This is a genomic window from Luteolibacter pohnpeiensis (genome assembly GCF_016595435.1).
Taxonomy (GTDB): domain Bacteria; phylum Verrucomicrobiota; class Verrucomicrobiia; order Verrucomicrobiales; family Akkermansiaceae; genus Luteolibacter; species Luteolibacter pohnpeiensis.
Genome location: NZ_JAENIJ010000017.1, coordinates 1 through 57671, shown reverse-complemented (window position 1 = coordinate 57671; position 57671 = coordinate 1). Strand labels below are relative to the sequence as shown.

Below are 57671 nucleotides of genomic sequence, written 5' to 3'. Positions count from 1 at the left end.
CAGGACGCAACTCAGTCCGCGGATCGATCAAGCACCGCCAGTAGCAATCTTCGCGAACTTTTCGTCGATGAATTGAAGCACGAGGCTTTCAACCGCTTCGTCGTTCAAACGCTCCACCACCTCAACCGAGAAACCACGGGCAATCAGTTGGCGGGCGCGAACTGGATCGATGCCGCGGGCACGCAGGTAAAAGATCTCCTCATCGCTGATTTGTGATGAAGTGCTGCCGTGTGAGCACTTCACCTGATCCGCGTTGATCTCCAAGCCGGGCATGGAATTCGCTTCGCAGGTGTCACTCATCAGCAAGTTACGACAAGTCTGGTAGGCATCGGTATGGTGCGCCCCTTCGTCGACAAAGATCAGTCCTGAGAACACGGTCTTCGATTCATCATACAACGAGTTTTTATATAACAAATCCGAGTAAGCTCCTTCGGAAACGTGATGCTGGAACGTGCGTTGATCGTATTCCTGATCCTGATACGGAATGGAGACCGACAGCATGTCCGAGCGCGAACCCGGACCTTCGAGGCGGGTCAGCGACTCATTGCGTGCCCAGGTCGATCCGGTATTCAGGATGAATCCGGTGGTTGAAGCATCGCGGTCTGCAGACGTTTCGTTGATTTGCACCATGCGCGATTTTTCGTTCAGCGCCTGGATCGCCACGTAATCCAGCTTCGAGCCAGGGCCTGCGGAAAGGTCGTTGAACGCGATGGCCAGCCCCGAATCCGAATCATTGGCGGAGCGGAACATATCAACCACGCGCACCTTCGAATGGCGACCGGTGACGATCAGCGTGTGAGGAAACACCAGCGTGTTTTCGCCAGAAATCCAATGATGCACTTCGATGGTGCCTTCGACTTCCAACTTGTCTGGGACGAAGACGAACAAACCATTGATGACCGAGGCAGCGTGCAGAGCCGAGAATTTCGCGGAGCCCAACCGGGTTTCCTGCTGCATGAAATGCTTCTCGACCAGCTCCGAATGGGAAACCAAGGCCTCAGCCAATGGCAGGCAGATCAGTCCTGTCGGTACATTCGATTCGGACAATACCAGCGTGTCATTGATGAAAACCAGCTTTGCCAATGGAGCTTCCACCCCCACTGAGCGAGCGATCATATCAGTCGCATCGCCATCAAATCCACTCGGCGCATAAGCGGAAAAATCGAGCTGTTTGATATTGGCAAATCTCCACTCCTCATCGCCTCGTTTCGGCGTAGGGGTGGATTCATACAACTCCCGGGCGGCCTTTTGGCGCTCGTTGAACCAAGCGGGAAAGGTAGCGGACAGATCCGGGGTGGGTTCGATGACAGCGGACATAAACAAATAAAACTAATAATCTAACAATCGGTGGATCAGCCCACCGAACCTTCCATTTCGAGATCGATCAGGCGCTTCAACTCGACGGAATATTCCATCGGGAACTCGCGCACCAGATCGTTGATGAAGCCGTTCACGGCGAGTGACATGGCCTGACCTTCGCTCAAGCCGCGTTGCATCAGATAGAACAGCATGTCTTCGGAAACCTGCGAAACCGACGCTTCGTGCTGGGTCGAGTGACGGTTTCCCTTCACCGTGATCGCCGGATAGGTATCGGTGCGGCTGTTGCTGTTGATGAGAAGCGCGTCGCACTCGGTGTTGTTTTTGCAACCCTTCAGATGCTTCGGAATGTGAACTTGGCCACGGTAGGTCGAACGACCTTCGCCAACGGAAATCGATTTCGACACGATGTTCGAAGTCGTTTCGTCCGCTGCGTGGATCATCTTCGCACCGGTGTCCTGATGCTGACCGTTGTTGGCGAGAGCGATCGAGATCACCTCACCACGAGCGCGGCGACCTTTCATGATCACGCCCGGGTATTTCATCGTCAGACGCGAACCGATGTTGCAATCGATCCAGCGGACTTCCGCGTCTTCCATCGCCAAGCCACGTTTGGTGACGAGGTTGAAAACGTTCGACGACCAGTTTTGCACGGTGACGTATTGGATCTTCGCGCCTTTCAGAGCGACCAGCTCAACCACGGCGGAGTGGAGTGTCGACGTTTCGAACTTCGGTGCGGTGCAGCCTTCCATGTACATCACTTCCGCACCTTCGTCGGCGATGATGAGTGTGCGCTCGAACTGGCCGAAGTTTTCGGAATTGATCCGGAAGTATGCTTGCAGCGGTTGCTTCAGCTTCACGCCTTTCGGGATGTAGATGAACGAACCACCGGAAAACACCGCTGAATTCAGCGCGGAGAATTTGTTGTCGCCAGTTGGAATGACTTTACCAAACCAAGGTCGAAAAATTTCTTCGTGCTCTTTCAACCCTTCGGTCGAGTTCACAAAAATCACGCCTTGCTTGCTGAGTTCTTCCTTAACGTTCGAATAGGCCGCTTCGGAGTCGAACTGAGCTTCCACGCCGGCGAGGAATGCGCGCTCTTGCTCTGGAATTCCAAGTCGTTCAAAGGTTTCCAAAACATCGGGCGGGACTTCATCCCAGGAACGCTTTGGCTTTTCACCGTCGGAAAGGTAGTAGCGGATCGCGTCGAAATCGATGTTGTTCAGGTCGCTCGTCGCCCAGTTGGTGGGCATCGGTTTATCGAGGAACACCTTGAGCGCCTTGTGGCGGAATTCGCGGACCCAATCCGGATCGCTTTTCACGTCCGAGATGTAATCGACTGTCTTTTCGGAAAGACCACGCCCGGCATCAAACTTGTTGCGCTCCGGGAAAGTGAAATCGCCCCGGCTGCGGTCGATATCGATCGCTTGACGAGTACCGTCATCGAGAACGGATGTATCTTCGTAGGACATAGAAATGTAGCGGGTAAGGATTAGGCAGGTGCCAATTCTTTCAGGAAATCGTAACCGGTTTCTTCCAGTTCCAATGCCAGTTCCGGGCCTCCGGAACGGACGATGCGCCCTGCGGACATCACGTGAACGTGGTCCGGTTTGATGTAGTCGAGCAGGCGCTGATAGTGGGTGATGAGGAGGAAGCCGCGATCTTCCGAGCGCATGGAATTCACACCCTTGGCGACGATTTTCAGTGCGTCGATATCCAGTCCGGAATCGGTTTCGTCGAGCAACGCATACTTCGGCTCCAGCATGATCATTTGCAGGATTTCGTTGCGCTTTTTCTCACCACCGGAGAAGCCTTCGTTCACCGCGCGAGCCGTGAACTTGCGGTCCATTTCCAGCAAATCCATCTTTGAATAGAGATGCTTGTAATAGGCAACCGCATCGATCTCTTCACCTTTGGGCAAACGAGCCTGGAGCGCGGCGCGGATGAAGTTCGCATTCGACACACCCGGAACTTCCGACGGATATTGGAAAGCGAGGAAAATGCCGGCGCGTGAGCGTTCGTCGACTTCCATTTCCAGCAAGTTTTCGCCATCCATGGTCACCGATCCGGAAGTCACGACGTAGCCTTCGTGGCCCGAAATGACTTTCGAAAGTGTCGATTTCCCGGACCCGTTCGGACCCATGATGGCATGGACTTCGCCCTTCGGAATTTCCAAGGTGACACCTTTCAGAATTTCGGTGCCGTCTTCGAGAGTGGCGTGGAGGTCTTTGATTTGCAGGCTCATGTTAAGAAAAAGGGAAATTGGTTAGTTGGAGGATTGAGGGATTTGACCGCGGAGGGTGATCTCGATTTCGTCGATCAGCGCACCCGCAGGAAGGTCGAGCAAATCGGCCAGATTCACGCCCGGCTTGAAATGGACATCGTGAATCACGCCTGATGATTTATCGTGGAAATGACCATGGTCATCGCGATTGGAACAATAGCGGGATGGTTCCCGGTCAAAATTCACCTGACGCACGACATCGTGCTGGACCAGCACTTCCAGGCAGTTGTAGACGGTCGCCAGCGAGATACTCGGCAGGCGATCCTTCACACGCATGAAGACATCGTTTGCCGTCGGGTGATTTCGATCGCTGATCAGCGTCCGATACACCTCCTTGCGCTGGCGCGTCATGCGCAGCCCCCGAATTTCATCGGGAATGTCCGCATCAGCGATTGGCTTGGAAGAGTGGTCGTGCATCTGGCCGCACCATTCAGCCAGCCAGGAGTAATATCAAGAATTATTCTAATTCAATTTTTAGGAAAATTCAGAAATCCGATGACGGCGCTACAAGCCACACTCCGTCCGCTAATGCTGAACTTTCCCGATCGGCAGGCATTGCAGCCAACCTTGGTCGCTGTGGAAAATTTGAGCTTCGATTTCGAAAACCTCGCGTAGCCGCGCTGGCGTCAAGATCGACACCGGCGGCCCCTCGGCCACGATTTTCCCCTGTTGCATCACAATCAGATGATCGGCGTAGCGGGCGGCGAGATTGAGATCGTGCAAGACCAGAACGATTGTTTTGCCGTGCTCTCGATTCAATCTGACCATGAGCTCCATCAATTCGAATTGATGCGACAGATCGAGGAAGGTCGTCGGTTCGTCTAAAAACAGATATTGAGGCTGCTGGGCCAGAGCCATCGCAATCCACACCAACTGGCGTTGTCCGCCACTCAATCCGGAAACCGGACGATGCCGTAAATCCGTTAGATCCGTCAACCGGAGCGCCAGCTCGATCGCCTCCAAATCATTTTCCGAAAGTCCTTGGAGAAATCCACAATGCGAATATCGGCCGTGACGCACCAAGTCTTCCACCAGGATTTCTCCCGGGACAGGATGCTCTTGAAACAATATGCCCAGCCGATGCGCCAACTCACGCACTGGCAATTGCCGCAGATCGCCGCCGTCCAAGATCACCCGGCCCGCCTCGGGGTTAAGCTGTCTTGCCAGCGTTTTGAGCAACGTGCTTTTGCCTGATCCATTGGGCCCGATCATGGCCGTGATCTTGCCTTCGGGAATTTGCAAGGTCGTCCCATCCAGAATCCATGGCAGTCTCCGATCATAGCGCACCGCCAACTTCTCCGCAGACAATCCGCGTGAGTCTGTTTCGGGAGGCTTCATAGTTTCCCGATTTCCGGACGCCGCCGCATGATGTAAAGAAAGAATCCACCGCCAAGGCACCCCGTGATGATCCCCACGGGCAATTGCATCGGCTGCACCAACAAGCGCGCGCCTGCGTCCGCGCAAACTAGAAGCGCTGGTCCTGAAAATAAGCAACCGATCAACAACCGCCGGTGCGTTCCGCCTACCAAATTTCTCACCACATGCGGAACAATCAGTCCGACGAAGCCGATCAACCCGGCGACTGCCACGGCGGAACCTGCGGCGATAATCGCATTCGCCGACAGCCAGAAGCGCACCCATTCCACCCGCATGCCAAGGCTGCGCGCCGCAGGATCACCGAGCTGCAGCACATCCAATTGCCGGGTTGTTAGAAGCGCGATCATACTGCTCACCAAAGTCCAAGGCGCAATTTGCCGGACTTGCTGCCAGCCGACTCCAGTGAGAGAACCGGTCGTCCAAGCGAGCGCGTTTTGCACCACACTGATTTCCTTCGCCATCAGAAATAATCCGGTCTGGATCGACCCCGCGATCGCAGCCACCACCACGCCGGCCAGAACCAATCGAACCGGACTGGTTCCGCGATTCCAGGCAATCGCATACACGATCAGAAAGGCCAAACCTCCGCCCAACATCGCCATGACCGGCAAAAGTGGCGCGAGCATGGGAAAGAGCACCAGAATCAGGATCACCGCCAGTCCCGCGCCGGAACTCACGCCTAACAAAAACGGACTCGCCATTTCATTGCGCGTCACCGCCTGCAAGATCGATCCCGAAACACTCAAGTTGATCCCCACAAAAACCGCCACCAACACTCGAGGAAGCCGCACATTCCAAACGATCAAAGTCTCAGTGGTCAGCGCCCGGGTTGACTCGAGCCCCACGGCAGAAGCTCCCGCATCGCCTAACAAAAAGTGCCCCAAGGTCGTCGGAGATTTCCAAACTTGGGGATCAAAGATCGCGGCAAATGCCCGTTGCCAGGTCATGCCAAAGGAACCGGCCGTCAGCTGGATCAACGCGAAAATGACGATGACCAGCATCGAGACCCCGATCACCCAAGCGAGCGCATAACGGCGTTGCTCATTGCTTCGCATGATCCAACTCCGTTTGCTTTTTCAGGATCCGGACGACTTCATCGCGATCAAAGAGTTGTTCGGACTTTGGATACAGGTGATCCTTGCGAAACTCGCCGAAGAGCGTCGGATAGATTTGCTTGGCCGCCATTTCCAGTTGGAACAGATAGAAAATCGGCCCCTGCAGTGGAGTTCCGCCCGGGTAGACGCGACCGTTTTTGAAAGCATTCACCCGGCCTAACAATGGATCATCCTTCAACGCCTGCATCCGCTCAAAATTCATCGCTGCCGATCCGGAATTGATGGCGAATGGCATGATCAGCACATCGGGATTCATCGACAGCAAGCCTTCAGCATCCAGTGGTGTGCCTACCGGCCCTTGCGAGCCGCCGTAGGCACGATCCGCGATCGAAGCAAACGCATCTCGCACTCCCAGCTCGCGATATTGAACTTGCCCGAACCCTTCATTCGCCAGGCTGTAAATGGTGTATTTCCCATTGTTATAATAAACCAAACCCACGCGCGGCCGTTCGGATTCTGGAGGGAGTTTCGCCTGGATGGATGCGACCATCCGATCGCCAACTTGCTTGAGAAGCTGGATCGCACCGGTTCTCTGATAGACCTCGCCGATCTTTTCCGAAAGTGACCAAAGGTCATAATACTCATACGGTTCGGCTCCCGGATAGTGATGATCCCGGCTATAGCGGTTTGCCAAAAACGGCCCGACGTTTGCGGCGATCTCATCGACATCGCGCTCGCTCCATCCCCGGCTTGCTGCCAGCTGCAGGGGGTCGATGTGATGAACATCCGCCCTTAACGCATAGAGCAATTCTTTATCAAACATGCCACCTCCAGGAGTGGATAGATAAGTCAATGCATGTTGGCGATCTGCCGGCTGATAGCCGCTGAGCGCGTGATAGAAGCCATCGTAATCATTATCCTGATAACCGGTAGCCACGAGTTTGCGATCTTCACCAAGTGCCACCAGCATGTCATTGTAGTTGGCATCCATCGTCACGACTCGCTCTGGCACCCGATCAAAATGAACCTTGCCGGTGGGTGACAAATCAACGTCGTAACCCGAGGCGCTCATCCCACGATCCTTGGTCCGCCAAGGCGCATCGCCCTCACCCCGATTGATCAGCAGTGTCGTCAAACCGGCGAGCGCGACCAAGGCGATGGCAGCGATGCACAAAATCTGTTTCAGCTTTAGCGACACGACCTGTTAGAAATCAAAGTTCATTTCCTCCCAACCAGAACGTAGGGGATCGAGGTGGAGAGACTTTCATTTCGGGTGCGATACTCTTCCCGAACCTCAAGAAGATCCTCCATGGGCAAGGAAGTGATATCACGCAGCCCTGCCGCCTCCATCACCACCCGGACATGCGATTCCTTGTGATCGAGGAACGGCAATTGGCTCAGTGCGTTTTTATAATTCTCGTCCGGCTCCCATCGCGGTCTGATTTCCTGTTTCGACGGCTGGTGTTTTTCGCCCGGCGGCATGGTATGCCCCACGATCACGAGTAATCCACCAGGCTGCAGCAAATCAACCCACTGCCGAACCGCATAGCCCGGATGCGGCAGCGTGAAGAGCACAAAGCGGGTGGAGATGACGCTGAATTGCTCACCCTCAAACGGCAATGATTCCGCATCGCCTTCCACGAAAGTCGCACGCACGCCGCGTTCGGAGGCGATGCGCCGGGCCATCGCAATCATGGCGGGAGAAAAATCCACCCCGGTCACTGCGAATCCAAGTTCCGCCCACATCAACGCCAGAGTTCCCGGACCGGAACCCACATCTAACAACGGCCCTGGAGGGACATTGTCAGTGGCTTGATGGAGCAAATTCTTCCAGGCTTCTCGACATTCCGGATCGAGAAACTCCGCATTCAACCCGGCGCTCACCCAACCCTCCACACGTTGTGGATTGTTCCAGCCGCGCTGAAACACGGCCTTGAGTTCAGCGGCGCTGAGAGTCGCCACCGGATCAGATTTCAAAACGTCAGGCTGCATTTGACATAAGCGGCGCAAGGGGTTCCAGGCTGCACACTGGCGGTGCTGAATGCGGATTCATAGTATTCGGTATCGAACAAGTTGAGCACATTCAGCTGAAGCTTCAGTTGCTTGCCATCGTTCAGATTCCTGCGATACCACATCGCGGTGTCGAATCTCGCATAGCCAGCCAGATCGAAAGTATTGTTATTATCAACCGGTCTGGAACTGACGGCAAAAATACCCGCACCCACGCCGAAGTTTTCCAACGGTCCGGAGGTGAAATCATATTTCAGCCACAAACTTCCCGATTGCAGGGGAACGCCAGCGAACCTCGCACCAACCGGCAGGCTTGAGGAATCGAGCACCTCCGTGTCGGTGTAAGAATAACTCGCGATCAACTGAAGATTCCGGGTGAGTTGACCCAGCATATCCAGTTCGAATCCTTGGCTGCGGAGCTCACCGCCATTCACGCTGAAACCGGTGTGATCCGGATCAGAAACCGGCACGTTGTCCTTGGTGATCTGATAAACCGAGCTGGTGATCGCCAACCGGTCATCCAGCAGAGACAGCTTCACACCGGCCTCGTATTGCAAGCCGGTGGTCGGATCGATCGAATTGCCATTGTAATCGAGGCTACCTCCCGCGGTATTGGGATTGAAGGAGCGGCAAACATTCGTGTAGGTCGTCAGCCAAGGTGTTAGATCATAAGCAACGCCGAAACGCCCGGTGTATCCGGTGTCGTATTGGTTGAATTCTCTACCATCAGAAAAACGACGGTAAAACTGATCGATGTAATCCACCCGCCCCCCTAACAGGACATGCAGCCGGTCATCCAAGGCGTCCATTTGCTCCTGGATGTATCCACCCAAGGATTTCGTCAGCGTCTTTTGATCCGCATAGCCTTCGACGAAATTGTAAGGACCCGTCGGATAGACCGGATTCGTGGCATCGATCACCGGCAATGCCGCGGTGACGCGGTGATAGTTATAATCATTCACATCACCTTGAATCCCGGCGATGAACTGATGCTTGGTTGGGCCGACGTCGAATTTATAAATGCCGTCGACTAAAAAGTTATACTGCCAGTTATCAAATTCGGAAGCATCCAGGTAATTATTAACCGTTCCAGAAACGGACCCGGGCGACCACCGGATGGCATCATTCTCCGCTTCGAAGTTATGCACCAACACCTTCCCGCGCAGGGTCAGATCCTGATTGAGATCGTGTTCCAGCTGCAGGCTATACACAAAATCCTCGATATCCTGTGTCGTATGACCGAATCCGGCGAGGTTGCGATAGATTGAGCCCGTTGGCTTGCCATCGCTGGTGAAGACCACGCCATTGTCGTGCGGACGTTCCAGATCCTGATACCACAACCAGGTCGTCAACCGGGTCTGCGGCGAGATATTCCAAGTGAATGACGGCGAGAAAAAGGTCGATTGATTGTGCAGGAAATCGCGGAATGATTCCTGATCCTGATAATCGCCAGCGATCCTCAAAGCCGCGTCATCCCCAATCGGCGAGTTCATGACAAATCCGGCCTGATAATAATCGTAGCTGCCATATTCGGCATACACTTCGTTCTTCTGAGTGGCCGTCGCCACCTGGGGCATCACGTTGATCAACCCACCCGGCTCGATCGCGCCATAAAGTGACGACGCAGGGCCTTTCAACACTTCCACCCTGCTGACTCCCGCCAGATTCATCGGCGCCATGGTGTAGAGGTTCACGCCATCCAGCGATGCCAGCTGGGAAAAGCCACGGATCATGGAATTCTCAAACTGAATCCCCAGGCCCTCCGTCTTCACGGCGGAAACCCCGCTGACATTTCGATAAACATCCTTCAATCGGAACACCCCCTGATCGACGAAAACCGAGCGCGGGATGACCTGAACGGAAACCGGGGTTTTCGCAATTGGCGTGTCGCTGCGCGTTGCGGTGCTTGCCTCTTTGACGGGATAGCTCTCGTCTTGTTTCTCGGCGGTCACCACCAGGGTTTTGAGCGCATCCGGACTCGAAACCTCCTGTGCGCCACCTGTTTGGATCAACAAACAAGATCCAACGCCACCGACTACAGCGGCAAGGGACGGTTTCAACGAACGGAAGCTCAATATCTGGCGGGTTTTCGGTTTCATGACAAATCTGACTCCGATTGAGGCGAAGCAATTGGAGTCATAGGCAAAAAATTCGAGACTCCAAGAATTTCGTCGATGAAATGTCGGTATCCACGCTATGCCTCGGCCCGTCGCCATGCTCGCCCGCTTTTCACTTTATGGCTTTCTCAAGAACCTCCGGTTCTTTGATGCATTCCTGCTGTTGGCATTGCGCGAGCGAGGAATCGATTTCCTGGGCATCGGCGGCTTGATCGCGGTTCGAGAAGTTGCCAGTCACCTCAGCCAGATCCCCTCAGGCGCCTTGGCCGATGCCTTCGGCCGCCGTCGCTGCATGGTCGTCAGCATGGCCTGTTACGTCATCTCCTACCTCGCACTCGGGCTATCTGCCCAGTCCTGGCTACTGGTTTTTGCGATGGTTTTCTACGGCACTGCCGACGCTTTCCGCGATGGCACTCACAAAACCTTGATCTACACGTGGCTGCGCCAACAAGGACGTGAAAACGAGCGAACCAAGATTTACGGCTACACCCGATCCTGGTCAAAAATGGGCTCCGCGCTTTCATCCCTGATTGCTGCCGTGCTGGTTTTCATCACCGGAAATTTCTCCACGGTGTTCCTGCTCAGTGCCATCCCAGCATTTCTGAATCTGATCAACCTCGCCACCTATCCAGCATCGCTCGATGCCGGAATTGCACCCGGCGGCGGTCTGAAACAAGCCTACCGCCACCTGGTCGATGGCTTCAAGGAGGTGATCTCCCGAAGTTCGGTGCGTCGCTTGGTCATGGATAGCATCGCATTCGAAGGCGGCTATCCAGTGGTGAAGGATTACCTGCAAATCGTGGTGCAGGCATCGGTCATCGCCCTACCGCTAGGACTTTCTCTCAGCGGCGAGCAGCGGACTGCGGTTTTCAGCGGACTTTCCTACGCGGTGTTGCATTTTCTCGCCAGCAAGGCGTCGAAATCGGCACATCGTTTTGAATCCTCCAGCGGTGGAGTCGAGCCGGCCATCGATCGCATCTTTCTCCTTTCCATCGCCTCCATGATGATTCTCGGCTTGGCTCTGGTCACTGGCGTCGGCTGGCTGGCGATCTCGATTTTCATCTTTCTCGGCATTCTTCAGAACCTCTGGCGCCCGATCCACATCGGCAGATTCGATCGCGATGGCAACGAAAGCCGGGCGGCGACCACCCTCAGCATTGAGTCCCAAGCCAGCTCTTTAGTCGCAGCCATTTGGGCACCGCTGATCGGATTTTTCATCGATCGGCTCAGTCAGGGAGAGAAAACCGCCCCGCTGGATGCATTGTGGCCGGTGACTTTGGTCGCCATTCCGCTGATCCTCGCCTGGGTCTGGAGGCGATTCCGCGGAAATCCCATTGCAAACGCGGACATTCCCCGTGGTTGACCCGGTCCGCCGTGGTTGCTAGCGTCCGCGCCCCGTCATGAGCGCCGCCGCCCCGAACTACAAAGACACGCTGACCCTGCCGCAAACGACATTTCCGATGCGCGGGGACTTGGTGAAGAACGAACCGAAACGCCTTGAGCGTTGGGAAAACGACGGACTTTACGAAAAAATTATTGCCCGCCGCCGCAGTCAAAATGCGCCGGAATTCATCCTCCATGACGGCCCTCCGTTCGCCAACGGCGACGTCCACATGGGCACCGCACTGAACAAAGTGCTTAAGGATCTGGTGGTTAAATCCAAGACCATGGCCGGATTCACCGCGCCATTTATCCCCGGCTGGGATTGTCACGGCCTGCCGATCGAATTCAAAGTCGTCAAGGAAGCCGCCGGTCTTGAGCCGGGCGAAATCCGCCGCCGTTGCACCGAATTCGCCAGCAAATTCATCGACATCCAGCGCGCCTCATTCCGCCGTCTTGGCGTGTTCGGCGACTGGCAAAACCCGTATTTGACGATGAATCCCGGCTACGAAGCCGATATTCTCCGAGTTTTTGCGAAGCTCGTCGAAGGCGGCTGCGTTTACCAATCGAAGAAGCCGGTCCAGTGGTCCTACGGCGCGCAAACCGCTCTGGCTGAAGCCGAAGTGGAATACCACGACAAGCAAAGCCCGGCCATTTTCGTCAAATTCCCGCTGCAAGCCGGCGAAGCGGTTTCGCCTGCGTTGGCGGACGCCTCGATGGTCATCTGGACCACCACCCCATGGACCTTGCCGTCCAACCTCGGCATCGCGCTGCATCCGGAATTCACTTACATCATCGGCAAATTCCTTAAGGACGATCAGGTCGAAACCTTGGTCATCGTCCCCGAATTGGTCGAGCTGTTCGCTGAAAAAACCGGCTTTGCCCTGGCGGAGACACTCGGAGAAATCAAAGGCCGCGAATTTGAAGGATTGCTCGCGCAACATCCTTTCCTTGAGCGAACTTCAAAACTGATCCTCGCCAATTTCGTCACCACCGACGCGGGAACCGGCGCGGTTCACATCGCCCCAGGACACGGCGCGGACGACTACGTCGCCGGCCAACAAAACGGCCTGGGCGTGCTTTCCCCGGTCGATGACGAAGGCAACTACACCGACGAAGTCGGCATGCCGGAACTGGTCGGCCGCCACGTTTTCAAATCGAACGAGCGCATCATCGAAATCCTCACGGACAAAGGCATGCTGCTCGGCCAGGAAGTCTATAGCCACTCCTACCCGTATTGCTGGCGCTCAAAAACGCCGATCATTTTCCGCGCGGTGGAGCAATTCTTCATCTCGCTGGAAACCCTTCGCGGTCAAGCACTCACCGAAATCGACAAGGTCGAGTGGCTGCCTGCATGGGGTCGCAATCGCATCTACGGAACCGTCGAATCCCGGCCTGACTGGTGCATCTCACGCCAGCGCACCTGGGGCGTACCATTGCCGGTTTTCTTCGACCAGGACAACAAGGCCATCCTTTCCGCCGAGCTTGCGTGCAAGATCGCCGATCTGGTGGAAAAAGAAGGCACCAACCTCTGGTTCGAGAAATCCGACGCCGAACTCGCCGCGCTTCTCGGTCTGCCGGAAGGCGTGAAAAAATGCCGCGACACGCTGGACGTCTGGATCGATTCCGGCTGCTCGCACGTCGCCGTGCTGGAACAAAATTCCCAGCTGCACGCACCGGCCGATCTTTATCTTGAGGCGACCGACCAGCACCGCGGTTGGTTCCAGAGCTCGTTGATGCTCAGCACTGCCTACCGCGGCAGCGCACCTTACAAATCGGTGATGACCCACGGGTTCGTGGTCGATAAGGACAAGAAAAAGCTCTCCAAATCCGAAGCGGAAAAAGCCGGCAAGCCGATCGATGCCGCGCATTTCTACAACCAATACGGCGCCGACATCGTGCGCCTCTGGGTGTCGTCGGTGGACTGGCAAAACGAAGTGCCGTTCGGCGAGGAATTGTTCAAGCAGGTCGCGGAACCCTACCGCCGCCTGCGCAACACGCTGCGGATTCTGCTCGGCAACCTCGATGGATTCGATCCGGCAACCGCGCCTGCCGAACCGGCCTACACTTTGCTGGACCGTTGGATTCTCGAGCGTCTGCACGAGGTGGTTGCTGAGTGCCGCAAGGCCTACGAAACCTACGAATTCCGCAAGGTATTCAACTCGCTGAACCAGTTCTGCACCGCCGATCTTTCCGCGATCTACATCGACGCACTGAAAGACCGGATGTATTGCGACGCACCGAGTTCACCGCGCCGGATCGCTTCGCAAGCGGCGATGCATGAGGTTTTCGTCGCGTTGTCGAAACTGCTGGCACCGATTCTCGCTTACACCGCTGACGAGGCCTGGGAGCATGCGACTTTCACCGAGGGAACCATCCACGAACAGGATTTCCCGGAGCCGAATCCAAAATTCGCGCCAGGCGATGCGATCCAGAAGGTCGAGCGGCTTTTTGAAATCAAGAGTGCGATCCAGACCGCGATCGAATCGCAAATCCAGGCCAAGGCGTTCACCCGCAACAATGAGGCGGATGTGACGCTGACGATCCCAGCCGATGAGCCGCTGCTCGATCTGCTGAACGATCGCGATTTCGCCACCGAGTTCTTCATCGTCGCCGAGCTGAAAACGGTCGCTGGCGATGAGCTATCGGCCACTGCCCGCAAGACCGAACTCCAGCTTTGCCCACGCTGCCGCAAGCATGAGCCACTGCTGGAAAGCGGACTTTGTGAGCGTTGCGACGATGTCATTTCTGGCCGAGTAGTTGCTTAACCAATCCGCCCCATGTCCTTCCCAAAATTATTTCTGGCGATCACCCTCCCGCTCTACGTTGTCGATCAGATAACGAAGTTTTGGACGGTCAACCATCTATCTCCTTACGACGGCCAGGGGATCGTCATTGCGGAAGGATTCTTCAAATGGATTCGTGTTCATAACCAGGGCGTTGCCTTCGGCTTCGGCAACGGCAGCGCCTGGGCTCCGATCGTTTTCCTGTTCGTCCCGATCATCGCGATTTCAGCGATCGCGTTTTTTTGGAAACGGGGCGCGTTCCATTTGCTGATTTCGAAAATTGCCGTGGCCTTATTGATCAGCGGCATTTTCGGCAATCTCACGGATCGATTGGTCCAAGGCTTCCGCTTGCCGGAAATGCAGGGTGCCAGCTTCTGGAGCAAACTATCAGCCGGCTACGTGGTGGATTTCATCTCCATCAAGCTGCCGTTCTACGACAAAATCGTCCCAGCCAGCGGTGGCTGGTGGCCGACTTTCAATGTTGCCGATTCCTGCATCTGCACGGCCGCATGCTTGCTGTTCATCGGCGGCCTGTATGAGGAAACGAAAAAGAAAAAGGCGGGATTAGCGTAATCCGCTTACCCCGCCTTATTTGAATTCAGAAATTTCGAAGCCGGAAATCCTCAGGCTGAGAAAACCCCGCTGGCGACCAAACCGCCGATCAGCAGTCCGATCGCGATGCGATACCAGCCAAAGAGGGTGAGGCCGTGGCTTTGGAGGTAGCTTACCAACCATTTCACCGCAATCGCCGCCGAAACCGCAGCAGCCACAATGCCGATCAATAACGGCACCGTGCCGTAGTGTTCCCACATCAACTTGGTGCCGCCGAAGAGCGTATCATATTGGCCGCCAAAACCATCCACCTTCCAGACCGCCTTCTTCACGGTCGCGGCAGTCAAGGTCAACACGCCGAGCAGGAACGAGTATTCCACCGCAGCCCGCAGCGATAAGCCGACCAGCACGCCTCCGACGATCGTCATCAGGCTTCGGCTGGTGCCAGGCCACATGGCCACGCATTGCATCAGGCCGATGATCACCGCCATCTTCCAGGTGAGATCGATCAAATCCTTCCCGCCGCCGACCGCCGGGTGTTTTTTACGCCACCAGCTGGTTCCAAGAATCGCAGCTCCGCCGACAATCAGGGCGAAAATGATCGGCCAGAGGGAGAACAGTTTTTCTTCGATCCAGTCATTGAAAAGCATGCCCAAAATCGCCGCCGGTATGAACCCGGCGATGATCGCGATTGCCAATTTCAAGCCTTCCGGGTCCTTCCCCAGAACGCCCATGATCATCTGCAGAACTCGCTTGTAATAAAGTCCGAGCACCGCGAGAATCGCGCCACCCTGAATGCAGATGGCGAATGCATCCGCCGCCATTTTGTCTAAAGAATCGACCGTTCCGATGCCCATCAATCGCTGGGCCACCACCAAATGGCCGGTTGAACTGACGGGAAGATACTCGGTAATGCCTTCAATAATACCGAGGAGAAATGCTTGCCAAGGTTCCATGTTCAAGATGCGGCAAGACTGTTAGGAGAAATTAACTACGGCAAGGTATTTACGGTTGATTCGTGCGAATCCCGGACAAAACGTAGCGGCATCAAGATCACCTTGAAAATTCGGTATCTGAGGTTGGTGCGGAGAACATTCCGCGCCTTGCGCCACCGTCGCCTCCGCAATCTCGCTTGGTGGCGAACCCTCACCAGGCCGTTATTCAATCGCAACCTCTGGGTCCCCTGCCGGGACACCGTCGCCAGCGGCATCGCCATCGGCTTGTTTTTCTCGATGATGCCGATCCCGTTCCAGACGATTCCATCCGCCCTGATCGCGATGAAGGCGAAGGCAAATGTCCCTTTTGCCGTCGCCGCTTGCTGGATCACCAATCCACTGACCATTCCGTTTGTCTTTTCAGCGCAATTCAAGCTCGGTCAATGGATGCACGATAGCCTCAACGTGCCGAAACCTCCATTTCTGGGACCAAAAGCGGCTGACTTCACGCTCGGATTTCTCACCAGCGGGGTGCTGCTAGCCCTATGCGCTTACCCATTGGTCCATTTGTTCTCCGCCCTGCTGCCCCAGCACCTGCCGGTTCGCAAAAGCCGCCTCAACGCGGAAGATCGTCGGCAGCGCCGCCGTCAAAGCGACGCGAGCTAACCATGCCGCCCCCATACGGCGCCCCCAATCGCTCCGGCACCTCCATTTCCGGAAAATGAAACTGCTGGGGTGCATCAATTCCCAACCGCCGCACCAACCACACCAAGGCAAATGCAGCGAGCGCCAGCACGGATATCCCGCCGATCGCCATGAGCCAGAGTCGGAAAGCCCGCCATTTGGGCGGCGGCTGCTCCAAACTCTGAAAATACCGCTCATACTTGGTGACCAGGCTTTGCACCAGATTCTCCAAAGACACCTCCGCTGCCTCGGATCGATCAAATCCGTTCCACTCATCCCACAGTATCTTTGTCGTCTCATACGACGGCACCAGCTGTTTGAGAAAATCCGGATCTTCGGCGACTTCGGAATCGCGGCCAAATCCCAGAATTTTCGTGTCTCTCTGGAAAACCACCACCAGACCATTTCCCTTCGGCAGCCATGCCCGATAGAGCTTCATCGCCCGTTCGCCTGGATTCCCCTCCGAATCCAAAACCGTCTCGATCACCACGTAAATTTTGAACCCATGGCGTTGTTCAAGACCTCGCACCAGATCGGAAATCCTCCTAAGCCCCTCTGGATTTCGGGTATACAACCCGGCTTCATCCAAGACCCCGAAGGCTGGAGGTTGCGGCAAATCCTCCTGGTCAATCCACGATGGTGCCTCTTGCCCGTAGCAGGAAATTCCCGCCACCAGCATCATCAACCATCCGAAAAACCAAGCCTTCCAACGTTTCACCGGTGGCAACTATCCCCACCCACAGCAGGACTTGGCAAGCCGCGATTGCGCGAATCCCAACACTGTTGGTTGAGGCACTTTTTTGTTCGAGAGAACATCTTTTTATTGCTAATTTCCCACATCCTGAAATGCTCTAATCAACACAAGATCCCTTATGGCCGCCAAATCTACCGAAGACACCGCAGCAGACAAAGTTGCAGAAGCACGCAAGCGCAACCTCGACCTCGCCATCTCCAGCATTCAGAAGGAATTCGGCGAAGCTGCCATCATGCGCATGGGGGACGGCCACCGAGTGGACGTGGATGTCATCCCGACCGGCAACCTGCTGATCGACCGGGCTCTGGGCGTAGGCGGTTTCCCACGCGGCCGTATCGTCGAAGTGTTCGGCCCTGAATCCTCCGGTAAAACCACTCTCACACTCACTGCGATCGCCCAGGCGCAGAAAAAAGGCGGCCTTGCCGCTTTCATCGACGTGGAACACGCGCTCGATCCTCAATATGCGAAGAAACTTGGCGTCAATATCGACGACCTTCTCGTTTCCCAGCCCTCCTCCGGTGAAGAAGCCCTGCAAATCTGCGAAGCCTTGGTGCGCTCCAATGCCATCGACGTGATCGTTCTCGATTCGGTCGCCGCATTGGTGACCAAACAAGAACTCGATGGCGAAATCGGCGACTCCACCGTCGGTGCCCAGGCCCGCCTCATGAGCGCCGCGATGCGGAAACTCACCGCGCTCATTTCCAAGGCCCGCACCGTCTGCATTTTCACCAACCAGATCCGTGAAAAAATCGGCGTCATGTTTGGTAACCCGGAAACCACCCCTGGTGGCCGCGCCCTGAAATTCTTCTCATCGGTTCGGATCGACATCCGCCGCATCGGTCAAATCAAAGCAACCGATGGCTCCGTCACCGGTAGCCGGACCAAAATCAAAATCGTCAAAAACAAGGTTGCCCCTCCATTCACCGAGGCAGAATTCGACATCGTCTATAACGAAGGCATTTCGAATACCGGCTCATTGCTCGACCTGGCCCTGGAGCTTGAGATCGTGCAAAAACGTGGTTCGTGGTTCTCCTATAACGGCAACCAACTGGCCCAAGGCCGCGATGCCGCAAAAGACGCCCTCAAGAACGATGAGGCGCTTTATCAGGAAATCGAGACCAAGGTGAAAGAAGGCCTCGAGAACAGTAAGAAGAAGAAGTGAGAAAAGCGCAAAGTGCCGAGTGATCCGATGGCGGTAATCCGTGGGAAAGGTTTACCTGTTTTCAATCGACAGGGCACCTGACTCACAGATCCATCATCCACCCGGATCAAATCACTCGGCACCAGCTCCGCTATGGGCGGGCTGAACCTAAACTCGCCGGACCAAGCCCATCTTGGGGTAGGTCGCTCCTAAGATCTGCGATGCGGAGGGGGCTTTGAGCCAATCTTCGAGAACCGTTGCATAAACGCTGCGGAAATCGACTGAATGGCGAAGATCCCCTTCCGACAAATCTGTCAGGCTAGGATAAACGCCATGCAAACCGCTTTGAATCGATGGCCCGGCTACGAACATGCACGAAGCTTTGCCGTGGTCTGTTCCAGCGCTGGCGTTTTCCGAAACGCGCCTTCCAAATTCTGAAAAGGTCATCAGCGTGACACGATCCGCATTTCCTTGCTCCTTCAGATCGCTGAAGAACGATTTGAGAGCGCTATCAAGCTGGCCTAACAAACGGTCGTGTGAATTCACCTGCTGGTTATGGGTATCAAAGCCACCGTGGCTGACATAATAAACCCGGGTCGGCATGCCACCGGCAACCATTCGCGCCACCAGATTGAGATTACGCGCAATCGGCGTTCCATCATAACGAACCTTGGTTTTGTGCTTGGCCGCAAGCTCGAGAATTTGCTTCGAGCTAACTCGCGCATCCAACGCCACGCGTTCCAGGAACGAAATGTTCGACTCGCCGGCAATTCCACCGGTTTTACCACCTGCCGCCATGCCGATTGATGCACCACCACTAGGTTCATCATCCGCGTCGGTCGTCTTTTCCGGCTGGTTCAAACTGGCGAAAAACTCCTCGGCCTGCGCCTTGTCCGATCCACCGTGCAACCATTGATACAACTCCGGGGTGTGCAGACAAATTCCCGGATTTCTCAAAGCACCGAAACTTTCCGGCTGGGTTTTGTTGAAGCTGATGCCAACCGTTGGATCCGCGCCTTGGCATGCGTGATCGAAATACCGACCGAGCCACCCGGTGTTTGCGCGATGCGACGGGTCAGCCGTTTCCCAAATGGAAGTCGATACAAAGTGGGATCGATTCGGGTTCGGGTAACCAACTCCCTGAATCACCCCAAGGCCACCTTCTTTGAACAAAGAGCCCAAATAGGGCATCGAGGCATTGAGGCCGACATGATCGTCCAGCTTGATGATCTCCTTCGCCTTCTTTCCGATCTTCGGTCTGGCGCGATAGTAGGCATCATCCGCGTAGGGAACCAGGGTATTCAATCCATCGTTCCCGCCAGCCAGCTGAAGTACGACAAGTATCGTATCATCTTTTCCGGTGACAGGCTGGATGGCCAGATCCTTGGATTCTTCATGCAGTTGAGCGAACGTCCGATCGATAAACATCGGGATCGTCCAGGCTGCGGAAGCCCCGAGGACCGTGGAACGCAAAAAGTCGCGGCGAGTTTTCATGATCGTGAATCAGGTGAGTTGATAATACGGCGTGCTCAGCATCAAATGGCAGAGCTCGCCAATTTCGGTATCGGTAAATTTCCCTTCCGCCTTGGAGGTTGCATACTCGATGAAAGAGATACGGGCCTTGTCAGGGACAGTTCCCTGGAAAAAACGGAACACCAACGAATCAACCAGTGCTTGCGGATCCTTCCGGGTGTTCATCGGAGCGATTTCCTTGAAATCAGGTCCCGGCCAATCGCGGGTCATCCTCTTGTTCTGCTGGGTGCTTTTTGTTAGAACTCCCGCAAGGTTGTAGCGGGCGAGCAAGGTATTGGTGTTGATCCAGGCTTTCCCCCAATCCCAGCCTGCAACGTTCGGCGGGGTGAACAAAATCTGCCCGAGTTCGCGTTGACCATCCAGCGGAACACCAGCCGGCGGGCGATGGATTTCCAATTGCTTCATCAACTGAACCAGAAATTGCACCGGGCATTTGATCTGGGTCCGCATGGACGCTTCACCATAAAATTCCTCCGAAAGAAACATCTGACGAAGTAGCGGCTTGATCTCATAATCGGAGTCACGGAACTGGTGCGCCAACCAATCGGTTAGATCCGTGGAGGGATTGTCATAGGCAAAATATTCCCAAAGTTTATTCACCATGAACCGGGCGGTCTGACCTTGTTGAAAAATCAGATCCACCACTTGGCTGGCGTCGTATTTACCACTTTTCCCGAACAGTGTCTTCCTGCCCGCATCCCACTGTCGACGCAATTGAACGACTTCACCAGTCTCCCGGTTCAAGCGGCGTCCGGTGAAGGCCCGCGCGGCATCATGCACATCGTCCTCCGTGTAATGACCGACGCCGAGCGTGAACAATTCCATCAATTCACGGGCGTAATTTTCGTTAGGCTGGTCCTTCTTCGAATTCTGCGCATCCAAATAAAGCATCATCGCCGGATCATCCGTGACCGCATGTGTCAGCGCCTTGAAATTTCCCAACGCATGCTCGCGGAACAACTGGTTTTGCCGCATGAGCAAAGCGGGTTCTTTGACCTTCTGATCCGAGGATGGAAAATGGTCATGCCAGAACAACGTCATTTTTTCACGCAACGGAGCTTTCGTGAGCAGCATTCGCCGAAACCACCAAGCCCGCGCCTCGATGCCTTGCTCACGGCTTTCTTTTTGAAATTCACGCCGGGTATCGCGCAATTTCATGTCCACTTTTTCCGCAGACTGATCACCCGAATTCATCCGCACCGCACTGATGGCAGCGGCCTGTTCTTTCATGCGCTCGGCCACGGCATCTGGAGCGCACCACGGTGGCAGCGGAAACGCTTCGATATTTTCCTCAGGATCTAACAACCACTCCACCGCTGCGGATCGCCCCAGCTGATGGATGCGCTTGATTTGCTCCGGGTCACCGCCAAAACCCGCGCGATTCAACAAATGCGCGGCCTCAAAAATCGTCCAAGAGTCGTTAGCTTTCGGGAACATGGCAATATTGGATGATACACACTCAAACCCCACCACGCAGGTAAAGTTTCCCTTCGTTACGCATTTGCCTGGGTTGACCTTGCGATCTATCGGCTTGCAAATCGCGACTGTTGTTTCATTGGAGCGCGTGCTTCACTCCGATATGCCACGCGCCACTGAGCCAAATTCCACTCCTGAACTACTTTCCCCTGCGGGAAATTGGGACTGTGCGCGCGCCGCGGTTGCCGCTGGTGCGGATGCCATTTTCTTCGGATTACCAAGGTTTAACGCCAGGTTGCGCGCGGACAATTTCACCGATGATGACCTGCCGGAGTTGATGGATTTTTTGCATCGGCACGGTGTGAAGGGATTCGTCACGATGAACACGCTCATCTTCACCGGCGAATTGGAATCGGCTGAAAAACAACTCCGCAAAATCGCTGAAGCCGGAGTCGACGCGCTGATTATCCAGGATCTCGGATTGGCCAAACTGGCACGCACGGTGGCCCCGAATGTCGAGCTTCATGCATCGACTCAAATGACCATCACCTCGCCTGAAGGGCTCGCCTTCGTCGAATCCCTTTTTCCGATGGAGCGCGCGGTATTGGCCAGAGAACTTTCCTTGAAGGAAATCGAACGCTTCCATGCGGCAAGCATCGAGTCCCTGAATTTGAAAACTCCGCTGGAGGTTTTTGTCCACGGCGCGCTCTGCGTGGCCTACTCCGGGCAATGTCTAACAAGCGAATCACTGGGCCAACGCAGTGCGAACCGCGGCGAATGCGCTCAAGCCTGCCGCATGCCCTATGAACTGGTGGTCGATGGCGAAACGCGCGACATGGGAGAGCATCGCTATCTGCTGAGCCCGCAAGATCTCGCAGCGGCTGATTTGATTCCCGGTTTGGTGAAAGCTGGAGTGAAATCCTTCAAAATCGAAGGTCGTCTGAAGTCACCGGAATATGTCGCCGCAGTCACACGTGTTTATCGGAAAGCCATTGATGCAGCTCTTTCCGACCAACCGAATCCGATCACCCCATCGGACCGCTACGAGCTTGAGATGACCTTCTCGCGTGGCCTCACCACCGGCTGGCTTGCGGGAACCAATCACCCCTACCTAACTCACGGCCGGTTCGGCAAAAAGCGCGGCCCCGTGCTCGGCGAAATCGAAGCCTGCGGCCATGGCTGGATCACCCTCAAGAACACCACAGGCGTCCCGATTGCAGCGGGTGATGGCGTTGTGTTTGATGCTGGGGAAAATCGTGATCTCGAGCAAGGTGCCCGCATTTGGAAAATCGAGGGCGACCGTCTCATTTTCCATCGCACCTACAGCGGCATCAATTTCTCACGCATCCAGCCCGGTCACACTCTCTACAAAACATCCGATCCAAAACTTGAATCGGAAATCCGCCGATTCTGGCAAAACGCAAAACCAGCCCAGCGCAAGACCCCGCTGCATCTAACGGTATCCGGCTCACCAGGCGAGCCGATCACGCTCCGCCACGGAAGTCATTCGGTTCGTTCGGAAACGTTGTTAGGCATCGCCGAGAAGCGTCCATTGGACACGGAGGTTCTAACCGCACAATTATCGCGGCTTGGCGACACTCCCTACGAACTCGCATCGCTCGACAATCAACTGCATGGCGATTGCCACTTTCCGCTGTCGGCACTGAATCAACTTCGCCGGGATCTGGTGGAAAAACTCGACTCCACCGTCACTGAGGCTCCCCCATCTCCGCAGATCGCCACCACTTTCCGGGATCTCCTTCCCAGCATCATTCATGATGAGACGCCTGCACCGCCGAGCTTGTCCGTCCTCTGCCGCAGCATGGTTCAGGTAAATGCCGCCATCGATTCCGGAGTGACATCCGTTTACTGTGATTTTGAGGATCCACGGCGATACAAAGAGGCGGTGAGCCTTTTCCGCGAGCAATCCACCACTCCGGAGGCAAAAATCCATCTCGCCACCCCGCGCATTCTCAAACCGGGTGAAACCGGCTACCTCAAACTCATCGAGCGAGCCGAGCCGGATGGCCTGCTGCTGCGCAATCTCGCTTCGCTCCATTACTACAAAGATCGTAGTGACCTGATCAAAATCGGAGATTTCTCCCTCAACGTTGCCAACCCGATCACGGCGAAGTTATTGATGGAAAATGCCTCACTGGATCACCTCACCGTTTCCTATGATTTGAACATCGGCCAAGTGCTCGACTTGCTGGATGGCGTTCCCAATCATTGGTTCGAGCTGACATTGCATCAACACATGCCCATGTTTCATATGGAGCACTGCGTGTTCTGCACCTTCCTCAGCAGCGGGACGACGTATAAGGATTGCGGAAGGCCGTGTGAAAATCATGTCGTGCACTTGCGGGATCGGGTCGGCCAGCTGCACCGTCTCCAAGCGGATGTCGGTTGCCGCAACACCCTGTTCAACGGCCGCGCTCAAACCGGTGCCCGCTTCTACGATGAACTTCGTAGCACCGGCCTATCGCGCTTCCGGGTAGAGCTTTTGGATGAAGATGATCTCGGTTCCCTCCGCACCATTCAAGCCTACCAAAATCTGCTTTCCGGCCGCTCCGATGCGGAAACCCTGCTCGATAATGTGAGGGCTTTTGAGAAACTCGGAGTTACGGAAGGAACCTTGGTGGAGAGCTGATTTTCCCTTGTGAAATCATCGTTTGTTTTAGTCGTTTAATTTTAAATTTTAAAAATTAGGACTCGCCATTTTGCCCGATTGAACGGAGGTTGCCGCGGTCATTCCACCCGAGGAATCGTCGCATTCAACTTTCTCAACGCATGATCGGGCTCGCTCTCAAAATGCTGTTCGGAGATACGGCCAAGTATCTGATGCTGGTCGCCGGACTTTTCTTCGCCACGTTTTTGATGGTCCAGCAGTCGTCGGTGTTCTGCGGACTGATCCGCTGGACCACTTCGACATTGAAGAACGTTTCCGCGCCGATCTATGTGGTCGAAGAAAGGGTGGAGCAAATCAATGAAACCAACCCGATGCGTGATACAGACGTCGCCCGCGTGCGCTCGGTGTCTGCAGTCCGCTGGGCAATGCCACTTTACAGCGGCCTTCAACGAGCACGACTGGAGGATGGAAGTTACAAGTCGATTCAATTAGTCGGGATTGATGCCGCATCACTGGCTGGTGCGCCGCAACGAATGGTCGAGGGCAGGCTCGAAGATCTGCGGTTGCCAAATACTGTGATCATTGATGAATTGGCAACGTCACGCCTTTCGTCCGATTCCAAGGACCCGAGCAAGCGGGTCAAAATCGGCGATCGATTTGAAATCAACGATATTGAGGCCCGTGTGGTCGGCATCTGCAAGGCTGCCAAATCCTTCACCGGTGGCCCATACATCTGGACCACTTACGAGCGCGCGCTCCAATACAGCCCGGCGCAGCGCAAGATGTTATCCGCAGTCATCGCCGCTCCAATCGATGGCATGACGGCGGACCAAGCGGCACTTGAGATCGAAAAAAACACAGGCCTGCGCGCCTACGTCAATCGGGGGTTCAACAAAAACCAAAAGGATTTCAACACCTCCACCGTGTGGTGGTATGTGAGAAACACAGGCATCCCGATCTCATTCGGAACTACGGTGATCATCGGATTCATTGTCGGCATCGCCATTTGCTGCCAAACCTTTTATTCTTTCGTGTTGGATAACCTGAAGCACCTCGGTGCCTTGAAAGCGATGGGCACGTCCAATGCCAGACTGAGCGTCATGCTGATTCTCCAGGCCCTCACTGTCGGCACGATCGGCTTTGGCATGGGCCTGCTAGCCACCTCGGGATTCGCCGCCATCGCATTCCAACAACGCATGCCCTTTTACATGCCGTGGCAGATCCCTGTGGTCGCATTTTTCGTGATCCAAGGCATCTGCATGCTCGCCGCGATGATGGGGATCATCCGCCTGAGCCTTTACGAACCCGCCATGGTTTTCCGCGCCTAACCGATGACGCCTCCCTCCTCATCTCCATCACAAGTTGTCGTTGACGCGCGCAGCGTTGAAAAAAGTTTCGGCGACGGCCCCAATCGCATCCGTGTTTTGAAGCAGGTCGATTTTACCGCCCGCACCGGCGAAATCACCATGCTTGTCGGTCCATCCGGATGTGGCAAAACGACTCTTCTCAGCGCCCTGGCCGGCACCTTGAGCATCGATAATGGCACCATCCGCGTATTTGACCATTCGCTGGAAAAAATGTCCGGCGGTGCGCTCACCCGTTTCCGCTCAAACACCATCGGGTTCATCTTCCAGCAATTCAATCTCATCCCGACTTTGTCGGTTGCGGAAAATGTCGGAGTTCCCTTGCGCATCCAAGGCGTCTCAAGTGGTAAAGCGCTCAAACGCTCCAGAGAGGCCCTTGAAAAAGTCGGCCTTGGAGATCGCTGGAAAGAACGACCCAACAAATTATCCGGCGGCCAGCAACAACGCGTCGCCATTGCCCGCGCCTTGGTCCACGAACCACCTCTCATCATTTGCGATGAACCGACCGCTTCTCTCGATGCCAAGAGTGGTGAAATCGTTCTGGATTTGTTTCGCAAAGCAGCCTGCTCACCAGACCGTGCCGTGATCATCGTCACCCACGATAGTCGGATTTTTTCCTACGCAGACCGGATCTCCCGGATGGACGACGGTCAAATCGTGGAAACCACCGAGCAGGACCACCAGCAAACCCCTCACTTCGAACACGAAACCCCTCACTGAAGGTAACCGATGAATCTTTCCTCTAAACTTGTTCGCTTCGGCACCATTCTGGTTGCCCTGATCGGTCTGGCATCTGTTTTCATGGTTTCCCGCACCCAGGCGGAGCGCGAAATGCCAAAGGCGGAAAACCCTCCGGTCAATCCGCCGCCCAAACCCTTCACCGATGCGGTGGCAGCGACGGGAATTCTCGAGGCGCTGAGCGAAAACGTCACCATCGGCGTCCCCTCGCCCGGTCTGGTGACGGAGGTTTTCGTAAAGGTGAATGATTCCGTAAAAAAAGGAGATCGCCTGTTTTCGCTCGACGACCGTGAGCTCCAGGCAGAGCGGCTTTCCTCCGTTGCGCAACAAAAGATCGACCAAGCACAGGTTGGCGTCAGCGAAGCGCAATTGGCCAAGGCCGCCGCCCAGTATCAACGCATCAGCTCCGTCGGCGATAGTCAGGCCTTCAGCCGGGATGATGTCGAAAACCGGCGCCAGGATGTCGACGTCTACAAAGCGCAATTGGAAGCAGCCAAGGCAAGTCTCGCCGCCACTGAAACCTCGCTCAAGCGGATCGATCTGCTGATCAGCCGCCTCACCGTCCGCGCCCCGCGTGACGGCACCATCATCCAGATGAATATCCGTGCCGGAGAATACGCCGCCACTTCACCTCAGGAAGCGCCGATGATCTTGGGGGATACCGACAAGCTGCAAGTGCGTGCTGACGTGGATGAGCAAAACGCGATCCGCATCCGCCCAGGGCAGCAGGCTTACGGTTATTTGAAGGGCGATCCGAGTGTCACCTTTCCGCTTCATTTCATCCGCGTTGAACCCTATGTCATTCCGAAGGTTTCGCTGACTGGAGCGAGCACCGAGCGCGTGGACACGCGGGTGTTGCAAGTGATTTACTCACTGGATCGGCCGGAAAATCCGCCGCTCTACGTCGGCCAACAGGTCGATATCTTCATCGAGGCTCCGGAATCCTGATCGGGCAACTCACGCAGGCCAGTCCCGGCACACGCTGCGAGCCTGAAATTTTCACTCGTCATTTTATCGCCAGTCCGGCGTGATTGCGGCGTGATCCATCCAACCGCCATAGTTTCCCCTCTAGCCAAGATCGGCACCAACGTCCGCATCGGACCGTTTTCGATCGTCGGGGCCGGAGTCGAGCTCGGTGACGATTGCGTTCTCCATTCCCATGTGGTGTTGGAGGGCCCTAGCAAGATCGGCCGTGGCAACGAGTTTTTCCCGTTTGCAGCGATCGGTGGGAAAACCCAGGACCTGAAATACATCGGGGAGCCAACCTATCTGGAAATTGGCGATCACAACGTGTTCCGCGAGAATACCACGGTCCACCGCGGCACCATGGAAGACATCCCGACCCGTATCGGCTCGAACAATCTCTTCCTTTGCTATTCCCACGTAGCTCACGATTGCCAACTGGGTGACCACATCATTCTTTCCAACAGTGTCGGCCTGGCCGGCCACGTTGAGGTGGAAAATCACGCCATTGTCTCCGGTCTGGCAGCCGTGCACCAATTCGTCAGAATCGGTGCACATTCCATTGTTGGAGGCGCGGCAAAAATCGTTCAGGACGTCGCCCCATTCATGATTGTTGATGGCAATCCAGGCACGACTCGCGGCTTGAACTTGGTCGGCCTGCAACGCCGTGGTTTCCCGGAGGATGACGTTCGTGCCCTCAAGGTGGCTTACAAAAAACTGTTTCTCCACAAGGATGGCAACCTGGCGACATCGATCAGCTCGCTGAAAGCACTCAGTGCAGCCTCAACCCCGCAAGTCGCTCACCTGATTCACTTCATCGAAAATTCGAAGCGCGGCGTCAGCCGCTAGATTTTTCATTTGGAAGACGCTCAATCCGTTGCATGTTTGCCCATGGCAACAGGCAAGCGCATCATCCTGAAACAACTCGGAGACCCAGCGGAGGTTCTCGAATTGGAATCCTTTGAAATTCCGAAGCCCGCAGCTGGCGAGGTTTTGGTGCGAATGCTTGCCGCTCCCATCAACCCGGCGGACCTGAACACGATTGAAGGAACGTATGGGATCAAACTCGATCTCCCCGCAACTCCGGGTATCGAGGGCAGCGGCGTGGTTGAAATCAGCGAGTCTCCCGATTTCAAACCGGGTGATGAAGTGCTTTTCCTGCGTCGTGCCGGGACCTGGGCAACTCACACGGTCATGCCGGCTTCAAGCTTATTCAAGCTACCGAAGGATATCGATCCGATCCAGGCAGCCATGCTCAAGGTCAATCCAGCAACCGCTTGGAGACTTTTGAATGGCTTCGGCCAGCTGAAACCGGGCGATTGGATCGTCCAGAACGCAGCTAACTCCGGTGTGGGGCGATGTGTCATCCAACTCGCGGCCAGCTTGGGCGTGCGCACCATTTCGTTTCTGCGGAGACCTGAGTTGATCAAGGAGTTGCAGGGGCTCGGCGCGGATCATGTGTTTCTCGATGATAAAGATGGCCATGCTGCTGCCAAAGAAGTGCTCGGCGGAGCAAATGCAGCACTCGCGTTCAACGCCGTCGGCGGCGATAGCGCGCTCGGACTGATGAAACTGATTCGCGAGGGAGGATCGCACATCACCTACGGCGCGATGGGGCGCAAACCGCTGACCGTCCCAAATGGGCTGCTTATTTTCAAAGACATCCACATTCGCGGTCTGTGGATCACCCGGTGGCTGGATCAGGCGGATGATGCGGAGGCGCACCGTCTTTACTTCGATCTTTCAGGGCGGCTGATGGCAGGGACGGTCCGCCAAGCGGTCGATGCAACCTTCCCCTTGGAGCGCCACGCGGATGCCATTGCCCGCCTGAACGCTCCTGACCGCCAGGGAAAGGTGCTTTTCATTCCTTGAATCCACCCCCGATCCGCCCTTGCGCGGCCCGGGATCGTTGGCTAAACACTCCGCTCCCATGGCCACGATCAACGCGAACTTCCTGAAACTAAAAGCCGGCTACCTATTCCCTGAAATTGGCCGCCGGGTCAAAGCCTACACCGAAGCCAACCCGGACAAGGCTGCACGCATCATCCGCTGCGGCATCGGCGATGTTACCGAGGCTCTGCCTCCAGCCATCGTCAAAGCAATGCACGAGGGTGTCGATGAGCTGGCGCATCGCGAAACCTTCCATGGCTATGGCCCTGAGCAAGGCTACGAGTTCCTCCGCCAAGCCATCGTCGACAATCAATTTGCCGACCTTGGCATCTCCGCCGACGAAGTTTTCATCTCGGATGGATCCAAGTGCGATACCGGCAACATCCTGGACATCTTTGGCAAAGGCAACACCATCGCCATCACCGACCCGGTTTATCCGGTGTATGTCGATACCAACGTCATGGCCGGCAACACGGGCGATGCTGATGCGAAAGGCGCTTACGAAGGTCTGCTCTACCTCCCCTGCAATGCGGAAAACGGTTTCGTAGCCGATGTTCCCACCGAAAAGGCGGATTTGATCTACCTTTGCTTCCCCAACAACCCGACGGGTTCCGTCGCCACCCGCGCGCAACTTGAAGCATGGGTCGCCTACGCGAAAGCAAATGATGCCATCATCCTGTTCGACGCGGCCTATGAGGCATTCATCCAGGATCCGGAGATTCCACACTCCATTTTCGAAATCGAGGGAGCCAAGGATTGCTGCATCGAGTTCCGTTCATTCTCGAAAAACGGCGGATTCACCGGCGTGCGCTGCGCCTACGTCGTCATTCCTAAAACCGTGACCGGCAAAACTGAAACCGGTGAGCGCATCCCGCTTCACCAGCTCTGGTCCCGCCGCCACAGCACCAAGTTCAACGGTGCCAGCTACCCGGTTCAAAAAGCTGCTGCCGCAGTCTTTTCCGAGGAAGGAAAGGCCCAGGTCAATGAGCTGATCGAACATTACATGGGCAACGCGAAGCTTTTGATCGAAGCCGCAACTGCTGCCGGACTGCAAGTTTTCGGCGGTAAAAACGCACCCTACGTCTGGGTTGGATGCCCGAAGGGCCTCAGCTCATGGGACATGTTCGATAAAATGCTGCAGGAAGCCCAAGTCGTCATCACCCCTGGCTCCGGCTTCGGCTCCGCAGGCGAAGGTTACTTCCGCATTTCTGCGTTTAATTCCCGGGCAAACGTCGAGGAGGTTTGCAATCGACTTAAAGCTTTGATTGCTTAAGTTCGTGAAACAATTCCCGATTCGACTATTCCTCTGCCTCGCTCTGATCAGTAGCACAGGCTGCCAAGACAAGTCGGATCGGGATAAAATCGAGTCTCTGGAGCGCGAAGTCCGTTCGCTCAAACTCCAGCTGGGCAAAAGCGCCGAACAACGTGCCGAAGAGCTGGCGAAAGCCCGACTCCGCCGCGACGATCTGGAATCACAAAGTTCCTGGAAAATCGCGGATCTGGAGCGGGCACTCAAAAAAGCAAACGCCCAACTCGAAGCACTCCATGGCCACAGTGTTGAGGTTGAGCCAGACGCCGCCGAAACCTCACAAGCGTCGATTGGCAGCGACAACAGACCCGCGCCAGAAGCATCACCAGCATTTGGCAGCCGCTCTACCCCGCTCAATAATCCAGCTCCTACCCCAAAAACCGGTGAAGCGGATGCTTCCGCAGTCGATGCCGTAGTGGTCATCAAGGGCGACCAATCCCAGGGCACGGGGTGCATCATTCGCGATGGCCAGAAATACTACCTCTACACCGCAGCCCATGTTTTAGCCGGAAACACCCACTTGTCGGTGGTGAACACCAAGGGCCGCAAGTTTACCAAATTCGGTGATTTGCAAGCAGCGGAGGGCATTGATCTGGTTCGTCTACAGGTCTTCGAAGACGATCCGGGTCCGTTCCTGGAAATCGTCGGGCCGGAAAACCAGATCTCCGTCGGCACTCCAATTTCAGTCCTCGGAAATGGCGGCGGCGCAGGAGTCGTAGCGGCAGAATATGGGAAAATTCTGGGCCTTAACAACGATACCGTCGAGGTCAGCGCCAAAATGATCCAAGGCGATAGCGGCGGCCCGGTGGTCGTGAACAAAACCCGCCGCGTGGTTGGATTGGCAAGCTATCTAACCGCCAAACGCGATGATATTTGGTCGCAGGGAACTCGCTTTGGCAAAGTCCGCCGCTTTGCCTGCCGGTTGGATCGGACCTGGAAATGGACCGAAATCCCTCTCTCCACCTTCCTCGCCCAGGCGCAAGAGGTCGCGGAATATGACCGGATGACACGGGTTGCTTTTGCCATCGGCACCTTGAACCCAACCTCTGCCGGCCTGCGGTTCGACACTCAACTGTCGGAGAATCAAACCGCACTTTCCATTCTAACCGACGCCCAGGAAATGCCCATTGTCACCAAAATCCTGGAAATGAATACCGATCTTGCGTCGCGGCGAATCCGCTCCAGCGATGCCGACTTGCGCAAGAATTTCCGCAGCATGCTTTCCAGCGCCATCTCGGACGTCAATCGCCAGGGAGCAAATTTCGATCCATCACGGATGAGTTGGTTCCTCAGAAATGCCGGGCAGGATTCTCTCCAATGGAGAGAAAAGGCCATTCAAATTCTCAGGAGTCACTACGAGGGACTTGCGAACTGAGATCTCCATTCCGTCACGACTCAATCAAAGGTTCGGATAAACGTGTGATTCACCTGATGGCCGGCACCATCGATGTAAACATTGCGAACTTCCGTTGGGACGGGTCGCCCATCGATGGTCAAGTGCTTGCCGTTGAACCCAATCGAGGTGCCGCTTTCCAACACCACCCGATCCCCGGCATTCAACTCGCCCACAAGATAACCCGAAGCCCCTTTTGACGGTGAGGAACTCTTCCATTCGCGGATCGGTTGATACGTCCAGACCGACTTCGAAAGTTCAGGCACCGAGAGCCGGGTATACTTTTCCACCCGATGACGGGCTTGCGGAGCACGGTTGCAGGCAAGAAATGGCAGGGCTGCAATGAGCGGCAGAAATCGCATCGGTTTTGGGGATTGATGGAATGATCGATTCAAAACAACGTCCACGAACCGTGTTTTGAAAGCTTAATCTCATGATTCGTGGCGCTTGCCTCTCCTTCCAACCATCCGATGCGATGAATATCCGCCGTCTAACAACCGATGATCGGCCGCTCTATCGTGCCCTTCGGCTCGAATCGCTTCAGGAATCGCCCGAAGCTTTTGCCTCCACTTACGCGGATGCACTGCTGCGGACTGATGAAAGTTGGGAATCTCAGACCCACTCAAGCGCAACAGGCCCGGACAGGGCGACATTCATACTCGTCGACTCCACTCAAGGCGCGCTAGGACTTGCGGCTTTATATCGGAGTGAGATCCATCCGGAAACCGGCGATCTACTGCAAATGTGGGTATCTCCGGCTCTGCGCGGCAATCACTGGGCATCGACGTTGCTAGAAGAAATTTTCCGATGGGCGGGAGCCAATGAATTTTCGGTAGTCCAAGCGGAAGTGACTCCCGGCAATCTGCGGGCCATTCGCTTCTACGAAAAATATGGATTTGTTTCCTCGGAGCGGCCTGATGGCACGACCATTCTAACAAAACACGTCGATCCCCCCTTCAGCCGGGGATCAGCATCTTTGATATGCTTTGCCGAATCGAAACCACCAGGTGCGCATCGATGATGTGATCGCGACCATTGATTTATCATCAAACTATCATCAAACTCAGAGTAGATATCACTCAAGTTTCCAACAGACAGGATGATGGAAGTGGAACTGGATGGTGATGGCGCCAGGGGAACGGGGCCAGCCATCCTGTGACGCCCCAACAAACGAATCGGAAACCCCTCAACAGAAGGAGTTGTATGTGTCGCCGCTCTGACAGATTGAATTCTGTCAGAGCGGTTATTTATCGTGCTCTTCCCTCATGATTCTCTCATGATTGGCATGCTTCGTTAATCTGAAATCACCAAATCATGCGCTGCCTATTAATCGAAGATTACACGCCACTCCGCCACAATGTGGAGGAATACTTACGCGAAGAAGGCTACGCCGTGGACAGCAGCGCAACGGGTGACGAAGGGCTGTGGTATGCACGGAATCATCCGTATGATGTGATCATTCTCGATATCATGCTGCCGGAAATCGATGGCCTGACGATTCTGAGAAAGCTGCGTGAACTGCAGGACAAGACCGCCGTTCTCGTGGTCAGCTCGCGGGATTCCGTATCGCAACGGATCGAAGGACTGGATGCGGGGGCCGATGATTATTTGGTCAAACCCTTCGATCTTGCGGAGCTGGTGGCCCGCATCCGCGCGCTCAGCCGCCGCTCGTATGGCAACGAGTCATCCATTCTGAAAATCGCGGATCTCAAGATCGATTGCGTCCACAAGAAAGTCACACGGGGCAAAACAGAAATCGATCTAACACGCCGCGAATATCACCTCTTGGAATACCTTGCCCAACGCGCGGGCGAACCGGTGTCCCGCACCGATATTTGGGAGCATGTTTATGAAGATCACACCGGCGGATCCAGCAATGCCGTCGATGTTTATATTGGATACCTGCGGAAAAAACTCAATGATGGCGACAAGCCTGATCTGATCCATACTCGTCGCGGTTATGGCTATGCATTAGGCCCACCGAATTCATGAAGCATCCATCGATCCGCAAACGCCTGATACTCGGAAGTTGCCTGCTCACCGCGCTCGTCCTGGCGATCGCGAATTTCAGCGTCTATCAAGCGATAGCCAGATCGTTGCGGCATGAACTGGATCTCCAGCTTTTCCAAAGCGCTTCGATTCTATCCAAATACTCCGAGTTGGAAGGCGGAAAAGTGGTTTATGAATGGCATGAAGCGATGGAATCCGGCGACGGTCCCGGCATCAGCGGTGTCTTCCAGTTCTGGGACATCAATTCGAACACAACCCTGCGTTCACCCGATTTAAAATCGGAAAACCTGCCAAAGTTTCACGGAGCGCTGAATCAACCGGTGATTCGCGATATTAAATTCGCCGACGGTCGCGCGGGACGTGCGGTCGGTCTCATGCATCTGCCATTCCTGGACGAAGAAGGAAAAGCCGAAATGGCACGGCTTGGCATCGACCGCAAAGTCGAAGAGCTGCCTCAAATTCTGGTCACCGCCCGTGAGACCTCATCGTTGGAAAAGCAGCTGTTCTCCATCCGCAAGCACCTTCTGCTCGCCACACTCGCAACAGTCACCACCCTGTGGCTGGCAATCATCTTCATTTCCAAACGCACCCTGGCTCCCATCGGCCATTTGTCATCCGCCTTGTTGAAGCGGACCACACAGGAAAAGAATCCACCGCTCGAAATCCCCGTCGACCTTCCGAGCGAACTGGTGCCACTGGCCGAAGCGTTCAATACCACTCTCACCAAAATCGAAGCCGCGCGCGAGCATGAGAGGGACTTCGCACTGCACGCGGCGCATGAACTCCGGACACCCATCGCCGGCATTCACTCCACTCTCGAAGCGGCGCTGCATCGACCTCGCGAAACACTCGATTTGCGCAAACGCATGGAAGCGGCAATGGAGATCACCTCCAGCATGCGAGTGGTGATCAACAGCCTAATGCGCATGGCCCGGCTGAGAGGTGGCCTTGAGCGCATCAGCAAACAGAAATTTCCACCGGAGGACCTGATCAGCCGCATCATCGAGATGGAGCAGGAAACCGATCAGAGCTCGCATCTAGCAGAAATCATCAGGGAATCCGATGAGCTCGTGCCGATTTTTACCGATCTTGGTTTGTTCAATATTCTCGCGACCAATCTCATCGAAAACGCATTTCGCCACAGTCCGAAGGGTGGAAAAATCACCGTCAAACTCCTGAGCACCCAGGAACGATTCGCGCTATCCATCTCCAACGACCGGGGCTCGCTCTCGGCGGAAAATTCGAATCGTCTGTTCGAGCCGTTTCAACGCGGGCCACAAGCCAATGCCGACAGCCCGGGTGCCGGGATCGGCCTTTCACTCGCGCGTGAAATTGCCACCATGCTCGGTGGCAACTTGAAGGTTTTGTTTGAGGACCCCAATGCCGTGACTTTTCAATTCGAGCTACCGGCCTGAGCGCTTTTCGGAAAAGCGCGGCCATCTCATGAGATTCTCATCAAAAGTGGCTAGTTTCGTGAACATACCCTTCGGCAGGGTGGTCCACGATGCAGCAGTCCTACTCATTCACTACCCGAACGAAGCGAGGTATTCTCGCCGCATTCGTCATCGTTTTCCTGATGCGGATTGCGATGCTCTTTCAGATCCCCTTCACCGACAATAGCGAGTCCCGCTACGCGGAAATGGCACGGTGGATGACCGTTTCCCACGATTGGATCACTCCGCAAATCACCCCTGGAAATCCATTTTGGGCGAAACCTCCGCTCTCGATGTGGCTCGCTGCTGGCGGCATCGAAATCTTTGGCGCCAACGAATTCGGCGCACGCATTCTCATCTTCCTCACAGCAGTCGCAGTCGTCGCGCTGCTGTATCAATGGGTGAAAAAAATCCGAGGCGCGGACTTCGCCTTGGCATCTTCTTTCATCCTCTTCACTTCGGTTCTCTTCATCGTCACCTCCGGCACGGTCATGACCGATCTGGCCATGATGGCATCGACGACGTTTTGCATGATTGCCTTCTGGAATGCCATGCATGGTCCATCAAGGACTCGACTTTGGGGGTATTTATTCTTTGTCGGCATCGGGTTGGGACTGCTCGCAAAAGGTCCGGTGTCCACGGTTCTGACCATGCTCCCGATTGGCATCTGGACCCTGTGGACGCGTCAGATCCCGGCGGTGTGGAAGCGAGTTCCCTGGATCACGGGCGGCTTGCTCGCTCTCGCCATTGCCGCCCCCTGGTATGCAGCAGCGGAAATCAAGACTCCGGGATTTCTCAACTATTTCATCCTCGGTGAACATTTCGGACGCTTTCTGATCAAGGGCTGGAAAGGCGACATGTATGGCCACGCCCATCCGGCAGCGCGAGGCATGATCTGGTTTTTTGCAATGATGGCGCTGATGCCATGGTCGATCTCATTGTTTGTTTCGATCCCAGGATGTTTCCGGAGCAAGAGCAAAGTTCGTGAAGCGTTCTCCACAGATCGCGACCGCTGGTTGCCTTACCTGCTGTGCTGGTCCTTGGCGCCGTGGGTCTTTTTCACCTTCTCAAGAAATATCATTTCCACCTACCCCATCACCGGGATGCCCGCTGCGGCGATTCTCATCCTGGAAGCATGGAGACTGAGCTTCCGCCCGGACCGGATCAAAGTGTTGCTTCGTTCCGGCACCGCCTTCGCCATCATTTTGATGGCTGGCATTTGGGTCATCTATCAGAAGTTCCCGAATCTCGCACCGAAGGATTCGGAAAAGCGAATGATCGGCTTCATCCAAAGCCACCCGGAGTATCAGAATTACACTCTCTATTACCGTAGGCCGACCGCTTATTCCGCTGTGTTCTATCACGGCAAACAAATCGAATTCATCTCGGATGCCGATCTGCCACCGCTCACCGCAAACCAGACTCAGGACTTGGTGGTGATCCGCAGCAAGGATCGCGAAAAAATACGCAAGCTGGTCGGTCAGCGCTTCGACGAAGTCACCACCATCGGCAACGAAACTTTATTGGCTGAAAAACCCGAACACCTGCCTGCAAATGCCTCAACCCACTAACATCGTCACCCTGAGAGGCCCCGCTCTCAAGCGCACCCGCAAATCAGGGCCTGTCCGATTTCACCAACCTGCATCCGACCTTCTTCACCGAGTGGAAGTGGCCCATACCGAGCTCAGTTTCGTCGTCCCGGCTTACAACGAAGCAGGCAACCTGCCGACGTTGTGCAAAGGTCTCACCGAGACCAGCAAGCAGCTTGGCTATCGCTGTGAAATCATCATCATCGACGATGGCAGCCGGGATGAAACCGTCGCGGTCGTCACCCAATTGCTGGATCATTTACCCCTGCGACTGCTGCGCCTTTCCCGAAATTTCGGCAAAGAGCGAGCGATGTCCGCAGGGATCAATGTCGCCCGGGGCGATGCGGTGATCATCATTGACGCAGACCTTCAGCACCCTCTCGATCTGATTCCTGAGTTCATCCGACTTTGGAAAGAAGGCAATGACATGGTCTACGGCGTTCGTAGTAATCGCAGCGATGAAACGAATGCCAAACGGCAGGCCGCCCGGATGTTTTATCAAATTCTGGGAAGGCTATCCAGCGTCCCGATTCCACCCGATGCCACAGATTTCCGCCTGATCGATCGCAAGGTTGCCGATGCTCTGCGAGCCCTGCCAGAGAATAACCGATTCATGAAAGGCCTTTACCATTGGGTAGGCTTTAAAAGCATCGCCGTTCCATTCCAGCCGCTGGTGCGTGGAGCGGGCAAATCACGCTACAACTTTCCACGCCTCATCGGCCTGGCGATTACCGGGCTCACCTCTTTCTCACAGGTTCCGCTTCGTTTCGCCACCATGGCCGGAGCCGCGATTTCGGTTTGTTCGATGTTGTATGCGACCTGGGTCGCCGGAAAAACCCTGATTTTCGGCAATGCCGTTCCGGGTTGGGCGACTCTCACCACAGCCATTCTGTTTTTAGGCGGGATCCAGTTGCTATTCATCGGAATTCTAGGGGAGTATGTCGGCAGGATTTTCGAGGAAGTGAAAGGACGCCCTATTTACATCGTCGCAAACGACTCGGGACCTACACGCTATCATGAGACTACTGCCTGAGTTGATTAGCTCACAAAAAGAAATCAGCACCCAAGCCATCCGCTTCATCGTTGTCGGCATACTTGCGATGACCGTGCACTTCATCGCGGCCTCATTGTGGATGGCCTTGGGGGTGCCGCCTTTGATCGCCAATGTTGGGGCATTTCTAACAGCATTTCCCGTCAGCTACGCGGGTCATCTCAAGTGGAGCTTTGCAAGTCAGGGAGAGTGGGACCGCTCGAGCCTTCCGCGTTTCGCGGCCACCGCCCTGGCCGGATTTGCAGGAAACGAAATGCTCTACGCGCTACTTCTCCACTTCACCAATCTGCCTCCGCGACTCGCCCTGCTCCTGGTGTTGGGAACCGTGGCAGCATCGACTTTCCTACTTTGCCGGTTTTGGGTATTTCATCGGAAGGCGCCATGAAACGCCTCACGCTCTGCGCCGACGATTACGCTCAAAACCCCGGGATCTCACATGGCATTCGGGAATTGGCGAAAAGTGGGCGTATTTCCGCCGTGAGTTGTTTCACCACGACCGAACACTGGCCCTACGAAGGAAAGTTGCTGCAATCGTGTTCAGGAAACTTCGACACAGGTCTCCACTTCAACCTCACCCATCAAACCGGCAAGCCACTCGAAAAGTGGATCGGCGATTCTTTACGAGGCAAACTCAACGCCTCTGAAATTCGGGAGGCGCTGATCTCACAGTGGCGGAACTTTGAACAAGTCCTCGGCAAAAGCCCGGACTATTTGGACGGACACCAACATGTTCACATTCTCCCGGGAGTCAGCGAAATCATCGCCGACACTCTGGGTCGACTCGGCGCGCCCGAGGCATTTCCAGTTCGAAGAATTGCCAAACCATCCGCCACGTTCTCCTGGCATCCAAAGTTGCTGGTGAAACGAGCGATCCTTCAATTCTTGTCGCAGATTGGCGAGCCGGCACTCTCACACACTTATCCGGGAAATCCCTGGTTTGCTGGCATCTACCTGTTAGATCGCCCGTCGGATTTTGAGGTTCACATGAAAAACTGGATTCGGAATGTGCCGGATTCCACACTCATCATGTGCCATCCAGGACATCGATGCAACGATCCCGATGACCCGATTCCGAATGCGAGAACGGTTGAATATGATTATCTCTCCAGCGATGCATTCGAAGCAGATCTCCGGAATGCCCATGCTATTCTCGTCCCGTTTCGGAAGCTAATTTCCTGAGGCATGATACGAATTCTTCAAGAGCAACAATTTGCTCATCCTTGAGCGTTTCGTGCCCAGGCATATCCGTCCCTGGTATGCCAAACTTGATGATTTGCCGGATCCTCCCGGTTCCCGCTGACGACCAGACAAATGGGCCATCGACGAGATTTGCCGGAGCTTTTGTCAGTAAACCTGACATTTCCCCATCACCCTTGCCACTCGCTCCATGACAGACAGCGCAATGATTTTGAAATAGCTCCGCTCCACGACCTGCAGACTGGCTTGATTCCGGCTGCCAGGTCATTGCTTTTTGAAAGACATCAGTCATTCCATCCAAACCGTTTGCCTGGAGATAATGCACCAAGTCATCTCCACGACGATCTTTGAAAAGATAAGCATACGATGGCATCGGACTACCCGGAGAGAACGCTTGTGGATTGATAAAATGCAATTTCAACCAAGTCGCGGATCGACGGGCGCCAACATCGGTTAGATCGGGTCCCTGGCGGCGATTGCCGATGACCACCGGCTTGCCTTTCAAGCTATCCGTGCGCACCGGGCCCCAATTCAACTCGTCCAGCGAACCGGGCCGGACATACTGCGAGTGGCAATGGATGCAACCTTCGGCGAGATACACTTGCTTTCCCAGTGCCACTGAATCCGTCTCCGGAACATCCGCTTTTTTCTCACCCAGAAATGCGACAACCCACACGATCGCAGCAGCGGTCAAAACTCTCCACGAGAGTCGATTGGAACTCACCAAAACCCCAAGCACGCACACGCCAGAAATCAGAATAAAAGTTACCGGAACTCTCTGTAATGTTTCGGCCATGCCGATCCCATTGGCGGATCCAAACCAACCGGCGATGGCGAACAGCCAAGCAGCGCGCCAGCCGATAGAATGTTGCGCACGCGCTCCCGAAAACCAGCCGGGCCATGCAACCAATGCAACCGAGTAGAGTGAGACACCAACCGGATAAAGCCACCCTGCAACAGAACGGGATGTTTCGTGGTTCACTGCTAAAGCGGCCACTGCGAGTAGCCCCCAAGCCGATGCGGGCACGAATGTTCGTCGGCAACTTTTCAACCAAACTCCACTCGCGATGGCTGCCGCCAAATGCAAAGCAGCATTCCGCCACAGCAATCCACTGCCCCAAGTGCCGGATTTCAGATCGACTGCGTGTTGGATGATGAAAAACGCAGCGCTGTCTAACCAAACCAGCGCGGTGAACAAAACCAGCACACTCACAAAGGGAATTTCGCGCCGTGGCGGTTCCTCATGGTGAGTATTTTGATTCCCTGGAAACACCAGCAGACCAACCACAGCGAACACCGACCCGATCCATGCCTGGTGTGCCGAGGATTGCTGAAAAACGATCGGCAAATTGCAGCAGGCGTAACCCACCCCGGTTCCCAATCCGACCCAGAACAAGCCGCACCATGATGGCAGCAAGGTTGCCAGGCCGACGGTCGACATACCGACACCAATTCCTGTTAGAATGGAAACCGTCAGCATGGACATCATGCCATCAGCCAGTGGTGCCAGAGCAGATGCAAGTGCCGCCAAGGCCAAACCAATGCGGATTTTTCCAGCGGTCACGCCCTTCCACGCGATCCAGAATCCAGCAGCCATTCCAGCGACAGCCATCGCTCCGAGCATCGGCTTTTCCTGTCCGCCTGCGCTGCGAATCAATTCGACCCAGGCAAATTGGGCGAAGATGAGGAAATACCCATAGACCGCAGCCACCAAACAGGATGCCCGCCACGCAAGTCCTCTCATCCGTCTCCCCCTCTCCACCAACCAGCGCGCACGAAAAACCATTGGCCAGCGCCAACCACCGCATCCGTGATGGCCACGGTGATCCACGCCATGGGCAGTGCGCCACCAAGGATTTTCACCACAAGAAAAACCGCCACTAACAAGCGAACCAGCCCGGTGAAAAACCAGACCGTTTCACCTTCACGCTCCCCCCGGAAAACCCAACCATAACTCAGCCCTACAGCTGCCACAAAAACCCCGATCCAGCTCAGGAACACCCATGCGGCTTGATCCAATGGCGGTATCCCCATCCATTTCAAAGTCACAACTGGAGCTGTTACCAATAGCAATCCGGTGGATGCATCCATCGCTCCCACCGCAAGGCTCCAAAGTCGAAGAAAACGTAGACGGTTCATGATTTTGTAAAGCGGATCAACCAATCAACAGATGCAGCCAGCATCACCAAACCACACGATGCACGCACGACAAAACCGAGCTGCCTCCAGGTGGCATGCACGATCATCCATTCCGGGCTTTGACCTTCACGCCAGCCCATCGCCACCAGAGCAAGGATCATGATCGCTACCGCCAAATGCCACGCATAGATTGACCGGGTTCCGCCGACCGCCCGATTGGTTAGCAGGGTGATCAGCACGGCACAAAAAGAGGTCGTAAATCCCGCCATCGCCAGATGCGAATGACCGACCAGGCCTTGGGTAAATTTCAAGCAATCCAGAACGCCCGGCGCATACATCGATACGCCTGTCAGAACCAGCATCCCCCACCAGAACAGCATGCCGTTGCGCCAGATTCTCACCTTTTGAGGCCAGGCATATCCTTTCCAATCCCGTGGAATCAACCACGCCCATGGGAGCAACATCAGCATGGCGCCGATTTGCCAGAAATCGAAATGACCGCCTCCGATCGACTCGGTCACTGCGAATACCAACCAGGAAACCACGAAGAAAATCCAGGTAGCCAGACCGGCTTTGCCTCGTCCCGCCAGCCCGGTGACTCTCGGCAGCAACAGCATCAATCCAATGACCGAAAGGGTTGAACCCAACAAACTCGATCCTGTCGGCCCGCCGGTGGTAGGATCGATCGGCGGGTAGGTCTTCGGCGAAGCCGCCACCACCATGACCCCGGGAACCGCAGCCAAAACGATCAAGCCGATCAACGACAAGCGGCGGCGGATTTTCCTCCAGCTCTGAGCTCGATCACGAAATGAAGCGCAAAGCAATATCCACAGAACGATGAGTGCTGTTAGAAATGCCCAAAGCGATCCATTCCGCCAATCGAGGAAGATTTTTCCGGAGGTATCTCCCCGCAGCCAGAACAGACAGGAAGCTGCCAAGGCAGCAGACCAGGCAGCGATGACTGCAGCACCCCATCGGCGGAATCGCGATAAATCCACCTCATACATCGAAAGCAACCAAGCGACCAGCGGCAAGGCCGTCCAACCATAGAGCTGGCTATTCAGGTGAACCGGAACCCAGTGCCCATAGGTAAATTCACCGGGCTGCCACGATGGTTCTAGTAGTAAAGTCGATAATAAAAGCCCGACGCTGTTGCCAACCACCAGCCACGCCAAGGCATGCCGTGCCGCGCATACAACTCCGCCATGTTCCTGTGTGCTCACAAAATTTCACCTTCCATCCGCCCATCGCGCATCTTGATGGTGCGGTCGCAACGCTTTGCCAACTCAAGATCGTGAGTGGCCATGATCAAGGTGCGTCCGCGCCTGCGCACGAGATCGACGAGGATTTCAAAAACCCGCTCCCGGTTCGACTCATCCAACGCGCCCGTCGGCTCGTCACACAACAGCAATTCCGGATCATTCATCAGTGATCTCACCAAAGCGCCGCGTTGACGCTCGCCACCGGATAATTCCCGCACGCGCTGCTTCAACCGATGCGCAACCCCGGTCGCCTCGGCGAGCTCGTTCAATCGTTCCAGCGCCGCGGCTCGACTCCCGCCTGCTGCGATGACCGGAACCATGCAATTTTCAGCCAATGTCAAATCCGGCATCAAATGATGGAACTGAAAGACATAACCGATGTGATGCCGGAGGAGGTCCACTCGTGTCGATTCATTCACCACATCCCTGCCTGAAAGAAACACCTCACCGCGATCCACTTCCTCCAACCCGGAGATCACGTTGAGCAAGGTGGATTTGCCGCAACCGGACGTGCCACAAAGCGCGACCACATCCCCTGCTGGCACCTCAAGCCCGACTCCTTTCAGGACCTGGATCCGGCCGGCATCGAAACTTTTCCATACATCTTTGATCGAAACGTGACTCTTCATCGCATCCTCCTTTATTCAAATCTTAGTGCCTGTGCCGGGTTCAACTTCGCCGCATACCACGCCGGATACATGGCTCCTGCGAGCGCCGTGATCGCTGCCAGCGCCATCGCCCCGGCGATTTCCATCCAACCGATTCTCGGCTCAATGTATCCCTGCATCTGCGGGATGGCCTTCAACAACTGCAGTCCTAACCCGCTCAGCCCCCACCCGACCATGGTGCCGATTGCGGATACCAATAGGGATTCACCGAAAATCATACCGGCAATTTGAGCCCGCGAAAATCCACATACGCGAGCGATCGCCAGCTCTTTGATTCTTCCAAAAACAGAAAGGATCATCGTGTTGGTGACACTCAATCCTCCTAACAAAAACGCACATCCACCCACAACCCAGGCGGTGGTTTTCAAAATTTGGAATTGAGAATAACTGCGGCTGAATTCTTCGTTTTCCAGCGCGGTTAGTTGCGGATGCCTGCTCGCCATCCAGGATTTCACTTCTTTGGAATCGTGCCCTTTTGCCAGAGCGACTGTCACCACGGAGCACGCACCTGATTTGTGGAATGCCTCCTGGCAAGCCGCGAGCGGCATGAAGACACCGCCATTTTCGAATCCATTTTCAAGGCGCACCACTCCAGCCACCGGATATCTTTCATGGCCAAGCTCCACTTCGCCATCCGGGCCGATGTCGACAAAATCCGCCGCGCGCTCACCGAGCACCACTGCCCGGGCATCGTCTTTGAAATTCTTTGGATTGCCGCGCAGCCATTGGCCTTTGCGCAATCTGCCGTCACCGGACTCGATCCCAAAGCAGGTGACGATCGGCCGATCCGGTGCGCTGACAATCGCGAACAATACCGGGCGGGCCTCTTTCACAAACGGCGTTTTCTCCAGCTCGTCTGCCAAGCTGACCGGGACATTGCTGAAAAAGAGGTCGGAGGCATTCTTTTCGAAAACGACCATCTCCGCATCAGTCCGCAGAATGCGCTCGAACATTTTCACCGCGCCTCCAAGCAGCCCAACTACGCTGAGCATCGTAGCAACTCCAAGCGCAATACCTGCCGCACCGATGCCCGTGCGCACGCGATGCCTGCGCAAGTTCGTCCATATCATTCGCCAAAGGCTCATTCGAAGATCATTATAGAATTAGACCACTGCCGGCAACCGCTCAAGCGATCCCATGACTTGCCGAGGCGCGGGCACCCGGATGAGATCCAGCATGTTCCAGCGGTGCGCAGCGCCAGGAAGCGCGTGCTGAACCCGGTCCCCCATCGAAACGAGTCGCGCACATCGAGCGGTGGCAGCTGTTAATCCTTCAGCCACCACCAAATTGGGGCGTCCAAGCTCTTGATCGCGCCCTCCGGTTTTACCCGAGCAAAATTCATCCGCGTAAAGGTCTTTCACATCATCCGCAGCTTGATAGGCCAAGCCACGCAACAACGCCAAGCGGTCTAACAAGCGGATTTCACGGCGGGTGCCATGCCCGACAATCGCAGGCAACACCAAGGTCAACCGCAACAAATCGGCGGTCTTTCGGGCGGCAATCTCGCTGACTTCCGCAGCGGTTTGGTGATCGTCCCAGCCATGCAAATCCCACGCCTGACCGCCCAATAAGCCATGCACTCCCAGTTTGGAATCCACCCAATTCCCGGCTTCGGCCCGCCTCGACGGCGCGGCCTGATGAATGGTCTGCCAGATCAGAGTGTAGCCACGATTGATCAGTGCCAGGGCTGCCAAGGTGGCGACCGCTTCTCCATGGCTGACGTGCAGGCATGGCGCATCCCGTCGCAACTTGGCATCATCCATGGCCGGGAAGTCATCAAAAATCAGTGATGCCGTATGAAGATATTCAATGCCGCAACCGAGCGAGCGCGCACCTTCCTCGGTCATCCCCATGGAAAGTCCGACCAGATAGGAGGAAACCGCGCGCACCAGCGAACCCGGACGGGAAAGCACATTGCAAAGCGCTGCCGCCAGCCGTGGCTCAACTCCATTCAACCGGCCGATGCCGTGAGTGAAACTGCTGGCCATCAGCGCATGGGCGCAATGGACACGATGCTTCCATGAAAGGTCTCGCGGGGGGAAATCAGCACTCATTTCAACTCTCCTACCAGATGAAATCGAACTTTGAGCTGTGGCTCGACCGTCATGATGGCCATCGCCCGGATTAACGGCAGTCCGTGGTTTTTATAATTCATCGCCGCTTCACCATCAATCGTCACCCAATCGCCATCGCGCTTCACGGTGAACGGAAACGAAATGGTTTTAGCGACTCCATTGATGGTCAGCTCGCCCATCGCGTAATCCTTGCCGGACTTTTTGTCATTCCAGGTTTTGGTGAAAACGAAGCTGCCCTTTGGATTGCCGCCGCCGAGCCAGGTGATCATTTCCTTATCGCGCTTTGCCTCACCGGTTTTTAGATCACTAAAAGCCCAGTTCAGGGTGAATCCGGTGGGCAAATTCGTTGCAGTGTCCCCGGTGACAACGCTGGTGTATTTCTGCAGCGTTCCGGTGAAGGCATGGCCGGTCGCCTTTGCATCCACTTGGATTCTGCTTTTCGTCTGATCCACTTCCAGTCGATCAGCCTGCGCAACGACCGGGAAAAGTGCCAGCGCGGCAATGAAGGTAAACGCTTTCATATCAGGCAGGTTGTGTCTCAGCCTACCCTGTTTTCATGAGAAGATGATGAGAAGCGATCATTCCACTCAGCAAAATTCACACTTGCGCGGTGACATTCCATTGCGACCCGATCGGCTCTGCGGTGAAAGCATCCAAGTCGAGTCCGCGCCGCCCCATTTCCCGGCGCAATCTGAGAGCCGGCTCCTGCATCGGCTCATCGGTCAGGGTGAAAGTTCCCCAATGCATGCCCACTGCGCGACGGCAGCGCGTATCCGAAAAAACCTGCACCGCCTCCTCGGGATTCATGTGCATCGGCTTCATGATTTTCCGCGGTTGGTAGGCCCCGATTGGAATCATGCCGAAATCAATCGGCCCGTAAAATTCGCCGATTTCCGGGAATGCCGCGCAGTAGGCACTATCGCCTGCGTGCCAAACTTTGCAGCCACCGCCTTCGATCAACCATCCACACCAATGGCCGCGATTTCGATCAAACGGAGTTCTCGCGGTGAAATGCTGCGCTGGCGTCGCCATGACCGTGACATCTGCCGCCAATTCCACTTTTTCATGCCAGGCGACTTCCTGGCATTTCTTCGAAAGCCGCTTCTCCAGCCAATCTGCGTGGCCCTCAGCAATCACCCATCTCGGCTCGCCCGGCAACGCTTTCAGCGCGGCGAGATCCAGATGATCGTAATGGCCATGAGTTAAAAGCACGACATCGATTCGCGGTAAATCCGAGGGGGAAATCGGTAACGGTGCTCGGCGTCGGAACGATTTCATCTCAAACGGCGCGCAAAATTCTGAGAAGACCGGATCGATCAGAATCGATAACCCACATCCCTGAACTAAAAACGAAGCATGTCCGAGCCACGCAACGCGCCAACCTTTTGCTGGAGCTTCCCTTATCTTCTCCGGTTTCAATGGAACGACTGCAGCCGGTTCATCCGGCGCCTCGGGAATGAGTGGTTGCTCCTGTGGGCCGATTTTGAATTTCCACTTCAGGATATCGAGGATGCCATGATCTTCGTGATGCCAAGGGTTGGAAAATTTCGGCCGGGCCATGGAGGACTGTAGCCACATTTTCATTTTTTCCAGCAGGAGCAGAAGAAAAGTGTGAGAAAGTGCCAGAAAGTGCCGAGTGATCAGTTAGCAGTGATCAGTGGGAAGAGTTTGCTAGTTTTCAGTGTTCAGTTTTCAGGAGTAAATCACCGCAGGCTATTGCCTGCGCAGTCTGCACTGATCACTGCTAACTGATCACTCGGCACTTCCAAATCCCACCATTTGACACCACATCTCAGCGCGGTCAGAGTGGACCGCATGAAAACACCGTTGTTGGCGCTCGTATCGTTGCTTTCGCTGCCATTTGCTGCCCAAGCAAAATTGATCGAGAAAACCGTGGATTATGAACAAGGTGGCCAAACTCTGGAAGGCTTCCATGTCTACGATGACGCGACGACGGGCAAACGGCCTGGAATTTTGATCATCCACCAGTGGACCGGACTCACCGACTACGAAAAAGGCCGGGCCCGGCAGCTTGCGGAAATGGGCTACAACGTTTTCGCTGCGGATATCTACGGCAAGGGCATTCGCCCTCAAGTCCCGGAAGCCGCGAAAGTTTCCGGAAAATACAAAGCCGATCGCAAACTCTACCGCGAGCGCCTGGATGCCGGACTCCAACAATTGAAATCGGACAATCTCACCGACCCATCACGCATCGCAGCCATCGGCTACTGCTTTGGTGGCGGCGGCGTTTTGGAACTCGCTCGCTCCGGCGCGGACATCGCAGGTGTCGTTTCCTTTCATGGCGATCTGAGTTCAGATCCCGACTATCGCGCGAAAAAAGACGGAGTTCACACCAAAGTCCTGGTCCTGCAAGGCGCGGACGATCCCTACGCGCCGGAAGAACAGGTGAAAGCATTCCAGAAAGAATTCAGCGAGGCTGGAGCCGATTGGCAGTTCATTTCTTACAGCGGGACGGTGCATAGTTTCACCCAAAAGATGGCTGGCAATGATCCTTCCAAAGGCGCTGCTTACCATGAAGCCTCTGACCGCAGGTCTTGGCAGGCGATGAAAGATTTCTTTGCCGAAATTTTCGCAGGTAAATGATTCCAGCCTCGATCCCTCCTTCTCTGCCACGCATTCCCCCGATTCATCATGAGCGATGTTTTTGACTGGCCGGCGTTTTTGCCGGAATTTCATCGCGAAGCGACAGCTGCGGGATTTTCGCCGACTCTATTGCACGAAACCGAAAGTGGCCCGATCCACGCCTGGGAACGCCCGGGCCATGGACCCGTGGTTTACCTTTCAGCAGGCATCCACGGTGACGAGCCTGCCGGGCCAATGGCCATGCTGCGCCTGCTCAAGGAAGGTTTTTTTGCCACGGATCATCACTGGCTCATTTGCCCAGCACTGAATCCCAACGGGTTGGCATGCCACGTCCGGGAAAACGCGGACGGCCACGATCTGAACCGGGATTATTTGGCATTCAAGAGTGAAGAAGCCCGCTGCCACGCCGCGTGGCTGGATCGCCAGCCAACTCCAGCCTTGTTCGTATCCCTCCATGAAGATTGGGAAAGCTCCGGCTTTTACCTCTACGAGATTAACCTAAGCGGATCGCCCACCGAAACCGCACATCGCATTCTGGATGCGGTTTCACCGTGGTTTCATCCCGAACCTGGACCGGAAATCGATGGCCATACCTGCCATGAACCCGGCTGGATTTATCATTCGGCGGAACCCGACCTCCCGGAAAGCTGGCCGGAAGCAATTTATCTGGCCAAAAAAGGCTGCCCGCTTTCTTTCACTTTTGAAAGCCCCAGCTCAAGCCCGCTCGAACCACGGATCGCCTCGCTCGCAGCCGGAGTCCGCGCCGCATGCGAATACCTTGATTAGAAGGAGTTGATCTGCTGGCATCACTCCCCATGAGATCAGAATCGCTCCACCGCAAAATCTACGAACCAGCGGTCCGGGAAAGCAGCCATCGCTTCATTTTCCTTGCCGTCTGGTTCGTCGTTTTCCTGGGCGCCTTCATTTCAGGAGCACCGTGGGTGGATCACACCGGCCTGCTTTCCTGCCTGTTAGGTGGGCTGATGCTGATCGCTCCGCCAAAAATCGCACTGCCAAAACTGTGGTGGATTCTCGGTACCAGCTTTCTGGTTCTTTGCTTTGCTTCGTTCCTGCCTGCGGCCTGGTTCCCGATCCCCGAATGGCGAACGCATTTGGAATCACTCGGCGTCAAAACCGGCAGCCATGTGGTGATCCAATGGCGACCCGCCCTTGAAACCATTGGATTTTTCGCAGTGATTTTGCTCTCGGGCCTCTGGCTGGCCGGCCATCGGGCTTCCTCTATGCAATTGCGGAACACCGCACTGGCCTTCGTCCTCGGAGTTGCCCTGTATGCGGTGATTGCTGAGATTTTTCGCAAGGAACTCGCGATTTACAGCTCGCAGTTCGGATTTTTCCCTAACCGGAATCATACGGGCACCTACCTCGCCATGGGATCGGTCTGCGGACTTGGCGTGATTCTACAATCCCTGAAAGATCGGCATTTCTGGCGTCTTGGGCTTTCGATTTTAGGCACCTGCATTTGCCTCTGGGCTGCGTTTCAGTGGTCGGTAAGCCGCGGGGGAGTCCTGCTGATCGCCATCGGCAGCGTCCTCTGGCTCCCAATGATCGGCCGCCGTTATCTCGGAAAACACGGCAGCAAGGCGATTGTCCTTCTCGCACTCCTCATCATCGGCGGCTATCTTTTGAATGAAAGCCAGGTCAAAAAACGCCTGAGTGACACATCGGAAAAAATCGCAGCCGTCGCCGAAAACGAAGATCCATCCGCAGCCGAACCCAGCGAATCGGAAAATTCGCCGACACTGAGCAGCGTTGATTTTCGCGTTCCCATGGCCTTGGACGCCCTGGATATGATCAAAGACGCACCACTCACCGGAGTCGGCGCAGGACAATTCGTCTACGTATTCCCGCAGTATCGGACGCGGACTGCGATCGTAAATGACGCGATTGCCTACCACCCAGAAAGTGACTGGTTGTGGATCATCAGTGAATGCGGAATCGGAGCAGCGCTGATTCTTCTGGCAATGACCCTGCTAGCTCTCGGATACGGGGTATTATCCATTTTCAAAGGACGTGACCGGGCGATCCGAGCCGCATGCCTCATCGCTGCCATCTTGGTCCCCCTTCATGGAATCGCTGATGTTCCAGGACATCGGCTTCCCCTGGCACTGGCCTCGTTCCTATTGTTTACCGTTTCGCTCATCCCAAGTCGAAAATCGGAAAATCACCGGAATAATCGATCCGTCCGACTTAGCATCCAATTGTTTGGGCTTTTCCCTATTTTTTTCGGGATATGCCTTCTACTTGGCAAATGGCCTACAGGCAATCCTATCGCTCTCCAAATGGGAACAGACGAATACGGGAATGCTCGGAAATCTTTTGTAGAAGTGACTAATCCGCCAGCAGATGAAGACTTCACCGAAACATTTAAAAAGCTGACGACAGCTAGAAATCAGCTCAAATCTACCATCGACAGGCTCCCTCTTGACCCATGGTTGCGCCGACTTGACGGCAATTATGCATCCTTGTTTGCCGGTAATGAGAGCGAAGTGAAAAAACTATTCGAAATCGAAGGAACATTATCCCCCACCTCCGTTCAGGTTCCCATGCGACAAGCAGAAACGGCTTTAGCAAATCATCCTAGTCTTTCCGCTGAAGCATGGAGCGAGGCCTTACAGCGTTCTTCGTGGTTGGATAACAACCTTGAAAGTTCCTTCAACTTCAAAAGGAGCACCATTTTCGAGATCAGAAGAATGAGTTACCGCTATCCCCAGTTGCGTAAAATGGCGGACGAAGTCATTCGCGCCCATCAGTAGAATAAGAACAACAAATCGAATTGCGCCGTGGCAAATTACGAATCAACGCACGTGTTTATACTTCTGTTTCAATTTTAATTATTCCAGAAACTGCTATTAGCCATTTTATACACCTACTTACTTGGGTTGAAGTGGTTACCCAATTGGCATAGCAGTTGCTTGAATCGCATTCATTCCGGCCTACAGGCAGTGGTGACGAATATGATACGTGAATCACCTAAAATAGAATTGACTGTCGATGTCGGATGCTTCACCCTACCATCGCCATGAAAACTAAGTTCGCACAGATCCTGCTATTCGGTGCACTCGCAGCATCCCCAGTCCTCGCCGGCACCCCTCCCACCGGTAAAATTTCGTTCTCTGCCGCAACGATTGACTCCGAAACCGGTGCTCAGACCGTCCAAGGCAGCAAAATCACACAAACCACTGTTGATGGTGTTGTTACCACCACCAAGGTAACTCAAACTATCGTAACTCAAACTGACGGCACGAAAGAGGAAGTCGCGGTTACGGTCGTCGAAGTCGCTACCCCAGACGGCGATGGCGGTTTTACTGCGGAAATCCAAACCACAACCGTCGTTACCCAGAAAGATTCGGGTGGCGAAGTTACAGGTGGCAGCAACAGCAGCAACACCACAATTGACAATGATTACACTCCACCAACAGTGCCAAGCAGCGGCCCGCCGCCATCCACTGGCCCTGGTGCAGCAGTAAGTCAATCCTAATCGAAATCTAAGATTTCGGACCCCACCCAAGCTCTCACGCATTGCTCGCGGGAGCTTGGGTGTGATTCCAAGTTCATCGAGCTAAGATTTTCCCGAATCATCGCTCACTATCCTTACACTCATAGATTTTATGAAATCACTCAAATTGTCCCTTTTCTCCCTGGCCCTCTTGCCAGCAAGCACCCTCAGCGCAGCCGTAGTTTACGACTTCCAATCCGAATCCGATTACGATTATTTTGATGGTGAAGTCTCAGGCTGGACTCAAAGCGAATCCAACCCGGTTCTAGTTGATGGCACAGCACCACTTGGCGAGGTTGAAACTCTCGATTATTTCGGCACCGCTAATAAAGTCGGCGTTTTTGGCACCGCATATAACAACAGCCCATTCAACGCAACCACTTCAGTTTCTGGCGCCCTCCCGGCTTCTACGAGCTTGGTGAATTCCCAAGTCTCACTAGATTTCGCAATCGCCAACGATGCTGCCGTTCGTGATTCATTCTCAATCGCGATTACCGATTTGTCCTCAACGACAGTAGCCTCAATCATTTTTACCCCTGACTCTGGCGACAGCACTCTTTGGACGATTAGCTACACGATTGGTGGCTCTTCTGGTTCAACGACATTCTCATTAACTGCTAACGCTGAATACAGCTTCTACTTCAACTTTAACGATTCCACCACTTCACTGTTTTACGGTGGCTACGGCGAATCGTCCTCACTCATTGCCACCAGCACTACCTCATTCGACTCATCCGCTGAACTTGGTGATATCGTAATCTCCAACACACAGACCGATTTCGAAACGGATGCAGGAAACAGCACCAACGTTGCGATATTCGACAACATTGCAACTGCAGTCATTCCTGAGCCTTCCGTAGCATTGCTCGGCGGTATCGCTGGCTTGGGACTTCTTCGTCGCCGCCGCTCAAACTAAGGTATTTCCTTATCTAACGCGCACCATTCTCCCCCGTGCCCGCCATCTCTCTTTGGTAGGCACGGGGTTTTTTTAGGATTTGATGGATCCTTATCGGTTCCGGTTTTCCCGATTCAAGCATACCGGTGACTGCGCGCTTTACTTTGACGCGCATTTTTCCATTTTTCCTTACATGAAGTTCCGACCTACGTCGTCCGCCGAACTTTCCTTCAATCGGCCCCACCAAGCCCGAACACTTCTGAAGTGCCTCGGAATCAGCGCCATCGCTTTGAGCAGTCATCTGTCCGCTCAAAATGCCCTAGTCGATCTTCCTTCAGCACCTAGCGGTTTCTCCCAAGCTTCGGGAATTTACGGTGCTCCCCGTGAGAAAACCACTGATGGCCTATCCATCATTGGCACTTTTGCCACTACCTACGATTCCAACGTCACCCAGGGATCGGGAAAGTCCGATTCACCCAAGGAAGATGATTTCATCGTCTCTCCCGGAGCTGCAATTTCCTACATCCGACAAGGTACTCAGTGGATTGCAGGAGCCAACTATGGCGGCTCCTATGACGAATATGGTGATCATTCCAAATACAGCGGATTGAACCATAAACTCGCCGCATTTGGAGGATATCGGGGCGGGAAGTTGATCGCTACACTGAAAACCAGCGTCTCCACCAGCAGAGGAAACAATCGCTTATATGGAGATTTTGTGGAGCAAACACTCTACAACACGACATTTATCGGGCGCTATAACATCAGCCCAAAAACTTCCCTTGTCGGTGACGCAGCATACAGTTCAGCCGTCGCCAAACAGTCCAATTATAACGATATTTCAAGTTTTGATTTTGGCCTAGCTGCTCTTTGGCACTATAGCCCTCTCACCGATTTTGGCCCCGGCATTCGTTACACTCTGCGGTCTAGTGAAAATCAGGAAGATCGCACTTCGATAGGTCCGACACTCAACTTGAACTATCAACTTAGTTCCAAAGTAACCCTTAGGTCTCGGGTAGGAGTGGATTTCGTCTCTTATGAGGATTCCGGCTCTGGAGATCCGGCATTCTCCTCCTCGATCGGTCTCAAATACCAAGCCTCACCCCTTTGGGCAATGAGTCTCTCTTACTATCGAGACACTCAAGCAAACCCATCCTCAACTGGCTCGTTCAGTGAAATCAATAGCTTCCAAGTTGCCTATTCGCGTAAAATTTTGCGCGGCAAGTGGAACTTGAGCGTTGGATATGAAACCCGAGCCACTGAGAATGGCGAAACTGTGACCAGCAGTATCGGCAGAGATTACGATTATTTCACAATCGATACATCGTTCACCTACCCATTTTTCGGAGATTCTATGGACCTGACAGGATCCATTCGGTATCGAGATTTGGGCGCGAAAGGAGACGGAAATTCCTGGGATGGCGTGCAGACCGGAATTGGACTCAGTTACCGATTCTAATGCTCATTTTGGCACAACATTCGCTCAAGAGGTAGCATGATGCAGCCCTGTTACAGGTGCCTTGCACATCACCACATTGAAATGGACAGCTTCCATCATTTGGAATCCGCTATTCTGGATAAAGCCATTCCGCAACATGGGTTGCGCCGAATTTTAAGGCTTGGCCGAAAACATCTCCTTGTTTACCTCAATTCAGGCAAAAACAGCAGGCTCGGCAATTTTTAATCATTTATCGAACGACCACCTTATGAAATCCTTCACTCTTCTCAGCTTGCTCATAATAAGTTGGTTACTACCAAATACCTCCAAAGCTCAAGATGATGATTCGTCCTATATCATCCGGCCGAATGACACGATCAATCTTTTAGTCTACGAAGAACCGGATCTCTCAGTGCAGGTCACCGTACTCAAGACCGGGGAAGCAGCTTTCCCGCTTATTGAATCCGTCAAAATCGGGGGACTCAGCATGGAAGCAGCCACCAAGAAAATTAAGGATCTGTATGCCAAGGATTTTCTCGTGGAGCCCCGCATCACCCTGACAGTCGACAAGTATGCGACTGACTATATCTCAGTCTTAGGCGCTGTGAAGCAGCCTGGTCAGATCCCAATTCCACTGTCTGGCAATCTAGATTTGGGATCTGCAGTGGCCACCGCTCAGGGCCTTTTGGCTACAGCTGACCAAGATAACATCCAATTGATCCGAGCTTCTGGTAGTACCTCCACCTATTCCCTTAGTCAGATTCAAGGCTCTGCCGGTAGAACCAAGCTCTATTCCGGGGACCGTGTCATTGTGAATGAAAGTCGTTTCGTGAATCAATATGTCAGGGTCCTAGGCCAGGTCAAAAAACCTGGGGCGGTTGAATTCCCAGTCGATGGGAAACTTGATTTGGTTTCAGCCATCGCTATGGCAGGAGGCCTGACCGACCTCGCTAAAGACTCCAAAATTCGCATCAGTCGAGGCAACCGTATTCAGGAAGTCGATTTTAGAGACTACACTGAAAAAGAAGGCACCAAACCTTATTATTTGCAGCCAGACGATATCATCACAGTTCCTCAACGAATTTTCTGAATTTGCTCTAAGTCGCCCAAGCTACCCAGCGTAATCCCTCATCCAGGTTCGACTTCAAGACTACACCCGGCATTTATCCTTCGACTTTACCACCTAAGCTTTCCCTGATCTCTGATCATCTTTCCCTTTTTCCTTACTAGCCAACCCCATGCCCAAACCGACTCGTATCCGTCACCAGGAACCCGATTATGATGATTTCGATGACGAACCGAGTTCCGGTTTCGAAACGGAAATCCGGCAGGAAAAAATCCGCCAATTGGTTCAAGACCTCATCGGGCGCTGGTATTGGGTCGCGCTGTTTGTGATTTTAGGCATTCTTGCCGGTTTTTACTACCTTTCAAAAGCTCCTGAAATTTACTCAGCGAAGTCCACCTTGCTGGTGAAACAGCAAATGGGTTCCGTGATGGCCAAAAGTGATCAAGTTGACGAAATCGACCTGAGAACTGACGACGCCATGAATACGGTGGCACAACGAGTTCTTCGCCAAGATCTCCTCAAAAAAATCGCAGCCCGTCCGGATATCCTGAATCTTCCTGGAATCATTCCGGAACCAGTCAACTGGCTACCTCATTGGGCCCAAGGTTGGTTCCCAGACCCAAAAGAAAAGCAGCTTGAAGCTCAAAAAGCCCCTGCCGACGCTCTACCAAATTTGATCAGAAATTGGACTAGTGTCGATGTTAGACGGAACACCCGCTTGGTAGACATTACCGTTGAGCATCCATCACCGGAAGTCGCCCAGGCATTAGCGGATGCAATCGCAACCGAGTATCAGACAGAATTGACAGGAGTCCGCAGTGAAGGCCGCATGAATTCCATGGGCATTCTGGATAAAGAATCGGACGAAGCCCGAACCCATCTGCAAACGGCACAAAATGCTCTAGCCAACTACAAACGGGTACTTGATACCCTGGAAGAGCTGGAACTGCGTGAAAAAGCAGTCTTGGACTTATCCCGCAAGTATAAGGCCAAGCATCCAAAAATGGTCACTGCACAGTCGGATCTTAATACCTTCCAGCAACGATTCCTGTCCGAGTTTGATTCCGTGAGAAGTTCCCCCGTGGACCGTCAATACTGGGAAGATCATAACTCAGAACTCACAGCAAACGGCAGTGATGATGCCTCGCGCCTACAAGTTGCCCGACGCTTGCTGGTTGCCCGCCAAAGCGTTCTGGAAAGTGAAATTGAAAGTCAGACGAATGTTTTCAACAGCATCCTAACCAGAAAACAGGAGCAGGACATCAACCAACAAGGGACAGAATCCGAAATGGAAATCAGCTCCCTGGCTGAGTTGCCAAAACGCCCTGTCTCTCCCAAAAAACCTCTGATTCTTGGTGCTGCCTTTATCGGTGGTGGCTTCTTTGGCTTGATCATCGCCATGATTCTCACCCGGTTGGACAACAAGCTCCACACCGTCGGCCAAGCCGAACAAGTCACCGGACTGCCAGTTCTCGCGGCGATCCCAGACATTCCCACCAAAGCCCTTTCCCAAGCCACTCGTAAGCGCAAGGTGAATCTCGATTCCATCCCTGTGGCTCGCCGCCGCTGGGATCCTCACTTGGTGTTCCGTGAAGGCACCTCAAACACGACCTTCGCTGAAATGTATCGAGTTCTTCGAGCTTCAGTTTCTCTTTTGGGGGATGAGAAGAAACGTAAAGTGACTCTCTTCAGCAGTGCACTCCCGGGAGAAGGCAAAACAACAACTTCCTGCAATTTTGCGATTGCAGCAGCCCAGCAGGGCAAACGTACCCTTCTGGTGGACCTCGATTTAAGAAAGCCTTCCGTCCACAAGAATTTCGGAATCCAGAGAGACACCCACCCTTCTGGATCCACAGAAATTCTCGCAGGCCAGGCCAAATTTGAGGATTCCATTTATACGGATACTGGAGAAAAGAACCTCCACATCATCCTTTCTGGAAAACGAGCCCCGAATCCAGGAGAGCTACTCAACGCTACTAAACTTGAGGAGTTTCTCAAATTAGCCACCAGTTATTACGACGTTGTCGTCCTGGACTCCGCGCCACTTCTCGCGGTTCCAGATACGCGAATCCTGGCTCCAATGGTTGATAATTTCTGTATCGTGACCCGGGCAGAATATGGCCCCAAAGGCGCAATCCGACGTGTTATTTCCCTTCTCCGAGCTGATGATAACCTGCCCGCAGGGATCATTTTCAACGGCTTCCTTGAGAAAAAACGGTTGATTGGTGCCAACTATTCCTACGGCAATTATCAAACGAACCGCTACGGAAAAGCGTACCGCTACGGATACGGCTCGTATGGTTCTTACGGTGCCTATGGAGACGAGGACGAAGATTGAAATTGTGGCGCGATATTGCCCAATACCCATTAACAACAATCGAATTTCAAGCCCAAGCGACATGCTTGGGCTTTTTCGTTTCCTTGCTAAAAACCGTTACTTTACGCCCATTGAGGCTGATACGTGGAGTGGGCACCTCTCACTCAGGGCCATGCCCTGGGCTATCCCATTAAAGTCCGATGGGCAAATTGTAGGTCCAACCTCCAACTTCCAATCCCCCCATTTCAACAAATCTGTTTCGCTTGCTTGTTCATTTTTTCTTGAACTTTGGCACCCTGATTGCAACAAGCACTGCATCTCGCCAGTCGAATTCCCTAGCGCGACATAAAAACATAATCCACTGACAGTCATGAGGTTTCCTCGAATAGCGAGGATTAACCACGGGCGGCAGCATGAATCAGATACCCCAAGATAAAGACTGCCTTTTACTCATGAATTTTCTCAAAAGTCGATCCATCAAAAATTCGGCACCCCGCTTTGTAGAAAATCATGTGAAGAATTGATCCCTCCAAAACTGAAACAACAACTTCGAATGAGCATCACCGTAAAAAACATCTGCTGCCTTGGCGCCGGCTACGTCGGCGGTCCGACTATGGCCATGATCGCCGCGAAATGCCCGGACATCCAAGTCACGGTCTGCGATTTCAATGAAGCACGCATCGCCGCTTGGAATTCCGATGTGCTGCCGGTTTATGAGCCTGGCTTGGACGAGGTGGTCACCGCTGCCCGGGGGAAAAACCTTCACTTCACCACCGATATCAA

Annotated in this window: 50 protein-coding genes and 1 pseudogene; 29 read left to right on the top strand and 22 right to left on the bottom strand. The window is 54.5% G+C overall.

Annotation, left to right across the window (positions count from 1 at the left end; genetic code table 11):
- Positions 1–27: 27 nt before the first annotated feature.
- From JIN85_RS11700 to JIN85_RS11660, 9 genes are all read right to left on the bottom strand, one after another.
- Entirely contained in the window at positions 28–1317 is a 1290-nt protein-coding gene (locus JIN85_RS11700; protein WP_200270877.1) for a SufB/SufD family protein, read from the bottom strand.
- Between the two features lie 35 nt (positions 1318–1352).
- A complete protein-coding gene (gene sufB / locus JIN85_RS11695) occupies positions 1353–2789 on the bottom strand; it encodes a Fe-S cluster assembly protein SufB (RefSeq protein ID WP_200270875.1) in 1437 nt (478 codons plus the stop codon).
- A 20-nt stretch (positions 2790–2809) separates the two neighbouring features.
- Positions 2810–3562 (bottom strand): Fe-S cluster assembly ATPase SufC, encoded by a 753-nt coding sequence (sufC, locus tag JIN85_RS11690; RefSeq protein WP_200270872.1) that lies wholly within the window; start codon positions 3560–3562, stop codon positions 2810–2812.
- 21 nt (positions 3563–3583) lie between these two features.
- Positions 3584–4018, bottom strand: coding sequence for a Fur family transcriptional regulator (locus JIN85_RS11685; RefSeq protein WP_200270870.1), 435 nt, complete (start codon positions 4016–4018; stop codon positions 3584–3586).
- 108 nt (positions 4019–4126) lie between these two features.
- Positions 4127–4939, bottom strand: coding sequence for an ABC transporter ATP-binding protein (locus JIN85_RS11680; RefSeq protein ID WP_200270868.1), 813 nt, complete (start codon positions 4937–4939; stop codon positions 4127–4129).
- On the bottom strand, positions 4936–6033 hold the full coding sequence (locus JIN85_RS11675; RefSeq protein ID WP_200270866.1) for a FecCD family ABC transporter permease: 1098 nt from the start codon (positions 6031–6033) through the stop codon (positions 4936–4938). Before JIN85_RS11675 ends, JIN85_RS11680 begins: the two co-directional genes overlap by 4 nt.
- Positions 6020–7231, bottom strand: a complete 1212-nt coding sequence (locus JIN85_RS11670; RefSeq protein WP_200270864.1) for an ABC transporter substrate-binding protein — start codon at positions 7229–7231, stop codon at positions 6020–6022. The genes JIN85_RS11675 and JIN85_RS11670 overlap by 14 nt, the downstream gene beginning before the upstream one ends.
- A gap of 20 nt (positions 7232–7251) precedes the next feature.
- Positions 7252–8025, bottom strand: a complete 774-nt coding sequence (locus tag JIN85_RS11665) for a class I SAM-dependent methyltransferase (RefSeq protein ID WP_200270862.1) — start codon at positions 8023–8025, stop codon at positions 7252–7254.
- Complete coding sequence (locus tag JIN85_RS11660) at positions 8007–10142, bottom strand: TonB-dependent siderophore receptor (RefSeq protein ID WP_200270860.1); 2136 nt, start codon at positions 10140–10142, stop codon at positions 8007–8009. Before JIN85_RS11660 ends, JIN85_RS11665 begins: the two co-directional genes overlap by 19 nt.
- A gap of 97 nt (positions 10143–10239) precedes the next feature.
- Between JIN85_RS11660 and JIN85_RS11655 the strand changes: the two genes are divergently transcribed.
- The 3 genes from JIN85_RS11655 to JIN85_RS11645 are packed head-to-tail and all read left to right on the top strand — an operon-like array spanning position 10240 to position 14899.
- Complete coding sequence (locus tag JIN85_RS11655) at positions 10240–11523, top strand: MFS transporter (protein ID WP_200270858.1); 1284 nt, start codon at positions 10240–10242, stop codon at positions 11521–11523.
- Positions 11524–11560: 37 nt separating this feature from the next.
- Complete coding sequence (gene ileS, locus JIN85_RS11650; protein ID WP_200270856.1) at positions 11561–14308, top strand: isoleucine--tRNA ligase; 2748 nt, start codon at positions 11561–11563, stop codon at positions 14306–14308.
- A 12-nt stretch (positions 14309–14320) separates the two neighbouring features.
- Complete coding sequence (locus JIN85_RS11645; protein ID WP_200270854.1) at positions 14321–14899, top strand: signal peptidase II; 579 nt, start codon at positions 14321–14323, stop codon at positions 14897–14899.
- 50 nt (positions 14900–14949) lie between these two features.
- Here JIN85_RS11645 and JIN85_RS11640 read toward each other — a convergent pair whose 3' ends face one another.
- Positions 14950–15834, bottom strand: a complete 885-nt coding sequence (locus JIN85_RS11640; RefSeq protein WP_200270852.1) for an undecaprenyl-diphosphate phosphatase — start codon at positions 15832–15834, stop codon at positions 14950–14952.
- Here JIN85_RS11640 and JIN85_RS11635 point away from each other — a divergent pair.
- A complete protein-coding gene (locus tag JIN85_RS11635; protein WP_200270850.1) occupies positions 15820–16479 on the top strand; it encodes a DUF2062 domain-containing protein in 660 nt (219 codons plus the stop codon). The two genes, JIN85_RS11640 and JIN85_RS11635, sit on opposite strands and share 15 nt — an antisense overlap.
- Here the strand turns inward: JIN85_RS11635 and JIN85_RS11630 are convergent.
- On the bottom strand, positions 16430–17215 hold the full coding sequence (locus JIN85_RS11630; RefSeq protein WP_200270848.1) for a TPM domain-containing protein: 786 nt from the start codon (positions 17213–17215) through the stop codon (positions 16430–16432). The two genes, JIN85_RS11635 and JIN85_RS11630, sit on opposite strands and share 50 nt — an antisense overlap.
- A gap of 154 nt (positions 17216–17369) precedes the next feature.
- On the opposite strand from JIN85_RS11630, the gene recA reads away from it, so the two are divergent.
- The gene (recA, locus tag JIN85_RS11625; RefSeq protein WP_200270846.1) at positions 17370–18413 is read left to right on the top strand and encodes a recombinase RecA; all 1044 of its coding nucleotides are present in this window, start codon (positions 17370–17372) and stop codon (positions 18411–18413) included.
- A gap of 147 nt (positions 18414–18560) precedes the next feature.
- Here recA and JIN85_RS11620 read toward each other — a convergent pair whose 3' ends face one another.
- Positions 18561–19886 (bottom strand): DUF1501 domain-containing protein, encoded by a 1326-nt coding sequence (locus JIN85_RS11620; protein ID WP_200270844.1) that lies wholly within the window; start codon positions 19884–19886, stop codon positions 18561–18563.
- Positions 19887–19895: 9 nt separating this feature from the next.
- Entirely contained in the window at positions 19896–21362 is a 1467-nt protein-coding gene (locus JIN85_RS11615) for a DUF1800 domain-containing protein (RefSeq protein WP_200270842.1), read from the bottom strand.
- A gap of 142 nt (positions 21363–21504) precedes the next feature.
- On the opposite strand from JIN85_RS11615, the gene JIN85_RS11610 reads away from it, so the two are divergent.
- The 8 genes from JIN85_RS11610 (at position 21505) to JIN85_RS11575 (ending at position 31609) form a co-directional block, all read left to right on the top strand.
- A complete protein-coding gene (locus JIN85_RS11610; RefSeq protein ID WP_200270841.1) occupies positions 21505–23991 on the top strand; it encodes a U32 family peptidase in 2487 nt (828 codons plus the stop codon).
- 140 nt (positions 23992–24131) lie between these two features.
- Entirely contained in the window at positions 24132–25298 is a 1167-nt protein-coding gene (locus JIN85_RS11605) for an ABC transporter permease (protein WP_200270839.1), read from the top strand.
- Between the two features lie 3 nt (positions 25299–25301).
- Positions 25302–26054, top strand: coding sequence for an ABC transporter ATP-binding protein (locus JIN85_RS11600; protein ID WP_200270837.1), 753 nt, complete (start codon positions 25302–25304; stop codon positions 26052–26054).
- 9 nt (positions 26055–26063) lie between these two features.
- Positions 26064–27020, top strand: a complete 957-nt coding sequence (locus JIN85_RS11595; protein ID WP_200270835.1) for an efflux RND transporter periplasmic adaptor subunit — start codon at positions 26064–26066, stop codon at positions 27018–27020.
- A gap of 90 nt (positions 27021–27110) precedes the next feature.
- A complete protein-coding gene (gene lpxA, locus JIN85_RS11590; RefSeq protein WP_200270833.1) occupies positions 27111–27884 on the top strand; it encodes an acyl-ACP--UDP-N-acetylglucosamine O-acyltransferase in 774 nt (257 codons plus the stop codon).
- A 42-nt stretch (positions 27885–27926) separates the two neighbouring features.
- Positions 27927–28907: an MDR family NADPH-dependent oxidoreductase gene (locus JIN85_RS11585; RefSeq protein WP_200270831.1), complete on the top strand. Its 981-nt coding sequence runs from the start codon at positions 27927–27929 to the stop codon at positions 28905–28907.
- Between the two features lie 58 nt (positions 28908–28965).
- Positions 28966–30198, top strand: coding sequence for an LL-diaminopimelate aminotransferase (locus tag JIN85_RS11580; RefSeq protein WP_200270829.1), 1233 nt, complete (start codon positions 28966–28968; stop codon positions 30196–30198).
- A 4-nt stretch (positions 30199–30202) separates the two neighbouring features.
- Positions 30203–31609 (top strand): S1 family peptidase, encoded by a 1407-nt coding sequence (locus tag JIN85_RS11575; protein ID WP_200270827.1) that lies wholly within the window; start codon positions 30203–30205, stop codon positions 31607–31609.
- Positions 31610–31629: 20 nt separating this feature from the next.
- On the opposite strand, the gene JIN85_RS11570 is transcribed toward JIN85_RS11575, so the two are convergent.
- Entirely contained in the window at positions 31630–31989 is a 360-nt protein-coding gene (locus JIN85_RS11570) for a hypothetical protein (RefSeq protein ID WP_200270825.1), read from the bottom strand.
- Positions 31990–32060: 71 nt separating this feature from the next.
- Here JIN85_RS11570 and JIN85_RS11565 point away from each other — a divergent pair, with 71 nt between their 5' ends.
- From JIN85_RS11565 to JIN85_RS11535, 7 genes are all read left to right on the top strand, one after another.
- Positions 32061–32648, top strand: a complete 588-nt coding sequence (locus JIN85_RS11565; protein WP_200270823.1) for a GNAT family N-acetyltransferase — start codon at positions 32061–32063, stop codon at positions 32646–32648.
- 293 nt (positions 32649–32941) lie between these two features.
- A complete protein-coding gene (locus JIN85_RS11560; protein ID WP_200270821.1) occupies positions 32942–33619 on the top strand; it encodes a response regulator transcription factor in 678 nt (225 codons plus the stop codon).
- Positions 33616–35052: a sensor histidine kinase gene (locus JIN85_RS11555; RefSeq protein WP_200270819.1), complete on the top strand. Its 1437-nt coding sequence runs from the start codon at positions 33616–33618 to the stop codon at positions 35050–35052. The genes JIN85_RS11560 and JIN85_RS11555 overlap by 4 nt, the downstream gene beginning before the upstream one ends.
- A gap of 89 nt (positions 35053–35141) precedes the next feature.
- Complete coding sequence (locus JIN85_RS11550) at positions 35142–36641, top strand: ArnT family glycosyltransferase (RefSeq protein ID WP_200270817.1); 1500 nt, start codon at positions 35142–35144, stop codon at positions 36639–36641.
- Positions 36625–37692, top strand: coding sequence for a glycosyltransferase family 2 protein (locus JIN85_RS11545; RefSeq protein ID WP_200270815.1), 1068 nt, complete (start codon positions 36625–36627; stop codon positions 37690–37692). The genes JIN85_RS11550 and JIN85_RS11545 overlap by 17 nt, the downstream gene beginning before the upstream one ends.
- Positions 37676–38095 carry a GtrA family protein gene (locus tag JIN85_RS11540; protein WP_200270813.1) on the top strand — a complete coding sequence of 140 codons (420 nt, stop codon included), beginning with the start codon at positions 37676–37678 and terminating at the stop codon, positions 38093–38095. Before JIN85_RS11545 ends, JIN85_RS11540 begins: the two co-directional genes overlap by 17 nt.
- Positions 38092–38889, top strand: a complete 798-nt coding sequence (locus JIN85_RS11535) for a ChbG/HpnK family deacetylase (protein WP_200270811.1) — start codon at positions 38092–38094, stop codon at positions 38887–38889. The genes JIN85_RS11540 and JIN85_RS11535 overlap by 4 nt, the downstream gene beginning before the upstream one ends.
- On the opposite strand, the gene JIN85_RS11530 is transcribed toward JIN85_RS11535, so the two are convergent.
- The 8 genes from JIN85_RS11530 to JIN85_RS11495 all read right to left on the bottom strand — a co-directional run bounded on the left by JIN85_RS11530 (position 38855) and on the right by JIN85_RS11495 (position 46611).
- Positions 38855–40651 carry a cbb3-type cytochrome c oxidase subunit II gene (locus JIN85_RS11530; protein ID WP_200270809.1) on the bottom strand — a complete coding sequence of 599 codons (1797 nt, stop codon included), beginning with the start codon at positions 40649–40651 and terminating at the stop codon, positions 38855–38857. The genes JIN85_RS11535 and JIN85_RS11530 overlap by 35 nt on opposite strands.
- A complete protein-coding gene (locus tag JIN85_RS11525; RefSeq protein ID WP_200270807.1) occupies positions 40648–41046 on the bottom strand; it encodes a hypothetical protein in 399 nt (132 codons plus the stop codon). The genes JIN85_RS11530 and JIN85_RS11525 overlap by 4 nt, the downstream gene beginning before the upstream one ends.
- A complete protein-coding gene (locus JIN85_RS11520) occupies positions 41043–42269 on the bottom strand; it encodes a hypothetical protein (protein ID WP_200270805.1) in 1227 nt (408 codons plus the stop codon). Before JIN85_RS11520 ends, JIN85_RS11525 begins: the two co-directional genes overlap by 4 nt.
- Positions 42266–42937: an ABC transporter ATP-binding protein gene (locus JIN85_RS11515; protein ID WP_200270803.1), complete on the bottom strand. Its 672-nt coding sequence runs from the start codon at positions 42935–42937 to the stop codon at positions 42266–42268. Before JIN85_RS11515 ends, JIN85_RS11520 begins: the two co-directional genes overlap by 4 nt.
- Before the next feature lie 11 nt (positions 42938–42948).
- A complete protein-coding gene (locus JIN85_RS11510; protein ID WP_200270801.1) occupies positions 42949–44061 on the bottom strand; it encodes an ABC transporter permease in 1113 nt (370 codons plus the stop codon).
- A gap of 18 nt (positions 44062–44079) precedes the next feature.
- Positions 44080–45030 (bottom strand): polyprenyl synthetase family protein, encoded by a 951-nt coding sequence (locus JIN85_RS11505; RefSeq protein ID WP_200270799.1) that lies wholly within the window; start codon positions 45028–45030, stop codon positions 44080–44082.
- Positions 45027–45572 (bottom strand): YceI family protein, encoded by a 546-nt coding sequence (locus JIN85_RS11500; protein ID WP_200270797.1) that lies wholly within the window; start codon positions 45570–45572, stop codon positions 45027–45029. Before JIN85_RS11500 ends, JIN85_RS11505 begins: the two co-directional genes overlap by 4 nt.
- A gap of 76 nt (positions 45573–45648) precedes the next feature.
- Positions 45649–46611, bottom strand: coding sequence for an MBL fold metallo-hydrolase (locus JIN85_RS11495; RefSeq protein WP_200270795.1), 963 nt, complete (start codon positions 46609–46611; stop codon positions 45649–45651).
- A gap of 255 nt (positions 46612–46866) precedes the next feature.
- Here JIN85_RS11495 and JIN85_RS11490 point away from each other — a divergent pair, with 255 nt between their 5' ends.
- The 9 genes and pseudogenes from JIN85_RS11490 to JIN85_RS11450 all read left to right on the top strand — a co-directional run.
- Complete coding sequence (locus tag JIN85_RS11490) at positions 46867–47655, top strand: dienelactone hydrolase family protein (protein WP_200270793.1); 789 nt, start codon at positions 46867–46869, stop codon at positions 47653–47655.
- A gap of 48 nt (positions 47656–47703) precedes the next feature.
- The gene (locus JIN85_RS11485; RefSeq protein ID WP_200270791.1) at positions 47704–48441 is read left to right on the top strand and encodes a M14 family metallopeptidase; all 738 of its coding nucleotides are present in this window, start codon (positions 47704–47706) and stop codon (positions 48439–48441) included.
- 29 nt (positions 48442–48470) lie between these two features.
- Positions 48471–50429, top strand: a complete 1959-nt coding sequence (locus JIN85_RS11480) for an O-antigen ligase family protein (RefSeq protein WP_200270789.1) — start codon at positions 48471–48473, stop codon at positions 50427–50429.
- A 266-nt stretch (positions 50430–50695) separates the two neighbouring features.
- Complete coding sequence (locus JIN85_RS11475; protein WP_200270787.1) at positions 50696–51154, top strand: hypothetical protein; 459 nt, start codon at positions 50696–50698, stop codon at positions 51152–51154.
- A 130-nt stretch (positions 51155–51284) separates the two neighbouring features.
- Positions 51285–52088, top strand: a complete 804-nt coding sequence (locus tag JIN85_RS11470) for a hypothetical protein (RefSeq protein ID WP_200270785.1) — start codon at positions 51285–51287, stop codon at positions 52086–52088.
- A 172-nt stretch (positions 52089–52260) separates the two neighbouring features.
- Positions 52261–53526 carry a TonB-dependent receptor gene (locus JIN85_RS11465; protein WP_200270783.1) on the top strand — a complete coding sequence of 422 codons (1266 nt, stop codon included), beginning with the start codon at positions 52261–52263 and terminating at the stop codon, positions 53524–53526.
- Between the two features lie 160 nt (positions 53527–53686).
- Positions 53687–54595: an SLBB domain-containing protein gene (locus JIN85_RS11460; protein WP_200270781.1), complete on the top strand. Its 909-nt coding sequence runs from the start codon at positions 53687–53689 to the stop codon at positions 54593–54595.
- A 148-nt stretch (positions 54596–54743) separates the two neighbouring features.
- Positions 54744–56909, top strand: coding sequence for a polysaccharide biosynthesis tyrosine autokinase (locus JIN85_RS11455; RefSeq protein ID WP_200270779.1), 2166 nt, complete (start codon positions 54744–54746; stop codon positions 56907–56909).
- A 532-nt stretch (positions 56910–57441) separates the two neighbouring features.
- A pseudogene (locus tag JIN85_RS11450) lies at positions 57442–57671 on the top strand (nucleotide sugar dehydrogenase); the annotation flags it as partial.

Excerpts from the sequence above, each read along its gene's own strand:
- JIN85_RS11580 (WP_200270829.1), top strand. The coding sequence starts at position 28,966 with ATGGCCACGATCAACGCGAACTTCCTGAAACTAAAAGCCGGCTACCTA.
- JIN85_RS11475 (WP_200270787.1), top strand. The coding sequence starts at position 50,696 with ATGAAAACTAAGTTCGCACAGATCCTGCTATTCGGTGCACTCGCAGCA.
- JIN85_RS11490 (WP_200270793.1), top strand. The coding sequence starts at position 46,867 with ATGAAAACACCGTTGTTGGCGCTCGTATCGTTGCTTTCGCTGCCATTT.
- JIN85_RS11510 (WP_200270801.1), bottom strand. The coding sequence starts at position 44,061 with ATGAGCCTTTGGCGAATGATATGGACGAACTTGCGCAGGCATCGCGTG.
- JIN85_RS11480 (WP_200270789.1), top strand. The coding sequence starts at position 48,471 with ATGAGATCAGAATCGCTCCACCGCAAAATCTACGAACCAGCGGTCCGG.
- JIN85_RS11530 (WP_200270809.1), bottom strand. The coding sequence starts at position 40,651 with ATGAGAGGACTTGCGTGGCGGGCATCCTGTTTGGTGGCTGCGGTCTAT.
- sufC (WP_200270872.1), bottom strand. The coding sequence starts at position 3,562 with ATGAGCCTGCAAATCAAAGACCTCCACGCCACTCTCGAAGACGGCACC.
- JIN85_RS11605 (WP_200270839.1), top strand. The coding sequence starts at position 24,132 with ATGATCGGGCTCGCTCTCAAAATGCTGTTCGGAGATACGGCCAAGTAT.
- JIN85_RS11555 (WP_200270819.1), top strand. The coding sequence starts at position 33,616 with ATGAAGCATCCATCGATCCGCAAACGCCTGATACTCGGAAGTTGCCTG.
- JIN85_RS11540 (WP_200270813.1), top strand. The coding sequence starts at position 37,676 with ATGAGACTACTGCCTGAGTTGATTAGCTCACAAAAAGAAATCAGCACC.
- JIN85_RS11585 (WP_200270831.1), top strand. The coding sequence starts at position 27,927 with ATGGCAACAGGCAAGCGCATCATCCTGAAACAACTCGGAGACCCAGCG.
- JIN85_RS11500 (WP_200270797.1), bottom strand. The coding sequence starts at position 45,572 with ATGAAAGCGTTTACCTTCATTGCCGCGCTGGCACTTTTCCCGGTCGTT.
- JIN85_RS11660 (WP_200270860.1), bottom strand. The coding sequence starts at position 10,142 with ATGAAACCGAAAACCCGCCAGATATTGAGCTTCCGTTCGTTGAAACCG.
- JIN85_RS11615 (WP_200270842.1), bottom strand. The coding sequence starts at position 21,362 with ATGTTCCCGAAAGCTAACGACTCTTGGACGATTTTTGAGGCCGCGCAT.
- JIN85_RS11645 (WP_200270854.1), top strand. The coding sequence starts at position 14,321 with ATGTCCTTCCCAAAATTATTTCTGGCGATCACCCTCCCGCTCTACGTT.
- JIN85_RS11545 (WP_200270815.1), top strand. The coding sequence starts at position 36,625 with ATGCCTCAACCCACTAACATCGTCACCCTGAGAGGCCCCGCTCTCAAG.
- JIN85_RS11640 (WP_200270852.1), bottom strand. The coding sequence starts at position 15,834 with ATGGAACCTTGGCAAGCATTTCTCCTCGGTATTATTGAAGGCATTACC.
- JIN85_RS11505 (WP_200270799.1), bottom strand. The coding sequence starts at position 45,030 with ATGAGTGCTGATTTCCCCCCGCGAGACCTTTCATGGAAGCATCGTGTC.
- JIN85_RS11685 (WP_200270870.1), bottom strand. The coding sequence starts at position 4,018 with ATGCACGACCACTCTTCCAAGCCAATCGCTGATGCGGACATTCCCGAT.
- JIN85_RS11610 (WP_200270841.1), top strand. The coding sequence starts at position 21,505 with ATGCCACGCGCCACTGAGCCAAATTCCACTCCTGAACTACTTTCCCCT.
- JIN85_RS11680 (WP_200270868.1), bottom strand. The coding sequence starts at position 4,939 with ATGAAGCCTCCCGAAACAGACTCACGCGGATTGTCTGCGGAGAAGTTG.
- JIN85_RS11455 (WP_200270779.1), top strand. The coding sequence starts at position 54,744 with ATGCCCAAACCGACTCGTATCCGTCACCAGGAACCCGATTATGATGAT.
- JIN85_RS11665 (WP_200270862.1), bottom strand. The coding sequence starts at position 8,025 with ATGCAGCCTGACGTTTTGAAATCTGATCCGGTGGCGACTCTCAGCGCC.
- JIN85_RS11550 (WP_200270817.1), top strand. The coding sequence starts at position 35,142 with ATGCAGCAGTCCTACTCATTCACTACCCGAACGAAGCGAGGTATTCTC.
- JIN85_RS11485 (WP_200270791.1), top strand. The coding sequence starts at position 47,704 with ATGAGCGATGTTTTTGACTGGCCGGCGTTTTTGCCGGAATTTCATCGC.
- JIN85_RS11525 (WP_200270807.1), bottom strand. The coding sequence starts at position 41,046 with ATGAACCGTCTACGTTTTCTTCGACTTTGGAGCCTTGCGGTGGGAGCG.
- JIN85_RS11465 (WP_200270783.1), top strand. The coding sequence starts at position 52,261 with ATGAAGTTCCGACCTACGTCGTCCGCCGAACTTTCCTTCAATCGGCCC.
- JIN85_RS11560 (WP_200270821.1), top strand. The coding sequence starts at position 32,942 with ATGCGCTGCCTATTAATCGAAGATTACACGCCACTCCGCCACAATGTG.
- JIN85_RS11535 (WP_200270811.1), top strand. The coding sequence starts at position 38,092 with ATGAAACGCCTCACGCTCTGCGCCGACGATTACGCTCAAAACCCCGGG.
- JIN85_RS11600 (WP_200270837.1), top strand. The coding sequence starts at position 25,302 with ATGACGCCTCCCTCCTCATCTCCATCACAAGTTGTCGTTGACGCGCGC.
- JIN85_RS11700 (WP_200270877.1), bottom strand. The coding sequence starts at position 1,317 with ATGTCCGCTGTCATCGAACCCACCCCGGATCTGTCCGCTACCTTTCCC.
- recA (WP_200270846.1), top strand. The coding sequence starts at position 17,370 with ATGGCCGCCAAATCTACCGAAGACACCGCAGCAGACAAAGTTGCAGAA.
- JIN85_RS11655 (WP_200270858.1), top strand. The coding sequence starts at position 10,240 with ATGCCTCGGCCCGTCGCCATGCTCGCCCGCTTTTCACTTTATGGCTTT.
- sufB (WP_200270875.1), bottom strand. The coding sequence starts at position 2,789 with ATGTCCTACGAAGATACATCCGTTCTCGATGACGGTACTCGTCAAGCG.
- JIN85_RS11565 (WP_200270823.1), top strand. The coding sequence starts at position 32,061 with ATGATTCGTGGCGCTTGCCTCTCCTTCCAACCATCCGATGCGATGAAT.
- JIN85_RS11570 (WP_200270825.1), bottom strand. The coding sequence starts at position 31,989 with ATGCGATTTCTGCCGCTCATTGCAGCCCTGCCATTTCTTGCCTGCAAC.
- JIN85_RS11495 (WP_200270795.1), bottom strand. The coding sequence starts at position 46,611 with ATGGCCCGGCCGAAATTTTCCAACCCTTGGCATCACGAAGATCATGGC.
- JIN85_RS11620 (WP_200270844.1), bottom strand. The coding sequence starts at position 19,886 with ATGAAAACTCGCCGCGACTTTTTGCGTTCCACGGTCCTCGGGGCTTCC.
- JIN85_RS11515 (WP_200270803.1), bottom strand. The coding sequence starts at position 42,937 with ATGAAGAGTCACGTTTCGATCAAAGATGTATGGAAAAGTTTCGATGCC.
- JIN85_RS11470 (WP_200270785.1), top strand. The coding sequence starts at position 51,285 with ATGAAATCACTCAAATTGTCCCTTTTCTCCCTGGCCCTCTTGCCAGCA.
- JIN85_RS11675 (WP_200270866.1), bottom strand. The coding sequence starts at position 6,033 with ATGCGAAGCAATGAGCAACGCCGTTATGCGCTCGCTTGGGTGATCGGG.
- JIN85_RS11595 (WP_200270835.1), top strand. The coding sequence starts at position 26,064 with ATGAATCTTTCCTCTAAACTTGTTCGCTTCGGCACCATTCTGGTTGCC.
- ileS (WP_200270856.1), top strand. The coding sequence starts at position 11,561 with ATGAGCGCCGCCGCCCCGAACTACAAAGACACGCTGACCCTGCCGCAA.